Below are 57,671 nucleotides of genomic sequence, written 5' to 3' on the forward strand. Positions count from 1 at the left end.
GAGGTGGCGATCAATGGCGGCCGGCCGCCGGTGTCGCCGCTGGACAATGAGGTGATGGTGGCGCTCGGCCGACGCCGTGCCGGCCGCCTGCTCGACGGCCGCGAGCACACCGCCCTGCCGGCCGCCCTCAGCCCAAGCCGGAGGGCGGCGGCATGATCCAGATGGTCGATCACGAGTGCCCGATCTGCGGTCGGACGATCCGCGGCTCGGGTTTCTTCCGGCACGTAACAGGCTGCGCCGGCGTGGGGCAGATGGACATGCGCACAGTTTGGGAAGAGCCCGCCTATCGCGGGCACCTGGTGCAGCGGTGGCGCGCCACGCCGATGGGAGCGGCTGTCCACCTCACAGCACTCAAGCCGCGCGTCGCCAACTGGCGAACCGTCACGATCAAGAGGGCGGCGGAATGATCGACACATGGCGCCGCCCTACCCGCTGGGGCAATCCCTACGTCAGCCGGACGGACGCCGACCGTGTCCATGCGGTCGCTTGGTATGCCGCGCACATCGCCCCCCATCTGCCGGTGCATGAGTTGCGGGGTCGCGATTTGGCCTGCTGGTGCCCGCTCGACCAGCCCTGCCACGCCGACGTGCTGCTGGCGCTGGCCAATGGCTCAACCAATTGACGAGGGGAGAACATGACAGCGTCCAAACTCCCGCCTGAACGGCTGCCGGGCTGGCCCGCACTGATGGACGAACAACTCGCTGCGGCCTTTGTGAGCCTGTCGCCCGGTCAATTGCGCGCCGGTGTGCAGCGTGGAGAATTCCCCAAACCCCTGCGGATCGGACGCCGCGTGCTCTACCACCGTGACGCGATGAGCCGCGCCATCAATGCGCGGGCCGGCATCCAAGACCACCATGCAGAAATCGAAGAAACCGGATGGGAATTGTAGACCTGAAGTACCTGGAATGTGTGCGCACTCGGAAGCGGCTCGCCGACGGCACGTATCGCTATTACGAGCACTGGTATTTTCGCCGTAACGGTCGACGTCACAAGCTACCGCCGCCCAACACGCCCGGATTCCATGAGCGCTATCAGAGCCTGCTGCGAGACACGGTCTGTGAAGGCCCCCTGCCAGGCACGGTCGCCGCGGTCGTTGCCGAGTACCGGGCAAGCCCGGAATTGGCGAAGGCGGCGCCGTCGACACGCGCGAACAGAGATCGATATCTGGATTTGCTCGCCCATGATTATGGGCGTCAATCGATGGTTCGCCTCGACACACCGACCGTCTACAAGCTGCGCGACCGGTACGCCAAGACACCCGGCAAAGCCGATAACCTCGTGGCGACGCTATCGGCTCTATGCGGGTTCGCAATCAAGCGCGGGGTCATGAGGCGCAATCCGTGCCAGGGCGTTGAGCGACTTGCCGACGGCGAATACGAGCCCTGGCCCGCACCAGTAATGGAACGGGCCCTGGCCGACGCCGGACCGATGCTGCGCCTGGCGATCCAGAGCCATTTCTATACCGGCCAGCGGATCGGCGATGTGGTTCGCCTCCGCCGTCCAGCGCCACACGACCACACCGTCCAACTGGTGCAACAAAAGACCGGCAAGCACCTGATCATTCCGCTGCACCGCGACTTTCGCGCTGCCATCGACCGGGTGCCGCCGGCGCCGAGCGGGTCGCCAGCGGCCGGACTGCTCTTGTACAACCGAGCCAACAAGCCGTTTACCAAGGACGCGCTACGCGATCGATTGCGCACGCTAATGAATCGTCTCGACACCGACTACAAGTTTCACGGGCTGCGCAAGAACGCCGTGATCGCCCTTTTGCAAGCAAGTTGCAGCGTCGCCGAAACCGCATCGATCACGGGCCAGACCTACGAGCTGGTGGAGTACTATGCCAAGCGCATCGATCAGTTGCGCATGGCCACATCGGCGATCAGCAAATGGGAAAGGGCGGACGGTCACGATACGGACTAGATCGTCCAAGAGTGACGCGAACAGGATGGGAACGGTGACAAACCAATTGCCAAACCGCCCAAGGCAACCCATTCTTGCCCATTGCTTTTTCGCAGTTTTCTGGGAAGTGGTGACCCCTACGGGACTCGAACCCGTGTTTCCGCCGTGAAAGGGCGGCGTCCTAGACCGCTAGACGAAGGGGCCAACCGACCGAGGCGGCAGCGTGTGCCGCGTCGTGTGGGCGCTTGCTATCCAATCGACGCCAATGCGTCAAGGCATCAATCGACACAAGCGATGAAGTTTTTTCGCTGCGCCCAGAAAACCGCCAAAAACCAAGCAACACACACAGGATAGAAGCGAGACCGCCCGGCCACAAAAGGCACTAAAACAGCGGCGACACACCCCACAACCGCCACCAACAACAACGCGCGCGCCACGGCCCAAGCGCCATCCCTCGGCGAGCGCCCCGCCGGGCAATCAGTCGGCCGGGGCGGCGTCGTCCAGGTGCAATTCGGCCTTGGGCTCGGCGCCCCAATCGTCGCGCTTGAGCCGGCCGGCGAGGTGAAACGCCCGGCCCTTGCCGGCCAGCAGTTCAGCCCCCCACGGCGTCTCGGCAGACCGGAACGCCATTGCCTTGAGCCGGCCGCCCGCCGGCCCGGTGACGATCAGCCGCACATGGTCGCGCCCGACCACATCGGCCTTGACCACCCGCGCCGGCGTGACCGCGAACCGCGGCCCGGGATTGCCCATGCCGAACGGCGCCAGCCGCTCCACCGCCGCCACCAATTCAGGCCCCGCGCCGTCGACGCTGAGCACACCGTCGAGGGTTAGCGCGGCGTCGGCGCGCGCCGCCGCCACCGGACCTGCCAGGCGCGCGTCGAGGAACGCCCGCAACTCGTCGAGCCGGTCGAGCGCCACGGTCATGCCGGCGGCCATGGCGTGGCCGCCGCCCTTGCGCGCCAGCCCCTCGGCGACCGCGTCGATGACCACAGCGCCCAGATCGACGCCGGGGATCGAGCGCGCCGAGCCCACCGCCTCGCGGCCGTCGTCGCTGTGGGCGAGGACCACCGCCGGGCGGTCGAAGCGCTCCTTCAGCCGGCCGGCAACGATGCCGACCACGCCCGGGTGCCAGCCGGCGCCGTCGACCACCAGCACCGGCCGGTCGCCGGCCATCTCGGCGCGCGCCGCCGCCTCGTCGAGCACCGCGGCCTCGATCTGCTGGCGTTCCTTGTTGAGCCGGTCGAGGGTCGCGGCAATAGCCGCCGCCTCGGCCTCGTCCTCGGTGGTCAGCAGCCGCGCGCCGAGGCCCGCATCGCCGATGCGCCCGCCGGCATTGATGCGCGGCCCCAACAAAAAGCCCAGATGATAGGCGTCGGGCGCGCTGTCGACGCCGGCCTGGTCGGCGAGCGCCCGCAGCCCGGGCCGGGCCCGTTTGGCCATCACGCGCAGCCCCTGGGCCACCAGCGCCCGGTTGGGGCCGACCAGCGGCACCAGATCGCACACCGTGCCAAGCGCCACCAGATCGAGCAGCCCCAGAAGGTCCGGCCCGCCACGGGCCGGCAGGGTGCCCGCCTGGCGCAGTTGCCGGTCGAGCGCTGCGACCACCAGGAAAGCGACCCCCACCGCCGCGAGCCCGGTGCCCGCGCCGGACTCGTCCAAGCGGTTGGGATTGACCAGCGCCACCGCCGGCGGCAGCCGCGCCGGCGCCTTGTGATGGTCGATCACCAGCACGTCGAGCCCGGCGTCGCGCGCCGCGGTCAGCGGCGCCTCGGCCGCCGTGCCGCAGTCGAGACACACGACGAGATCGGCGCCGTCGCCGGCGAAGCCGCGCATGGCGTCGACCGACGGTCCGTAGCCCTCGGTCAGCCGGTCGGGGATGTGGATGCGCGGGCTCAGCCCGAGTGCGCTCAGATAGCGGTGCATGAGCGCCGCCGAGGTGGCGCCGTCCACGTCATAATCGCCGAACAGCACCACCCGCTGGCGCCGGGCGACCGCATGGGCCAGGCGCGCCACCGCCGCGTCCATGTCGCGAAACCCCAAGGGGCTGGGCAGCGCCGCCTTCAGGCGCGGGTCGAGAAACGCGTCGGCGGTGTCGAGGGTGACGCCGCGACTGGCCAGCAAGCGCCCGGCAATGTCGGGCAGCCCGAACGCTTGGGCCAACGCCTCGGCCTCGCGCGCGACCACCGGCACCAGCCGCCACGCGCGGCCCTTCAGCGACCGCGCGACGCCCAATAGCGGCGCGTCGACGGCCCCGCCGGCGGACGAGCCGAGCGGACCGGACGGACCGGGCGCTTGCGGGTCAGGCTGCGACGCCACCGCGATAATCCGTGGTGATCCAGCGTACCGTGCCGTGGTGGGCGCGCATGACCAGCGACTGGGTGCGCGCCGCCGTGCCGCGCAGACGCACGCCGCGCAGCAGCGAGCCGTCGGTGACCCCGGTGGCGGCGAACACCACGTCGCCGGCGGCCAGGTCGGTCAGCTCGTACTTGCGGTCCAGATCCTCGATCCCCCAGCGGTGTGCGCGCTGGCGTTCGTCATTGTTGCGGAAGTGCAGCCGGCCCTGGAAGAAGCCGCCGGTGCAGCGCAGGGCGGCAGCGGCCAGCACGCCCTCGGGCGCACCTCCAAGGCCCATATACATGTCGATATCGGTATCGGGGTCGGTGGTGGCGATGACGCCGGCCACGTCGCCGTCGGTGATCAGATGGACGCGGGCACCGACCCGGCGCAGATCCTTGATAATGTCGGCGTGGCGCGGCCGGTCGAGCACGCACACGCCCACCTGGCCGGGTTCGACGCCCTTGGCCTTGGCCAGCGCCAGCACATTGTCGCCCGGCTCGCGGTCCAGGTCGACGATGCCGGCGGGATACTGACCGCCGACCGCGATCTTGTTCATGTAGACGTCGGGGGCGTTGAGCAGATTGCCGCGCTTGGCCGCCGCCAGCACCGCCAGCGCGTTGGGGCCGGCCTTGGCGGTCAGCGTGGTGCCTTCGAGCGGGTCGAGCGCGATGTCGATCTCAGGCCCGCCACGGCCCACTTCCTCGCCGATATAGAGCATCGGCGCCTCGTCGCGCTCGCCCTCGCCGATCACCACCCGGCCCGACAGGTCGAGGCTGTTGAGCTGATCGCGCATGGCTTCCACGGCGGCGGCGTCGGCCGCCTTCTCGTCGCCGCGTCCGATCAAGTGCGCCGCCGCCACCGCGGCCCTTTCGGTCACCCGGACCAATTCCAACACAATGCGACGGTCCAGCGGCTGCTCGGACGACATGGCCTTTCCCCTGTGACTAAGCGTGGTCAACGAACTGGGCGTGGTGAACGGACGGGCTGCGCGCGGCGATGTGAACACTTCGCCCTTGCGCGGGACTAACCCAGCGCGTCAAAAGAAACCAGGGCAAAAACACTGCCGTTGGGGAGAAGCCGATGAGTCAGGACGACCGCCGCACGACAGACGGCCCGGCCTCGGATCACGCCGCCGATCCTACCGCCGAACACGCCTGGGACGAAAACTGGGATGAGTTCCAGGCGCTGTCGGAAAACATGATGCGCGTCGCCGCCAAATCGCAACAACTGGTCAACGCCTTCGTCATGCGTCAACAGCAAGGCGGCGGCGCGCAGCCGACCGTCGACCCGTACAATATCGGCGGCGCATTCCTCGACCTGACCGCGCGGATGATGGCCAACCCCGCCGTGCTGGTCGAAAACCAGATGCAGCTTTGGCAGGACTATATGCGCCTGTTGCAGACCAGCGCGCTGCGCTTCCTGGGCGAAGACGCCGAACCGGTGATCTCCCCGGAACGCGGCGACCGGCGGTTCCGATCCGACGCCTGGACCGAGAACCAGCTGTTCGACTTCATCAAGCAGTCCTATCTGCTGGCCGCGCGCTGCATCCAGAAAAGCGTCGCCGAGGTGGACGGCCTCGACCGCGAGGACCGGCGCAAGGTGGATTTCTACACCAAGCAGTTCGTCGAGGCCCTGTCGCCGTCCAACTTCCTGCTCACCAACCCCGACGTGCTGCACACCACGCTGTCGGAGAAGGGCGAGAACCTGGTTCGCGGGCTCGAACACATGCTGGCCGACCTGGAACGCGGCGGCGGCGAGCTCAACATCCAGATGACCGATGCCGACGCCTTCGAAGTCGGCCGCAACATCGCGGTCAGCCCGGGCAAGGTGGTCTATGAGAACGCGTTCTTCCAACTGATCCAGTACGCGCCGAGCACCGAGCAGGTACACGACCGCCCGTTGCTGATCTTCCCGCCCTGGATCAACAAGTTCTACATCCTGGATCTGACCGAGAAGAAGAGCTTCGTGCGCTGGGCGGTGGCCCAGGGCCACACCGTGTTCATGGTGTCGTGGGTCAACCCCGACGGCAGCTTCGCCGACACCACCATGGCCGACTATATGCGCCACGGCCATTTGGAGGCGCTGCGCGTGGTCGAGGCGATCACCGGCGTGCGCGGCATCAATGTGATCGGCTATTGCGTCGCCGGCACCTTGCTATCGGCGGCCCTCGCCTATCTCGACGCCAAGGGCGAGGCCGACCGGGTCAACAGCGCCACGTTCCTGACCACCCAGGTGGATTTCGCCGATGCCGGCGACCTGTCGGTGTTCGTCGACGAGGAACAGTTGGAGATCCTGCAGGAAAAGATGGAAGCCAAGGGCTATCTGGACAGCAAGGCCATGGCGACCACCTTCAACATGCTGCGCTCAAGCGACCTGATCTGGTCGTTCGTGGTCAACAACTACATGCTGGGCAAGGAGCCGTTCCCGTTCGACCTGCTGTACTGGAACAGCGACTCGACCAATCTGCCCAAAGCCATGCACCTGTTCTATCTGGACAAGATGTATCAGAAGAACCTGCTGGCCGAACCCGGCGGCATCACCCTCGACGGCGTCGCCATCGACCTGCGCACCGTCAAGACGCCGGCTTATGTGCAGGCCGGCAAGGAAGACCATATTTCGCCGGCCAACTCGGTCTACAAGATCACCCAGCTCTTTTCCGGCCCGGTGCGCTTCATGCTGGCGGGCTCCGGCCACATCGCCGGGGTGGTCAATCCGCCCGAGGCGAACAAGTATCAGTATTGGACCAACACCCGCAAACCGCCCCAAACCCTGGATAAATGGTTCGAGAAGGCGGAGGAGCACCCGGGCTCCTGGTGGCCCGACTGGCAGCACTGGATCGCCCGCAAGGCCGGGCCCAAGGTGCCTGCGCGCACGCCGGGCGACCATCCCGACTTCCCGGCCATCGAGGACGCGCCCGGTCGCTACGTCAAGGTCAAGGGCGACGGCTGAGGCACGCGCCCCGGCGGGTCCGAGTCGTCGCCCGCGAACACCGTCCGAGGACCAGCCGCCGACGCCGCAACCGACACGACCCGCTCGCCAAGGCGGCGCTGAGCGGTCAGCGCGTGGGCGCCGGGCGGGCGGCGCCACCTGGGCGTTCAATGCCCGCTCTCCCATGGCACACGACGTTTGAAATTTGAAGCGACGCAAAAGATATTTATCAATCCACATGAAAAAATCGTCATCCATGGCCGATTTTTACAATACGGCAGGGCCCGCTCACGCCATCATCGGTGGCGAGACGGTTGGTAAGGGTGCCGCGTGGGGGGATTGGACGGCTTCGGCCGGATACGCGGCACGCTCTGCATCACCGCCTCGACGCCGGAGTATCACCGTCCGGTGATACCGTCCTTTGGGCGCTGTCTTGAGGGGGCTCGTCCCAAAGGTTTCTTTCCCGACACCACTTGGGGTGAACAGTGCACGCTGTTCACCCCTTTTTTATCACTTGATTGAGGCGCAGCACCGCGGCATTCACAGTTTGAAAAAACTGGTGTCGGACACAGATCAAGATCATGAGAATGCTTCGCGCCCAGCCGGGCGCCGCGCTGCAACCATACATTGACAACGTTTTCCACCTGTTCATCGCCGAGACCGGCACGACGGTCTTGACCGACCGTATCCTGCCGCAGATCCCCACCATCTATGTCTTTCTGGACGGTCGCGGGGGCCTGACGGCGGATGCCGGACGCTGGTTCGGCCCAACCCAGGCGGTGCTGGCCGGGCCGCTGACCCGACCGGTGGAAATCGTGCTGGAACCGCCGGTCGCCGTCGCCGGCTTCGGCCTGCGCCCGTCGGGCTGGGACGCGCTGGTGGCCTGCCCGGTGGCCCAGATGGTCGACCGCATCGCCGACCATGGCCAGGTGGCCGCCGAGGATTTGAGCCACCTACCGGCCCGACTGGCCGGCCTGGCGGCATCGGACGCGCTGGCGCTTCTCGACCGTCACCTGACCGAGCGCATCCGGGCCAACGGCACGCCGCCCGACCATCGCGCCGTCGAGATCCGGGAACTGGTCGACCAGGGCCATGTGACCAGCACCAAGGCGTTGAGCGAGCGGCTCGGCCTGAGCGCCCGCCAGACCAGCCGCTACACCAAGGACAGGTTCGGGATCGAGCCCAAACTGATGATGCGCATCGCGCGCTTTCAACGCGTGGTCGCCCGCATCATGGCCGAGAACGGCAGCGCGGGCGCACCCGGTGACTGGCTTTACGCCGAATACACCGACCACGCTCACTTCACGCGCGATTTCAAGCACTTCGCCGGCACGACCCCGGCCCGCTACTTCGCCGAGCCACACCCTCTCTGGCACAGCGTCTGGGCCAGCAAGGCCGACCTGTTCAGCGACCAGGAGGCATACGCCGAGTGAAGAAGTCGAGCGCGTCGCGCCACAGATGGGCGCGGGTGTCGGTGCCGCGAATGCCGTGGCGCTTGCCCGGATAGCCCATCAGATCGAAGCGCACCCGCCGGTCCTGCAACGCCGAGATCAACTTGACGCTGTGGTCGAAGAACACATTGTCGTCGGCCATGCCGTGGACCAGCATCAAGCGGTCGTCGCGGAACCCGTCCAGATACCGGAACACGTTCGACGGGGCATAGCCGTCATGGTCCTGGGGCAGGCCCAGGAAGCGCTCGGTGTAATGGGTGTCGTAGAGCGTCCAGTCGGTCACCGGCGCCACCGACAGCCCGGCGGCGAAGCGCTCGGGCGCCTGGGCCAGCAGCATCAGCGTCATGTAACCGCCATAGGACCAGCCCCAGACGCCGACGCGCTCGGGGTCGGCGATGCCGGCGTCGATCAGATGGTCGAGCCCGGCCAACTGGTCCGCCACCTCGGCACGGCCCATCTGGCGATAGATCGCGCCCTCGAACGCCTGGCCGCGATTGGCCGAGCCGCGATTGTCGAGCGCCATCACCGCATAGCCCTGGCGCGCCAGGATCTGGTTGAAGTCGAGCGACCAGCTTTTCGACACCCGCTGCACCCCCGGCCCGCCATAGACCGCGATCACCGTGGGATAGCGCCGCCCGGCTTTATAGTCGGCGGGCAGGCGCAGGCTGTAGTGCAAGGCGGTGCCATCCTCGGCCTCGATGGTGCCGAAACGCACCGGCGCATGGGTCTCAAGATAGGGCGCATAGGGATGATCCGCGCCGAGCCGGTTCTCAGACAGATAGGCCACCCGCTCGCCCTCGGCGGTCAGCAGCGCCACCCGCGGCGGCGTGTCGGGGGCCGAATAGCGGTCGACCACGAAACGCCCGTCGGGCGACACGCTGGCGCTGTGCCAGCCCGCCGGCCGGGTCACCCGCTCCATGTCCTCGGGCGCAGGGTCGAGCGGCACCCGATAGAAATGGCGCTCGACCGGCGTGTCGGCATTGGCGGTGAAATAGACCCAGCCGCCGGCCTCGTCGACGCTGGGGCTCGACAGCACCGCCCAGGCGCCACGGGTCAGCCGCGCCATGGTCGCGCTTTCCACGTCGACCCGGTACAGCTGGGGATAGCCCGAGCGCTCCGAGGTCCACAAGAACGCCCGGCCGTCGTCCACGAACACCGGATTGTGGTGGATATTGACCCAGGTGTCGGCGGTTTCGGTCAACAATGTCTCGACCGCGCCGGTGTCGACCGCCACCGACAGCAGGTCGAGCCGCTTCTGGTCGCGGCTTTGGCGCTGCACGGTCACCCGCGCGCTGTCGGGCATCCAGGCGACGCGCGCGATATAGCTCGACGAATCGGCGCCAACGCCCAGCGCCCGGTCGCCGCCACCATCGGGGGCGACCACCCGCAACGCGACCAGCGCATTGTCGGTGCCGGCGAAGGGATAGCGCTGCGCCACCGTGGTCACGCCGCCATCGGCCGCCACCTCGTACCGCGCCACTTCCGCCACCGGCGAGCGGTCGACCCGGGCATAGACGATGCGGCTGTCGTCGGGCGCCCACCAATAGCCGGTGGTACGCTTCATCTCCTCCTGGGCCACGAACTCGGCGCGCGCATTGATGATCGCGCCGTCGCTATCCTCGGGCACCCGGGTCACCCGGGTCTCGGCGCCGCTGTCCAGGTCGATCACATAAAGGTCGGCGTCGCGCACGAACGACACATAGCGCCCCTGGGGCGAGAATTTGGCGTCGGTCTCGGTGGCCCCGGTCTCGGTCAGGCGGCGCACCGTGCCGCCGGGCCCATCGCCGCCGGCCGCCTCGGGCGTCAGCAGATAGAGATCGCCGCCCAAGGGGAACAGCAGGCTCTGCCCGTCGGGCGACCATTGATAGGCGACGATGCCCGAGCCGGTGATGCGCTGGCGCTCGCGCCGCGCCTTCTCCACCTCGCTCAACGCTTCCGCCTCGCCGCCGAGCAGCGCCTGGGCGTCGGCGAGCTTGGCGGCCCGGCCGGTCTCCAGGTCATGGGCCCACAGATCGCGCACGGTGGCGTCGTCGTCGCGGCCCTTGAGATAGGTGACCAGCCGCCCGTCGGGCGAGAACCGCACCGAGGAGATGGTGGCGCCGCTGAGGCTCGGGCTCGCCACCAACCGGTCTATGGTCAGCCGGCCGGCCTCGGCCTGCGCGTCGCCGGCTTCGGCAGCGCTCGCCCCCGCCGGCGCCTCGGCCAGCGCCGGCAAGGCCACCGTGGCCGCCACCAACGCGGCCGCCCAGCGCCGTCCCAACCGTCGTCCCGCCTGACGCCCGTCCGTTGACCAGTCCTGACTCATGGTGCCTCCTTGCTACGCGCCGGCGCGTCGGCCGGCCAGATCCTCGAGTCATCGGTAGCCGCAGCCCCGATAGACGGGCGAAAGGCAAGCATGGTCCGGGCGATAGCGCAAGGCTCTTGCCTCGCCCCCCAGCCTTGGGTTTAGGCTAAGCGCGACGCTGTCAGACAGGGCTTTGCCGCATGACCCGCAAGCATGGCGACGACGGGCCACCGGGCCAGGAACCGGGTGCCTTGACCGGCACGGCCGATGGGCGTGCGGGCGCCGGTGTGCCGGCCGAAACGCCGATCCGCCGCGCCGGGTCGTCCGCAAGCGTGCCGCTATCGCCGTCGCAGCGGGCGTGTTTGGCCCGTGCCATTGAGGGGCTGCCGCGTCGGGCGCGGGCGGCGTTTCTGCTGCATCGCTTCGATGGCTTGAGCTATGGCGAGGTCGCCCGCCGCCTCAACACCTCCCCCGCCAAGGTGGAACGCGACGTGGCCCGCGGTCTGGACGCCTGTCGTCGGGCGCTGACCCCGCTGCCGCCGGCGCCGCGCTCGACCATGCCCCGTTCAGCGATGGGGGTTTGAGCGATGCCGGGCTGCGCCATGCCGAAATCCGCCATGCCAACGCCGCCCGGTCGGCCGACACCCCTGAACAGGGACACCGCGCTGCGCCAAGCCGCCGGGTGGTTGGCCCGTCTGCGCGCCGACGACGCGGGCGAGCGCGACCGCGAGGCGTGGCGCCGCTGGCGTGACGACAATCTCATGCACCGCCGCGCCTTCGAGGACGTGACCCGGGTCTGGGCCGCGCTCGACGGCCTGGGCGACGACACCCCCGCCCTGCCCAGCGCCCCCGACCGCAGCCTGCCGGTGACGGTGGCCACCGCCTGCGCGACCGTGGCTTTGGCCGCGTTGATTATTATCCGAATTCTGTAACACTGCCGGTCGTCGGGCAGCGGAGAGGCCAGCGCGCCGTCCTCGCCCGGCGCGCCGGGCTTGTGCCGTTTGCGAGAGCTTCCCCCGATGACCGACCATCCGCCCGACCAGCCCCCCGCGTCCCGACCAGCGGCCAGCGACGCCACCGCCATGGCCGGCATCGAGCCGCGCGTCGAACCGGCCACGCTGACCAGCGCCGACGGCCTGACGCTGTTCTATCGCGACTATGCGCCGGGGCCCGAGGCGGCGCCGGGCGCGCGGCCGCTGCTGTGCCTGCACGGGCTGACCCGCAACAGCGCCGACTTCGCCGACTTCGCCGCCCATATGGCGGCCAGCCGCCGGGTGGTCGCCGCCGACATACGCGGGCGCGGCAGGTCGGACTGGGCCGCCGACCCCGACAGCTACGCCCTGCCCACCTATGTGGCCGACGTGACCGCGCTGATGACCCATGCCCGGCTCGACCGCGCGGTGGTGGTCGGCACCTCCATGGGCGGGCTGATCGCCATGGGGCTGGCGGCCACGGTGCCGGCGCGCCTGGCCGGCGTGGTCTTGAACGATATCGGCGCCGAGATCGGCGTCGCCGGGCTCAACCGCATCGCCGGCTATGTGGGCAAGGACACGGCATTCCCCTCCTGGGACGCCGCGACTGCGGCGGTGCGCGCGCTCAACGCGCCGTTCTTCGCCGACTTCAGCGATACCCAATGGGCCACCTGGACCCGCCGGCTGTGCCGCGAACGGGCCGACGGCACGGTGGCCTTCGACTATGACCCGGCGATCGCCCGGTCGCTCGGCGGCGCGGCGACCGTGCCCGCCGACCTGTGGGGCGCCTTCGACGCCCTTCTGCCGCTTCCCACCCTGGCCGTGCGCGGGGCGATGTCGGACATCCTGACCGACCAAACGCTCGCCGCCATGGTGACCCGCAAACCCGACCTGGAAACGGTCGTGGTCGAGAACCGCGGACACACCCCGACCTTGACGGAGCCCGCGGTTCTGTCTTCCCTGCATCGCTTTTTGAAAGGATTGGACACATGACAGCCGATGCCCCACCGTCCGCCGCCCTGAAGCCGGCCCCGGCCGCCGCCGGGGGGCAAGCGGTGATTACCATCGACGACGTGCGCCAGGCCGCCGAGACGATCCGCGGCGCCGTCATCGAAACGCCGGCCGCCGCCTCGGCCACCCTGTCGGCGATCCTGGGCATCGACATCGCGCTCAAGTTCGAGATTTTCCAGTTCACCGGCGCGTTCAAGGAACGCGGCGCGCTGAACCGCCTGCTCGCCTTGACCGAGGCCGAACGCGCCGCCGGGGTGATCGCCATGAGTGCCGGCAACCACGCCCAGGGCGTCGCCTATCACGCCCGGCGCCTGGGCATCCCGGCAACCATCGTCATGCCGCGCGGCACGCCGTTCACCAAGATCCGCGGCACCGAGGATCTGGGCGCCAATGTGGTGGTCGAGGGTGCCAGCCTGGTCGAAGCGGCGGCGGCGGCCGAACGCCTGCGCGCCGCCGGCGGGCTGACCTTCATCCACCCCTATGACGACCCGCTGGTGATCGCGGGCCAGGGCACGGTGGCGCTGGAGTTCCTCGCCCAGGTGCCCGACCTGGACCGGCTGGTGGTGCCGATCGGCGGCGGCGGCTTGATCGCCGGCATGGCGGTGGCCGCCAAGACGATCAAGCCCGAGATCGAGATCGTCGGCGTCCAGACCGAAGCCTATCCGTCCATGCGCGAGGTGCTGGCGGGCCGCGATTTCACGCCGCTGCGCCACACCATCGCCGAGGGCATCGCGGTCAAGACGCCGGGCACGCTGACCCGCCAGATCGTCGCCGACCTGGTCGACGACATCGTGCTGGTCGACGAGGCGCATCTGGAGACCGCGATCAACAATCTGATCGAGATCGAGAAGGTGGTGGTGGAGGGCGCCGGGGCCGCCGGGCTCGCCGCCCTGCTCCAGCACCCCGAGCGGTTCCGCGACGGCAAGAAGGCCGGCCTGGTGCTGTGCGGCGGCAATATCGACAGCCGCGCGCTGGTCGCCTGCGTGTCGCGCCAGTTGGAGCGCGACGGCCGCTTGTCGCGGCTGCGGGTGATCGCCCTCGACCAGCCGGGCAGCCTGGCCGAGACCAGCCGCATCGTCGCCGAGGCCGGCGCCAATGTGCTTGAAGTGTTCCACCGGCGCCAGTTCGCCACCGTGCCGGTCAAGTATATCGAGTTCGACGTGGTGGTGGAGACCAAGGACCGCCAGCACACGGCGCGCCTGATCGACGACCTGGAACGCCAGGGCATCGAGGTGGAGAACATCACCTATCTGGAACGCCCGCCGCGCGCCTGACCGGTGCTAAATCCCGCCCGCCGGCCCACGCCCGGGCCGGCGGCTGCCCAAGCCCCGGGCTGGCGCCCCCGCGCCGCCCCGTCACACCGGTTTGCGACGCGACGCGCCCGATCATTGCAGGCACCACCGAGGCCCGCATGTCACCACCCCGGTCATTGCGAGCGCCTGCGCGACGCAATCCAGGGCCGTCTGCCCGTTATACCGCCACATCTGGGTGCGGAGAACCGCCGGTAGCGTCCGCAACCGACGGCTGGGTGGCATCGCGTAAGCGCTCGCCATGGCGGCGAGGCCTTGGGCTGCGCGCGCGACGTGGGACCGGTCCGGCGCGGCGGTCGCCCGGCGCCTAGAAGGCGCCGTGGCAGTGCTTGTATTTCTTGCCCGAGCCGCACGGACAGGGCTGGTTGCGCGACACCCGGCCCCAGGTATTGGGGTCGCGCGGGTCGATCTCGGCCGAGGCCGAGCGGGTCGCGCGCGGCTGGGCGGCGACGGCCGCACCTGCCGCCGCCACGCCCGCCGGGTCGAGCGACGCGCCCGACGGCACGCCGGCACCGGCAAGCGCCGGTTCGGGCGTCTCGTGGCGCGCCTGCATCTCCTTCGGCGCTTCGGGCGGGCGCAATTCCTCGGGCAGGTCGGGCGTCGCCGGCTCCATGTTGATCTGCAGGCTGGCAAGCAGGCGCGTGATCGTCTCGCGCACATGGGCCAACATGCCCTCGAACATGGTGAAGGCGTCGGTCTTGTACTCGTTGAGCGGGTCGCGCTGGGCATAGGCGCGCAGGTTCACCGTCTGGCGCAGATGGTCCAGATTCTGCAAGTGGTCCTTCCACTCGTCGTCGATCACCTGCAACAGCAGCGACTTCTCGACCCGGCGCCACAGTTCGGGGCTGTGGTTGGCGGCGCGCTCGGCCATCAACCGGTCGGTGGCGTCGCGCAGGCGCTCGTGGATCTCGGTCTCGTCGATGCCGTCCTTTTCGGCCAGCGCGGCGACGTCGAAGTCGCGCCCGAACACGCGGATCAGGTCGGCCGACAGCGCGTCAAGGTCCCATTGTTCGGGGAACGACTTGGCCGGCACATGCTTGGCCACCAGGGTGTCGAGCGCTTCGTGGCGCATGTCGCGGATCACGTCGGACACGTCGTCGGCGTCCATGATCTCCAGGCGCTGCTCGAACACCACCTTGCGCTGGTCGTTCATCACGTCGTCGAACTTGAGGACGTATTTGCGCGCCTCGAAGTTGCGCGCCTCGACCTTCTGCTGCGCTTTCTCGATCGCCCGGTTGAGCCACGGGTGAACGATCGCCTCATCCTCTTGGATGCCCAGCTTGACCAGCATGGAATCCATGCGTTCGGGCCCGAAGATCCGCATCATATCGTCTTGCAGCGACAGGTAGAACTTGGTCCGACCGGGATCGCCCTGACGCCCGGCCCGGCCGCGCAACTGATTGTCGATGCGGCGCGATTCGTGGCGCTCGGTGCCGATGATGTAGAGACCGCCGGCGTCCTTCACCTGGTCCTTTTCGGCCTCGGTCTCGGCGCGCACCTTGTCGGCGAGCTTGGCATAGGCGGCGCTTGCCGGGTCCATGTCGCCGGCCTCGTCGGCCAGGCGCATGTCGGGGTTGCCGCCCAGCTGGATGTCGGTGCCGCGCCCGGCCATGTTGGTGGCGATGGTCACGCCGCCCAAGCGCCCGGCCTGGGCGATGATCGCCGCTTCCTGTTCGTGATAGCGCGCGTTGAGCACCTGGTGCGGGATCGGCTCGACCTTTTTCTTGGGCTTGGCCGCGTCGTCGTCGCCCTTCTTGGCCTTCTTGCCCTTGGCCTCGGCGGCTTCGCGTTCGTCCTCGCGCGCCGCCAGGTCGGCCAGGAACTTGCGGTCCTTGAGCAGCTTCGACAGATGCTCCGACTTCTCGATCGACACCGTGCCCACCAGCACCGGCTGGCCGCGCTCGCGACAGTCGAGAATGTCCTTGATGATCGCGCGGTATTTTTCCTCGGCGGTGCGGTAGAATTCGTCGTGTTCGTCGACCCGCTCGATGGGCTTGTTGGTCGGGATCTCGACCACGTCGAGGCCATAGATATCGGCGAACTCGCCGGCCTCGGTGGACGCCGTGCCGGTCATGCCGGCGAGCTTGGGATACATGCGGAAATAGTTCTGGAAGGTGATCGAGGCGAGCGTCTGGTTCTCCGGCTGGATCGCCACGCCCTCCTTGGCCTCGACCGCCTGGTGCAGCCCGCCCGACCAGCGCCGGCCCTCCATCATGCGGCCGGTGAACTCGTCGATGATCACCACCTTGCCGGCCTTGACGATATAATCGGTGTCGCGCACGAACATCTTCTGGGCGCGCAGGGCCTGGTCCACATGGTGCACCAGCGACGTGTTCTCATAATCGTAGAGATTATCGGACTCGAGCAATCCCTCCTCGGCCAGGATCTGTTCGATCCGCTCGGTGCCCTGCTCGGTCAACTGGATGGTCTTGTTCTTCTCGTCGACCTCGTAATCGTCGTCCTCCAGGCGGCGGACCAGGCGGTCGACCTTGAGATAGAGGTCCGACTTGTCCTCGGTGGGGCCGGAGATGATCAGCGGCGTGCGCGCCTCGTCGATCAGGATCGAGTCGACCTCGTCGACGATGGCGAAATTGAACGGCCGTTGGACCATCTGTTCGCGCGCGAACTTCATATTGTCGCGCAGATAGTCGAAGCCGAATTCGTTGTTGGTGCCGTAGGTGACGTCGGCGGCATAGGCCTTCTGGCGCTCGGTATCGTCGAGGCCGTTGACGATCACGCCCACATCGAGCCCGAGCGCCCGGTAGATCGGCCCCATCCACTCGGCGTCGCGACGGGCCAGATAGTCGTTGACCGTGACGATGTGCACGCCCGCGCCCGACAGCGCGTTGAGATAGACCGCCAGCGTCGCCACCAGGGTCTTGCCCTCACCGGTCTTCATCTCGGCGATCGAGCCCTCGTGGAGCACCATGCCGCCGATCAACTGGACATCGAAGTGGCGCAGCCCGAGGGTCCGGCGCGCGGCCTCGCGCACCGTGGCGAAGGCTTCGGGCAGCAGCGCGTCGAGGGTCTCGCCCTCGGCGAGCCGGGCCTTGAACTTGTCGGTCTGAGCCCTCAAATCGGCGTCTGAGAGACCCGACAGAGCGTCTTCGAGTTCGTTGATCCGGGCGACCGTCTTGTCGAACCGCTTGATCACCCGCTCGTTGCGGGTTCCGAATACTTTCCGCGCGAGCGCGCCAAAGGCCGACATGACTACTCCTTGCGATGGTCCGAGGCGACGTGAGCCCGAAACGGCCCGTATCGGCGCGCCGGGCAACCATCCCCCACAAGCCGGGGCAGCGTGGGTCGGTGCGCGACGGAGACGGGCCGGGGAATGCTAGTCACATAAGAGGGGGCCGGGCTCAAGTCAACCGAACGCCAAGGCTCGCGGGATGGCTCGCGCCAAGCGGCGGCAGAAGGTTGCAGCTTGAACCATTGCGCCGGCGCGCGGCCGATGATACATCGCCGGCACGCGATGCGAGGGGGTACTCAGACCGGCGCAGGTGCCGGCGCCGCCGACCGCGATACAAAGCCCGGTGTTTGGCACCGATGCCAGGCAGGGGTGATGCGGCGTGGCCAGCGGTCATTCGAGAGGTGGAGAGAGCGCAGTGGATTCGTTCGAGTGGAACAAGATTTTCGCCGCCCTGTTGGTCGCCGTTCTGGCCAGTCAGCTCATCGGTTGGTTTTCCGATGCCCTCTATCATAACGAGCCGCCCGAAAAGCCCGCCTACGCCATCAATGTGCCCGGCGAAGAGGACGACGCCGCGACCGACCAGCAGGCCGAACCCGCCGAGCCCCAGGTGGCGACCATCGCGGTGCGCCTGCAAGATGCCTCGGCCGACAAGGGCGCGCGCGCGTTCCGCCGCTGTCAGGCGTGCCACAAGATCGGCGACGGCAGTCAACACGGCGTTGGCCCCGACCTCTACAATGTGGTCGGCAGCGATATCGCCGGTAAGGACGGCTACAACTATTCGACCGCGGTCGCCGGGCTCGAAGGCCAGTGGACCTACGCCAATCTCGACCGCTGGCTGACCGACCCCCAAGCCATGGGGTCGGGCTCCAAGATGGTCATGAAGGTGGGCGATCCGGACGACCGCGCCGACCTGATCGCCTATCTGCGCGCCAATACCGATAATCCGCCGGCCTTGCCCGACGCCGCCGCCGGCAGCGAGACCGGCGACAGTGAGACCGCCAACACCGACGCCGCCGCCGACAGCCCCCCCGACGAGGGCTGACGCCAGCGCGTCGCCGGCACGACAGCCTCCAAGGAGCCCAAAGGCAGCCCCCGATCGCCCGGGGGCTGCTTCTTTGCCGGTCGGCGCGGCACCCACCTCTGCGCCGCCCAGGGCCGCCCTGGGCCGCCCTGGCAAGCGTCCGCGGCTCCCCTTCCCTGGCCCATGTCACTGCTACCGCCCCGACCCCTTTAGATCGGGCTAAGCCTTTTGGGGCCTTTTCGGAACTGCTCGAAACTGTATCATGGCCGCCGACGGGACCCTCCCCATCCATTCGGAGCCGACAGAATGAAAACACCCATGCGACTTGCCGTGCTCGGCGCGGCCGTCCTGGCACTCGCCGCGTGCGAGCCGCAGCCGGACAAACCCGCCGCCGATCAGGCCGCCCCTGACACCATGGCGGACGCCGCCGCGCCGGCGGGCGATGTTGATATTCCCACCGGCCGCCTGGGCGACGCCGTGGTGCCGTCGCACTACCGGCTCGACCTGACCATCGTGCCGAGCGAACCCGGGTTTTCGGGCCAGGTGGCCATCGACGTGACGTTCAACGAGGCGCGCGAGCGGATCTATCTGCACGGCCGCGACCTGGACGTGACCGAGATCTATCTGACCGAGGCCGACGGCGACCGCGTCGACGCGCGCTATACCCAGGTGGACGAAACCGGTGTCGCCGCCGTCGACCTGGCCGAGACCGTCGAGCCCGGCGAGGCCACCCTGCACGTCACCTACACCGCACCGTTCAACCAGTCGCTCGAAGGGCTCTACCATGTGGCCGAGGGCGGCGAGGACTATGCGATCACCCAGTTCGAGGCGACCTCGGCGCGGCTCGCCTTCCCCGGCTTCGACGAGCCGGCGTTCAAGCAGCCGTTCGACATCAGCGTCACCGCCAAGGCCGACCACGCGGTGATCACCACCACGCCCGAGGTGAGCGCCGAGCCGCTCGACGGCGGCCTGGTCAAGCGCACCTTCGCCACCACCGAGCCCCTGCCCACCTATCTGCTGGCGTTCGCCGTCGGCCCGTGGGACGTGGTCGAATGGCAGCCGTTGCCGACCACCGAGATCCGCGACCGCACCGTGCCGCTGCGCGGCGTCGCCGCCAAGGGCAAAGGCGAACAGCTCACCTATGCGCTCGACAACACCGCCGGCATCGTCGAGGCGCTGGAGGACTATTTCGGCCGCCCCTACCCATACAAGAAGCTCGACATCATCGCCGTGCCCGACTTCGCCGCCGGGGCGATGGAGAATGTGGGCGCGATCACCTATCGCGAACAGTTGCTGCTGCTCGGCGACGGCACCAATGTGTCGACCCAACGCAAGCAATCCTATGCCCGCGTCCACGCCCACGAACTGGCCCACCAGTGGTTCGGCAATCTGGTCACCCCGGTGTGGTGGGACGACATCTGGCTGAACGAGGCGTTCGCCACCTGGATGGGCAACAAGGCGGTGCACGCCTGGGCGCCCGACCAGGGCTATGGCAACATCACCCTGCGCGGCATGCTGCGGGTGATGAACGTGGACTCGCTGCAAAGCGCGCGCCAGATCCGCAACCCCATCGACAGCAACCACGACATCGCCTCGGCTTTCGACGGCATCACCTATTCCAAGGGCGGCGGCGTGCTGGAGATGTTCGAAAGCTTCCTCGGCGAAGCGGCGTTCCGCGACGGCGTGCGCCTGCACATGGAGCGCTTCGCCCATGACGTGGCCGACGTGAACGACTTCATGGCCAGCCTGGCCGAAGGCGCCGATCGCCCGGACGTGGTCGAAGCGTTCGAAAGCTTCCTCTACCAGAAGGGCGTGCCCCTGGTCAGCGCCTCGGCCACCTGCACCGACGGCTCGGCCACCGTGTCGTTGAGCCAGCGGCGCTATCTGCCGGTGGGCTCGGATGCCGAGACCGACCAGCAATGGCAGATCCCGGTGTGCGTCGCCTATGGCGGCGACGGCGAGCGCGGCAAGGCCTGCGCGCTGTTCGACGCCGAACAAGCCAGCCCGATCACCATCGACGGCCAATGCCCGGCGTGGATCATGCCCAACGCCAATGGCTCGGGCTATTATCGCTGGACCCTCGACGACGCCGGCTGGAGCGCGCTGATCGATCATTTCGACGCGCTGAACACCCGCGAGCGCCTGTCGCTCGGCGACAGCCTGGCCGCCGCCTTCAACGCCGACGCAGTGTCGGTGGCGACGCTGGTGGACGCCGCGCGCATCCAGGCCAAGGCCCAGGCGCGCGAGGTGGTCATGAGCCCGGTCGGCGACCTGGCCAGCCTGCACGCCATGGTCGACGACGACGCCACCGAAGAGGCCATCGAGGCGCTGGTGCGCGAGCTTTACGCGCCCAAGCTCGACGAGATCGGGCTGAGCCCCTCGGAGTCCGAAGGCGTCGAGGTCAGCCTGATGCGCGCGCCGCTGGTCTCGACCCTGGCCCGGCTCGGCCAGCACGAAGACCTGCGCGACACGCTGGTCGAGATGGCCGTAGCCTATGTGGGCGACGAGGACGAGGCGCTCGACCCGACCGCCATCGACCCGAGCCTGATCGGCGTGGCGCTGGCGGTGGCGATCGACGAGGGCGACGACGCCTTCGCCGAGACGCTCAAGGCCAAGGCGCTGGCCTCGCGCGATGCCAGCTTCCGCCAGCGCGCCCTGGTCGCCCTGGCGCAAAGCGAGGACGACGACATGGCCGAAGCGATGCGCACATTGGCGCTGACCGACGCGGTGCGCGACAATGAGGCGACGGCGATCCTGTTCACCCTCATGGGCGTCGACGAGCACACCGACGACATGTGGGATTGGATCCGCGAACCGGCCAATTTCGACGGCGTGCTGGCGCGCATCCCGACCTGGAACAAGGGCGACATCGCCCGGGTCGGCAGCATGTTCTGCAGCGCCGACAAGGCCGACGAGGTGAAAGCCTACTTCGAGGGTCGCATCGAGACGCTGGAAGGCGGCCCGCGGGCCCTGGCCCAGACGCTCGAAGGCATCGAGCTGTGCGCCGCGGCCAAGGCGGCCAAGGCCGACGAGGTGAAAGCCTACTTCGAGGGCGACTAAGCCCACCCCGCCGCCGGCCCACACCGGGCCGGCGGTTGCCCTTAGGGGCGGACGATGCCGCTCAGCGGCTCGGCGTGGTCGCGGGCGAGCCAGGCGATCACATCGTCGAGCGGGTCGACGGTCACCGCCATATGGGTGGCGTTGGCGTGCAACAGCCGGCCCGGCGCCACCAGAATACCCACATGACCGGGGAAGAACGCCACGTCGCCGCGCGCTGCGGACGCCGGCGCCACGGCGCGGCCGGTGCGGCTGAGCGCCTGCCATTGCAGGTCGCTGTCGCGCGGCAAGGCCCGCCCGCAGGCGTCGAAGGCGATCTGGATCAGCGCCGAACAGTCAAGCCCCTCGGCCGACCCGCCGCCCCACAGATAAGGCGCGCCCAGAAACCGCTCAGCCACCGCAGCCGGCGCGTCGGCCAGCGCCTCCACCGGCGCCACATGCGGCGCCGGCACGTAATCGCCGTCGGCCAGGGCCAAGAACCCCGGCGGATGGTCGCCCGGCCGCGCGCACAGCCGGGCGCCGAAATAGACGCGGATGCGCGGCGGGTGCTTGATGTCGGGCCGGGGGTAGAGATGGCCCTGGCGAGCGGTGAACCGGTGGGTCGGGCGCTGCGGTCCGGGCTCCAGCGCCGCCGCCGGGATATAGCCCACATAGCCGTCGGCCGCCGCCTGGGCCCAGGCGAAGCCCTCCCCCTCGTCGAACACGGTGACCGCAGCGCCATAGAGCAGCTCGGTCATCAACCCGGCGTCCACATGGGGGGCGGAGCGCACCGGCGCGCGACCCCAGACCACGCGGTGCGGCACACCGTCGACGAAGCGCTCGGCGTCGACCCGGCCGCGCAGGCTGATCGCCGCCAGGTCGGGCCGCGCCGGGGTCAGGCGCGGGTCGAATTCGTTTGCAGTCATGGGATTTTATCCGAAGTCGGCGAGGCCCGCGTCGGCGCCGTCGTCGAGGCGCAGGCGCGAGCGGGTGATCAGGTCTTCGAATTCGCTCAGGAACACCGCGCCCTTGACCGTGCGCTGGACCAGCACGTTGCGCCGGTCGGCCGGGTCGCGGCGGCGCTTGAGCAGCCCGCGCCGGCCGAGCGTGTCGAGCGCGCGGGTCACCACCGGCTTGGCAACGCCCAATTCGGCGGCGAGTCCGCGCACCGTGTGCGGCGGGTCGTCCAGATAGACGGTGAGCAGAATGGTCATCTGCCGGGTCGACAGGTCGGGGCCGCTGCCCTTGACGCTGGCGAGCAAGGCGCCGCGCCACAGGTGCAGAAGCTGTCGCGTCTCGTCGCCCCGTGCTGATCCCGACACGGTCATCCCCTCGCTCGCGGTCCCAAAAGTCGCAGACCTAGAGCCTAGGAAGGCGCCCGTTAAGGCCGGCTTAATGGCGCCGGCCGGCGGGTCACGACGCCGGGAAGCGGTCGGCCAGATAGCGGAACACGGTGCGCAACGCCATCGCCTCGCCGCCCTGGGGCCGGCCGGCGCGGTTGCGCTGGTTGTAAGCATAGACATCGAAATGCGCCCATTGCGGCAGGTCGGCGGCGAAGCGTTGCAGGAACAAGGCGGCGGTGATCGCCCCGGCCATGCCGGTCTCGGCAGCGTTGACCATGTCGGCGATCGGCGACTTCAGGTCTTCTTCGTAAGGCGCATAGAGCGGCAGACGCCACACCGGGTCGCCCTCGGCCGCCGCCGCCTGGGCAAGCGCCATGGAGAGCCCGTGGTCGGCCGTGAACAAGGCCGGCACGTCGGCGCCGAGCGCCACCCGCGCCGCCCCAGTCAGGGTCGCGAAGTCGAGCACCAGGTCGGGCGTGTCTTCAGCGGCATAGGTGAGCGCGTCGGCGAGCACCAAGCGGCCCTCGGCATCGGTATTGGTGATCTCGACGCTGTGGCCGGCCCGGCTCGACAACACGTCGCCGGGGCGAAAGGCGTTGCCCGAGACGGCATTTTCCACCGCCGGGATCAGCACCCGCAGGCGCACGTCGAGCCCCGCGGTCATGATCCAGTGGGCCAGCCCGAGCGCGTGCGCCGCGCCGCCCATGTCCTTTTTCATCAGCCGCATGGCGTTCGACGGCTTGAGGTCGAGGCCGCCGCTGTCGAAACACACGCCCTTGCCCACCAGGGTCAGCTTTGGCGCGTCGGCGCGGCCCCAGCGCAGATCGATCAGGATCGGCGGCGTGGCACTCGCCCGGCCCACGGCGTGGATCAGCGGAAAGCCCTCGTCGAGCAGATGGTCGCCCTCGATGCAGCGGAACGAGGCCTGGTGGCGCTGGGCCAGAATGCCCGCCTCATCGGCCAGTTGGCGCGGCCCCATATGCTCGGTCGGCGTGTTGACTAGGTCGCGGACCATGAACAGCCCTTCAAGCGCCGCCACCGCGTCGGCGAGCGCCAGCCCCTCGGGCAGCACCAGCCGGCGCGGCTCGACCGGCTCGGCGGCCTTGCGATAGCGCTCGAACCGGTACTGAGCCAGCCCCCAGCCCAGGGCGGCGTGGCGCGCGGCGTCGCCCGACAGGCTGGCGTCGATGCGGTAGACGCCCGCCGGCACCGCCTCGGCGAGCGCCGCATAGGCCCAGATGTCGGCCATTTCGGCGCCGTCCTCGCCCAGCCCCAGGGCGACCGCCTCAAGCCCGCCCTTGGCCGACGGCAGCGTCACCACGCTGCCCTTGGCGGCCTTGAAGTCCTGCATCTCGGCCCAGCGCCGCTGCGGCGCGTCGAGCCCCTTGCGCCACGCCTCGACGCCCGCCGCCGCCACCGGACGAACCGGGGTCGCCCCCTTGGCCTCGGCGGCGTCGGGCGCGACGAACAGGGTTTCGGGCTTGGGCGTCATGGGCAGCGAGCCTTCGAACATGGGGCGGAGCCTTTCGGGGAGAAACGGAAAAAACCAAGGCAGCGGCGCCGGCACGAGGCCGGCACCGCCGCGCTCAGGCGAGACCTTGGGTGATCAGTCGGCTCAAGCGGCGCGAGAAGGCGGCCGGGTCGTCCGGCGTCTCGCCTTCAAGCACCCGCGCCTGGTCGAACAGCAGCCAGGCGGCGTCTTCCAGGATCGGGGCGTCGCCCTTGCCCGCCGCCTCGGCCATGGCGCGGACCATGGCGTGGCCGGGGTTGATCTCCAACACCTTGGGCATGGCCTGGGCCATCTGCTGGTGCGCCTTGAGCATCCGTTCGAGGTGCAGGTCCATGCCGGCATCGTCGGCGACCAGGCAGGCCGGCGTCTCGGTCAGCCGGTCGGAACGGCGCACGTCGGTGACCGTATCGCCAAGCGCTGCCTTGAGCCGCGCGATCAGCGCGTCGAGCTTGTCGTCGGCCACCGGCTCGGCGTCGTCGCCGGCCGGCGCATCGCCCAGGTCCTTGAGGTCGGAGCCGCCGCGGGTGATCGACTTGAACGGCTTGCCCTCGAAATCGGTCGCCACCTGGAGCCAGAAGTCGTCCACCGGGTCGGACAGCAGCAGCACTTCCACGTCGCGGGCCTTGAAGCCTTCAAGCTGCGGCTGGCGCGCCACCGCCGCCTCGTCCTCGCCGGTGACATAGTAGATGGCGCTCTGCTTGTCCTTCATGGCGGCCACATAGTCGGCCAGCGACACCCAGCCGTCGCGCTTGGTGGTGCGGAAGCGCGCCAGCTTGAGCAACTGCTCGCGCCGGTCGGCGTCTTCGTAGAGCCCTTCCTTGAGCACCGGGCCGAACTGTTCCCAGATCTTGGCGAAGGTCTCGGGCTGCTTGTCGGCCAGGCGTTCGAGCTCGGTCAGCGCCTTGTTGGTGATCGCCTTGCGCATGCGCCGGACCACCGGGTTGTTCTGCAACATCTCGCGGCTGATGTTGAGCGGCAGGTCCTCCGAGTCGATCACGCCGCGCAGGAAGCGCAGCCAGCCGGGCAGCAACTCGGCGGTGTCGTCGGTGATATAGACCCGGCGCACATAGAGCTTGACGCGCGGCTTGCGGGCCGGGTCAAACAGGTCCATCGGGCGCATGGACGGCACGAACAGGAGCACCGTGTACTCGATCATGCCCTCCGCCTTGTAGTGGATCGTCCAGGCGGGCTCGTCGAAGCCGCCGCCCACATGGCGGTAGAATTCGGTGTATTCCTCGTCCGCGATGTCGCCCTTGGGCCGGGTCCACAGCGCCGTGCCCTGGCTGACCGAGGCGGCGTCTTCCGCGCCCGCCTCGCGGATCGTCACCGGCACCGGGATATGGCCCGAATAGGTGCGCACGATGTCGTCGAGCTTGGTGGTGTCCAGAAACTCGCGCGCGTCGTCCTTCAGGTGCAGGATCACGTCGGTGCCGCGCCCGGCGCGCTCGGCGTTGCGGATCGCATAGTCGCCATGGCCGTCGGACTCCCACTCCTGTGCGGCCTGCTCGCCGGCGCGGCGCGAGATCACCCGCACCCGGTCGGCGACCATGAAGCTGGCATAGAAGCCGACGCCGAACTGGCCGATCAGCGACACGTCCTTGGCGGCGTCGCCGGTCAGTTGCTTGGCGAACGCCTCGGTGCCCGACTTGGCGATGGTGCCCAGATGCTCGCGCATCTCGGTGCGGTTCATGCCGATGCCATTGTCGCTGACCCGGATGGTGGCGGCGTCCTTGTCCACCTCGACGGTGATCGCGAAATCGGGGTCGTCGCGCGTCAGGTCGGGCTGTGTGAGCGCCTCGTAGCGCAGCTTGTCGCAGGCGTCGGCGGCGTTGGAGATCAGTTCGCGCAGAAACACTTCGCGCTCGGAATAGACCGAGTCGACCATCAACCGCAGCAGCTTGGCCACTTCGGCCTCGAAGCCGCGGCGTTCCTCGCCGCTCTGGTCTGAGGATTGGGTCTGACTGTCGCTCATCCGTCGGTGTCCTCCGGTCATCGGGTCTGGGGGGCGGTCATCGCCTGCGGGGCGCGCAACGCCGCGCCGCCGGTCGGGAATGGAAACGATCGCCGGCCGGACGCGACCCCGCCGCGCCCGGCCGGCCGCTGGATCAGGGCCGGGGCTCGCCCGCGTCGGGCTGGGCCGCATCGTCGGCGCCCTTGTCCGGGTCGGCGCTCTTGTCCGGGTCGGTACCAGTGTCGGCGTCGATCAGGTCATCGCGGCGCGGCGTCAGGTCGTCGCCCTTGTAGGCCGGCAGGGCATATATCCACCCCGACCAGCGCGCGTTCAAGGTCTGGGCTTCCTGCTCGATCTCGGCACGCCGGGCCTCGGCGCCCCCGTCCGCCTCCGCCGCGATCCGCGCGCCGTCCACCGAGGCGTCGAGCGCAACCCACGCAGCGTCGTCGCGCGGCCAGACCCGGGCGGTGACCACCAGGCCGTCCTTGGCGGTCAGGGTGACCACCACCGGCTCGCCCTCGATCCTCTTGTCCTTGGCCGGCGCCACGTCCTTGAGGTTGATGAAGGTGAGCGCGGTGACCGCCGCACCGGCCTTGCCGCCCGGCGCCACCGTCTCGCCCTCGGCGAGATCGGCGGGCACGAAGTCGCCGGTCTCGGCGTCGCGGACGATGCGCACGGCCTCGCCGTCGGGATGCGCGACCGAGAGTTCGGCGACCCGGGCCCGGTTCATGTCGAACACGTCCTTGTCGAGCCAGTCGATGGGGTCGGGGGACAGGCGCGGCAGGTTGGACACCGTCCAACTGGCCGCTTCCTCGGGCCGGCGCACGAAGGTCTCGCTGTCGCGGTCGACGCTGCCGGTCTCGCGCTGGCCCACATAGAGCACGGCGAGCGGCTGGCCCTGGGCGTCGAGCAGGCGCAACAGCTTGGCATTCTCCTCGCCCAGGCCCACCTTGGGCAACAGGTCGGGGTCGGCGGTCTTTTCCTGCAACCGCTCGGCGGCCACGATGCCGCGCAGCAGGTCGACCACCTGGTCGCGGCGGGCGGGATACCAGCGCCGTTCGCCCACCTGCCAGACGCCGTCGCGCTTGACCATCGAGACGCTATTGTCCGGCCCGGTGACGGTGATGCGACCGACCTGGTCGATCTTCTGGTCGAGCACCGGGAACAGCGCCCGGCTCGACGGCGGCGGCGCCGGGCGCTCACCGAACAGCACCCAGATCGCCCACAGCACCGCCAACAGGGTGACGAAGCCCAGAACCGTCGTCTCTTTCTGGCTCATGGTCATGGCCTTGCTCCTCGCTTACGCCGCCAGACTACCAAAACGCCGACGCCCAGTACGATGAGCATCGGCACGGCGGCAATGTTGAGGAACGCCAGCAGGTTGCCCAGCCGCTCGATATCGCTGCGCAGGTTGCGCTCCACGTCGCGCAATTCCTGGCGCACGGCGAGGCGCTCCTGGCGGAACCGCTCGATGGCCGCTTCCTGCTCGGGCGACAGCAAAAGCTGGTCGTCCGGCGTCTGGCCCTGCAATTCCGCCAGCCGGCGCTCGGTCTCTTCCAGGCGCGCCTGCAGGCGTTGCTCCTGCTCAAGATAGCGCGCTTCGGCATCGCGGCGCATCTCTTCAACGACCGCGAACGGCCGCTGCGAAACGCCGCGCCCGCGCAGGCTCATCAGCGCCTTGGAACCCGACAGGTTCTCCAGCGCATTGATGACGAAGGTGCCGTTGTCGGCGATCGGCTGGGCGACCCGCTGGCCGAAGATATTCTGCACCCGGACCCAGAAGCGGTCGTCCATCAGGTCGGCGTCGGCGACGACGATGATGTTGATGTCGCCCTGGGTGCGGTGGGCGGCCTGTATCTCGGTCGCCGGGACGCTCTCGGCCCCGGCGTCGGGGCTGGCGGCATCGTCCGACGCCGCCCCACCCGCATCGCCCTCGGCGGGCTCCGCCCTCTCGTCGCTCTCCTCGGCGGCGTCGCCCTCGTCGGCCGGGTCCGGTTCGGGCGCCACGGGGCCGTCGGCGAACGCGGTCCGGGCCGGGCCCGAGACGCGCGCGGCCAGCGTATAGACCCGGTCGTCGGGGTCGAGCGCGCGCATCAGCGCGTCGGCGTCGGGCTGGGCCAGGTTGGCGGGGATGTCCATCAAGGCCGACGCCCGGCTTGACTGCACCAGCGGCCGGAACGCGGTGGTCGCGCCGTCGATCGGGCTCAATGCGCCGGCGGTGGCGAAGTTGAGCGCGTTGACCGGGCCGGTGACCGGGTCGCGCGGGTCGATGCTGTCGTCGGTCACCGCCAGCCACAGCACATAGTCCTTGGTCTGGCGGAATCCGCCGCCGCCGAAATCGACGCGCTGGGAATAGGCCAGATCGCCGACCAGCTTGTCCTCGGTCATCTCGACGCCCCAGGCGGCGAGCAGGTCGGGCAGGCCCGAACTGTCGGGCATGTCGCCGCCCATGCCGGCCATGGGACCGCCGGCGGCCAGGCTGGCTTCCGATTGCGGGTCGAGGAACAAGGCCGCGTGGCCGCCGCCAAGCACATATTGGTCGATCAGATAGCGCTGCCGGTCGCTCAGTGCCGGCGGGTGGGCGAGCATGAGCACGTCGGTGTCGGCGGGCAAGGCGTCGAAGCCGGGGTCGAGCACGGTGACGTCGAACAGCTCCACCAGCTGCTCATAGACGATCTGCGGCGGCGTGCCCCCGCCGCCCATCAGCGGATTGCCCGGCGCGCCTTCGAGCGGCAGGGTGGTCAGGATGGCGAGCTTGGGCAGCGCCTTGGCGTCGAGCGTGTAGATCAGCTTGGTCAGGTCGTATTCAAGGAACTGCTCGCGATCCGGCGACAGGAACTCGATCACCTCTTCCTGGTCGGTGCTGTCCTCGGCGACCAGCCCCAGATAGAGCGGTGCGCCGTCGCCGAGCCCGCCGATCGGCCGGATGCCGGCCGCCGCCGCCTCGTCCTCGGCCTGGGTGAACGGGCGCGGGTCGACCACCTTGAGGTCGATCTTCGACCCGGCGAGGGCGCGATACTCGCGCAACAGATCCTCGACCCGCCGGCCATAGGCGAACAGGCGCGGATTGTTGGCCGCCGCGCGCTCGGAGAAATAGAAGGTGATCGACACCCGTTCGTTGAGCCCTTCGAGCACCTCCTCGGTGCCCTCGGACAGGGTGAACAGCCCTTCCTGGGTCATGTCGAGCCGCGCCGACGAGAACAACCGGTCGGCCACGATGTTGATCGACACGAACAGCAAAAAGGCCAGGACGCCGGCGACGGCGCCCGAGCGGAGCCAGTTGGTGCGCATCAGCCCGCCTCCCGCGCGTTATCCAGAAACAACCGGTTCAAGAACAACCAGAAACCGATCAGGGTGGCGAAATAGATCACGTCGCGCAGGTCGAGCACGCCGCGCGAGATGTCGTTGAACCGGGTCAGGAAGCTGAACTTGGCCACTTCCTTGCCGACGGCGTCGGGGAAGAACGCCTGGACGATCTCCAGCCCCGACACGGTGAACAGGAAACACACGGTCACCGACAGCACGAACGCCACCACCTGGTTCTTGGTGGTCGCCGAGACCGCCGCGCCAATGCCCAGATAGGCGCCGGCCATCAGCAAGGCGCCCAGATAGCCCGAGACGATGGCGCCATTGTCGGGGCTGCCCAGGAAATTGACCGTGATCACCAGCGGGAAGGTCAGGCCCAGGGCCACGGCGGTGAACGCCCAGGCGGCGAGGAACTTGCCGACCACGGCGCCCGAAATGCCGATGGGCAGGGTCATCAACAGTTCAAGCGTGCCCGACTTGCGCTCCTCGGCCCACAGCCGCATGGCCACCGCCGGGATCAGAAACAGATAGAGCCAGGGCAGATAGGCGAAGAACGGCAGCAGGTCGGCCTGGCCGCGCTCGTAAAAGCCGCCGACGAAAAAGGTGAACACCCCGCTCAACACCAGGAAGATGACGATGAACACATAGGCGAGCGGGGTCGCGAAATAGGCCCGGAACTCGCGCTTGAAGATACTCAGCCAGCCGGTCATGCGCGCACCTCTTGGCCTTGATTGCTGTCCTGATGGTCGGTCTCGCGGCTGGTCAGCGCGCGGAACACCTCGTCGAGCCGCCCGGCGTCGAGCTCCAACTCGTCGGCGGGCCAGCCGGCGCCGTCGATCACCCCGGTGACCCGGTTGATGAGCGCGATGCGGTCGTCGCCGGTGAGCGTGAAGCGCACCCGGCCGTCCGGCGTCGGGTGCCGGTCCATGGCGCTGACCTCGTCAAGGTCCTCGAACTGCTCGACCGCGTCTTCGACCGCGTCGGCGGGCAGGATCACCCGCAAGGTGCCGGCGCCCTCGGCACGGCCGCGAAACTCGGCCGGCGTGCCGTCGAAGACGATGCGGCCGCGGTCGATCAGCACCACGCGGGTGCACACCGCCTCCACCTCTTCAAGGATGTGGGTCGAGACGATGATCGCCTTGTCCTTACGCATGCCGTCGATCAGGTTGCGCACATCGTGCTTTTGATTGGGGTCGAGGCCGTCGGTGGGCTCGTCGAGGATCAGCACATCGGGGTCGTGCAGGATCGCCTGCGCGAGCCCGACCCGGCGGCGAAAGCCCTTGGACAGCGTCTCGATGGTCTGGTCGATCACCCGGTCGAGCGACAGGGCGTGCACCGCCCGGGCCACCGCGGCGTCGCGCGCCGCCCCGGTCAACCCCCGGGTTTCGGCGGCGAAGGTCAGAAACCCGCGCGGTGTCATATCCCCATAGGCCGGCGCGCCCTCGGGCAGATAGCCGATCTGTCGCTTGGCCCGTTCGGGATCGTCGGCCACCGACACGCCGCCCACATACGCCTCGCCCTCGCTGGGGTCGAGAAAACCGGTGAGCATCTTCATGGTGGTGGTCTTGCCGGCCCCGTTGGGACCGAGGAAGCCGAGCACTTCGCCGGCCTCCACCTTCAGGGAAATATGGTCGACCGCGGTGATCGGCCCGAAGCGTTTCACCAGCGATCGCGCCTCCAGGCGTGGAGCCATGTGCAGCCTGCCTCTCTTTCGCCGATGCCCATCCGACGATGGGCCCAAAAGATGATGGAACGACGGCACGGGCGGCGTCCGTGCCGCACAGCGCACCGTCATAGGCGCTGCGCGGCACGCGTTCAAGCCCGAAGCCAAGCCGCGCGGCACAAGGGTTTCGCGCCCTGCCCCGCCCCGTCGGCGGCCTTAGACGGCGCGCCTGGCGCCGCCGATCAGATCGTCGAACAAGGCAAACATGCGCGCGCGCCAGTCGCACAACACCGCGTCGCCGGCCAGCGGGTCGAAGGGCGAGACCAGATGCGCCCAGGCGAACGGCCCGGCGAGCAGATAGTCGCCATGGGCGGGCTCGTCGCCGCACACAAACGGCTGGTCCTTGAGCGTCGCGGCCAAGGGGGCGAGCCGGGCCTGCAGCGCGTCGCGCGCCGCCGCCCGGTCTTCGGCCGCCTGTTCGAGCGTCCGGCCCAAGGCGGCCTCGCGGCTGTTGCGGAAGTACGCGGCGTCGGCGTCGTCGAGCGCGGCGGCCACGTCGACCGCGATCATCGGGAACAGCCCGCGCACCACCACCCTGTCGGCGAAGCGGGCGACGAAGCGCGCCATGCCCCGCCCCGGCGCGCCGCCGAACAGCGACGGCCGGTCGGGATAGGTGTCTTCCAGATACTGCGCGATCGCCCAACTGTCGCCGACCCAGGCGTCGCCGTCATGGAGCACCGGCACGGTGCGCGACCCCGACGGGGCATAGGCGTCCTTGTCGCGAAACCTGGTCGGCACGGCCTCATAGGCGAGCCCCTTGTGGGCGAGCGCCAGCCGCACCCGCCAGACGAACGGCGAAAAACACACCGCCCGGTCGGCCCCGCATAATTCGTAAAGCTTCATGGCTCGGCTCCCCTGCCCTGGCCTATCTTGGCCTGCCCTGTCGATCGGCGCCCAGCAAGCCCGAGCGCGCGCGCCAACGCAAGCGCCGACGCAAGCGCCGACGCCGCCAGCGGGCGGCCCCTGAGAGTGCCGCGCCGCCTGGCGCCGGGCAAAAAAAAGCCCGGTTGACCCCGACGTCGCCAAAAGGGGGGAAACGCGACGCCGTCAGGTCACCGGGCCAGGAGCCAACGGTTTGACGGTGCGGGCCGAGTGCGGCGCGGGCACGGTCGAATTGTGGCGATTCCATGGCGCCCGGCGGTGCCGCCACCAGCCAAGCCCCGCGCGGGGCTTGGCACGGCCCGGGCCGGGCGGCTACACCCGGAACACGCATGCTTGCCAATGAGGAGCCCCGCCCATGACCAGACCCGCGTCGTCTGCCCTGCGCCCCCGCCGTTCGGTGCTTTACATGCCGGCATCCAAGGAGCGCGCGCTGGAAAAGGCCAAAACGCTGGACGTCGACGCGATCATCCTGGACCTGGAAGACGCCGTCGCCCCGGCCGCCAAGGAAGCGGCCCGTGCCCAAGCCGCCGGTGCAGTGCGCGACGGCGGCTATGGCGGGCGCGAATTGGTGATCCGCATCAATGGGCTCGACACGCCCTGGGGCGCCGACGACCTGACCGCCGCGGCCGAGGCACGCCCGCACGCCATCCTGGTGCCCAAGGTCTCCGACGCCGCCATGCTGGAAGACGTGGCCGGACGGCTCTACACCCTCGACCCGGCGCAGGAGGTGGCGCTGTGGGCGATGATGGAGACGCCGCGCGGCATCCTCAACGCCGCCGCCATCGCCGATGCCACGCCCCGGCTGACCGCGCTGGTCATGGGCACCAACGACCTGGCCAAGGAACTGCACAGCCGCGCCATGCCCGACCGCCAGGCCATGCTGACCAGCCTGGAGATGGTGGTGCTGGCGGCCCGCGCCGCCGGGCTCGCCGCCATCGACGGGGTATTCGGCGACCTCAACGACGACGACGGGCTGGCGCGCGAATGCGCCCAGGGCGTCGGCCTCGGCTTCGACGGCAAGACGCTCATCCACCCCAAACAGCTGGCCGCCGCCAACACCGCCTTCGCGCCCGCTGCCGACGACATCGCCGACGCCCGCCGGATCATCGAGGGCTGGGAGCGCGAGGACGGCGACGCCAAGGGCGTGGTCACCGTCGACGGCCGGATGATCGAGGCGCTGCACGTGGACCAGGCCCGGCGCCTGGTGGCACTCAAAGACGCCATCGACGCGCGGGGCTGAAACCCGGCCTGTGCGCCGGGCCGCGCGCCATCGGCCCAAAGCCCCCTGGGCATTGAGTCGCCGGGGCGGTGCGCCCGGACCGACCCGCAGGCTCGGGTCGCGCACGCCGTGCTCTCACTCGGCCGTCATGGCGGGCAATGTGACGCCATGATGGCCGAGGGACGGGCGCGCAAGACCCGGTCGTCCACCGGCCCGATCCGGTTGCTTTTCGACCCTCGCGGGTATCGAGGCGGCGAATTGCTTGCCCTTCGCGCGCGCCGGCGTTAAGGGTGCTCGACGCTCGCGGACGTGCCTGGGCAAGGGCTTGCGACCATCTGTCGGAGCCTCTGCCCCTCGCAGAGGCCCTATGCCATGCCTAGGTTAGAGCACGTTCGCCGACGGTTCGTGCAGGAAACCGGAGAGGTCCATGGCCCAACATCCCCGACCCCTTTCCCCCCATATCGGCATTTGGCGCTGGCGCTTGCACATGGCGCTGTCGATCCAGCACCGCTTGGCCGGCCTGGCCAGCGTGGCGGCGGCGCTGCTGCTGGTCTGGTGGTTGACCGCCCTGGCCAGCGGCCCCGACTATCACGCCTATTTCCTCAAGCTCATCGGCGGCGCGGTCGGCCACATCGTCCTGTTTCTGCTGACGCTCGCGCTGATGCTGCACCTGGGCTCGGGCATCAAGCACCTGGTCATGGACACCGGCGCGGGGCTGGAGCCCGACAAAAACCGACAATTGGGCAGCAGCCTGGCGATCCTGGCGGTGGTGTTGACGCTGGCGATCTGGATCGGCGCCCGTCTCGTCTTGCAGGGGAATTGACATGACCATCGAACGCACCGCGCTGGCCCGGGCGCGCGGCCTGGGCTCGGCCAAGTCGGGCACCGGACACTGGTGGCGCCAGCGGGTGACCGCGGTGATCAACCTGGTGTTGGTCGGCTGGTTGATCGTGTCGCTGGTGGCCATGGCCGGCAGCAGCTACGACGCGCTGGTCGCCTGGATGCGCAACCCGGTGGTCGCCGCCCTGCTGATCCTGTGCGTCATGAATGTGTTTTACCATGTCCGCCTGGGCCTGCAGGTGGTGGTGGAAGATTATGTCCACCGCGAATGGCTCAAGGTCGCGCTGGTGATCCTGATGACCCTGGTCTGTGCCGGCCTGGGATTGCTCGGCGTCGTTTCCGTTCTTCAGATTGCTTTGGGTGCTTAACAGATGAGCCAAGCCTATCCGATTACCGACCATGTCTACGACGCCGTCGTAGTGGGCGCCGGCGGCGCCGGGCTGCGTGCCACCATGGGGCTGGCCGAACGCGGCCTGCGCACCGCCTGCATCACCAAGGTGTTTCCGACCCGCTCGCACACCGTGGCGGCGCAAGGCGGCATCGCCGCCGCGCTCGGCAATATGGGCCGCGACACCTGGCAATGGCACGCCTATGACACGGTCAAGGGCTCGGACTGGCTCGGCGACCAGGACGCCATCGAATATCTGTGCAAGAACGCCCCGCAGGCGGTCTACGAGCTCGAACATTATGGCGTGCCGTTCTCGCGCACCGAGGAAGGCAAGATCTATCAGCGCGCCTTCGGCGGCATGACCACCGAGTTCGGCGAAGGCCCGTCGGCGCAGCGCACCTGCGCCGCCGCCGACCGCACCGGCCACGCCATGCTGCACGCGCTCTATCAACAGTCGCTCAAGCACAAGACCGAGTTCTTTATCGAATATTTCGCGCTCGACCTGATCATGGAAGACGGTGTCTGTCGCGGGGTCGTGGCGCTCAACCTGGAGGACGGCACCCTGCACCGCTTCCAGTCCGAGGCCGTGGTGCTGGCCACCGGCGGCTATGGCCGGGCGTATTTCTCGGCCACCTCGGCGCACACCTGCACCGGCGACGGCGGCGGCATGGTGGCCCGCGCCGGCCTGCCCTTGCAGGACATGGAGTTCGTGCAGTTCCACCCCACCGGCATCTACGGCGCCGGCGTGCTGATCACCGAGGGCGCGCGCGGCGAAGGCGGCATCCTGCGCAACGCCGAGGGCGAACGGTTCATGGAACGCTACGCGCCGTCGGCCAAGGATCTGGCCAGCCGCGACGTGGTCTCGCGCTCGATGGCGTCCGAAATCCGCGACGGCCGCGGCGTCGGCCGCGAAGGCGACCATATCCACCTGTACCTCAACCATATCGACGCCGACGTGCTGGCCGAACGCCTGCCCGGCATCTCCGAGGCGGCCAAGGTGTTCGCCGGCGTCGACGTGACCAAGGACCCGATCCCGGTCATCCCCACCGTGCACTACAATATGGGCGGTATCCCGTGTAACTATCACGGCGAGGTGGTGACCAAGCAGGGCGACGACGCCGACACGGTGGTCGAAGGGCTCTATGCGGTCGGCGAGGCGGCTTGCGTGTCGGTACACGGCGCCAACCGGCTGGGCTCCAACTCGTTGATCGACCTGGTGGTGTTCGGCCGCGCCACCGCCGACCGGGTAGCCGAGAAGGTGCAGCCCGGCGACGGGCTCAAGGCGCGGACGCTCAAACCCAAATCGGGCGACGAGGCGCTTGCCCGGCTCGACCGGTTCCGCCACGCCGACGGCGGCTCGCCGACGGCGCAAATCCGCGGCAAGATGCAGAAGACCATGCAGTCCAACTGCGGCGTATTCCGCACCACCGAGATCCTGGACGAAGGCAAGACGCTGATCGACAATGTCTACCAGCAGATGGCCGACATCAAGGTGACCGACCGGTCGCTGGTCTGGAACTCGGACCTGATCGAGACGCTGGAGCTCGACAACATGATCGCGCAAGCGGTGGTGACCATGCATTCGGCGGCCAACCGCAAGGAAAGCCGCGGCGCGCACATGCATGAAGACCATCCCGAGCGCGACGACGAGACCTGGATGAAGCACACGCTCGGCTGGGTCCGCGACGGTAAGGTCGAGTTGGACTATCGCCCGGTGCACACCTACACCCTGACCGACGAATTCCCGTACATCGAGCCCAAGGCGCGGGTGTACTGAGCGCATGACGGCCCGCCGGACCTGCCGCCGGCGCGCCACCCGATTTCAAGGACCGGGGCAGTCGCTGCCACTGCTGCCCCCGGCCGTATCGAGGGGACCCTGACCCATGGCCGAATTCACCCTGCCCAAAGGCTCGCGCGTCAAAAAGGGGCGCACCTTCCCCGCGCCTGAAGGCGCCACCAACACCAAGCGGTTCCACATCTATCGCTGGGACCCCGACGTCGGCGGCAATCCGCGCATGGACACCTACACGGTGGACCTGGACGAGTGCGGCCCGATGGTCCTGGACGCGGTGATCAAGATCAAGAACGAGATCGACCCGACGCTGACCTTCCGCCGGTCGTGCCGCGAAGGCGTGTGCGGGTCGTGCGCCATGAACATCAACGGCACCAACTCGCTCGCCTGCACCACGCCCATCGAGGACTTCAAGGGCGACGTGATGGTCAATCCGCTGCCCCACCAGCATGTGGTCAAGGACCTGGTGCCCGACCTCAGCACCTTCTATGCCCAGTACAATCTGATCCAGCCATGGATTCAGACCGACACGCCGGCGCCGACCCAGGAGCGCCTGCAATCGCGCGAAGACCGCGCCAAGCTCGACGGGCTTTACGAGTGCATCTTGTGCGCCTGCTGCTCCACCTCGTGTCCGAGCTATTGGTGGAACGGCGACAAGTATCTGGGCCCGGCGGCGCTGTTGCAGGCCTATCGCTGGCTGGTGGACAGCCGCGACGAAGCCACCGGCGAACGGCTCGACATGCTCGAAGATCCGTTCCGGCTTTACCGCTGCCACACGATCATGAACTGCGCCAATGTCTGCCCCAAGGGGCTGAACCCGGCCAAGGCGATCGCCGAAATCAAGAAGATGATGCTCGAACGCCAGTTCTGAGCCACCGCCCGCGCCCAACCCGACGGCCGGACCGCGTACGCCCGCGGCCGGCCGTTCGTTTAGCTGAGGTCGCGCACGAACGCGTCGACCGCGGTGCGCAGATCCTCGGCCAACCGGCCCAGACTGTCGGCGGCATTGGCACATTCGGTGCTGGCGCCAAGCGCGGTGTTGGCACCGGCGCGCATCGCCTCCATACGATCGGTCAGTTGCTGCGTGTTGGACTGGGTTTCGGTCATGGTCCGGGCGATCTCCTGGGTCGAAGCGTCCTGTTCGCTGGTTGCCCCGGTGATCGCCTGCGCCTCGCTGTCGATATCGGCGATCGTCCCGTGCATCGACCCGATGGCGGTCACCGCCTCGCCCGTCGCCGCCCGCATCGCTGCCACCTGGGCACGGATTTCCTCGGTCGCCCGGGCGGTCTGACCGGCCAGAGCCTTGACCTCGCCGGCGACCACGGCGAAGCCCTTGCCGGCCTCCCCCGCCCGGGCCGCCTCGATGGTGGCATTGAGCGCCAGCAGGTTGGTCTGTTCGGCCACGTCCTGGATCAGGCCGACCACCTCGGTGATGCGCTCGCCCGCTTCACTCAGCCGGGTCATGCCGCTATTGGTGCGCTCGCCTTGCGCGACAGCGTCGGCGGCCGACTGGCTCGCCTTGTCGGTGCGCTCGGAAATCTCGCGGGTCGACGCCGCCAATTCCTCCACCGCCGCTGACACCGTACTGACCGCTTCGGAAGTCTGACGCCCCAGGGTGGCCGTGGTTTCGGCCGCCTCGGCATTGTCCTGGACATAGCTTTGCAAGGTGGCGACCTCGCCGGCCATGCCGCTGCTGGCCTCGACCACCCGTTCGACGATGGTGCGAACCCGGCTTTCGAACGCCGTCACCAAGCGCTGCAATTCGGCCTCGCGATCGCGGCGGGCCTGCTCGGCCTGATCGGCCTCGCGCGCCTGCTGCTCGGCCTCGCGGGCGCGCTGTTCCTGCAACCGCTCCGCCTCGGCCGCGCGCATCCGCTCCTCAGACAGGCGGTTTTCGCGCTCCACGCGCCGGGCCTCGATGGCGCTGTCCTTGAACAAGGCCGCAGCGCGCGCCATAGCTCCCAGATCGTCGCGTCGGTCGGTATCGGGCACCGGGGTGTCGAGCGCGCCCTCGCTCAACCGGGTCATCGCCCGGCTCAGCGCCAGCACCCGCCCCTGCACGGCGCGCGACAGCCAGACCAGACATCCGCCGGCGATCGCCGCCACCAGCCCGACCCAGGCGAAGATCCGCCGCAGCGCCGCCGCAGTCTGGGCATCCAGGTCGTCGATGTAAAATCCGGTGCCGACCACCCAGTCCCAGTCCGCTACCCGCACCACATGGGACAGTTTGGGCAGCGGTTCGGTCTCGCCCGGACGTGGGAAATGATATTGCACGAATCCCCGCCCATCGCGCCGCGCCACATCCACAAACGCCAGGAAGATTCGCTTGCCCAAGGCGTCCTCAAACGTCGATTGATCGGTCTGGTTGATCGCGTCGCTGGGGTGGTACACGATGAAAGCATCCAGATCGTTGATCCAGAAATAATTACTGCCCTCGTAATTGAGCGCGGCCACCGCCGTGATCGCTTGACGCTGTGCTTCCGAGCGGCTCAAGGCGCCCGCGCGTTCAAGCGACCGATAACGGTCGATTGTCGACACCGCAACGTCGGTCAGGGCTTGAAGTCGGGCTTGACGATCGCCCAACATATCGTCGCGCAGCGGTAAGACGGCGAGCAGAGCCACCGCCACCAGCGACACGAGCGACACAACCGTAAGCAGTGTCAGTGCACCACGGATCGAAGGTCGACGCATGGACAGGAAACTCCAGGGCAGCGCAAGAACTGACTATCGAAATCTTGTCACGCCCTGGACATACGCCCCCCCCGGTTAAGAGGACTTTAAAACGCCCGGCGCCGGTGGCCGTGCGCGCCCGTTCGGCGCGCTGGCGGGCGTCGAAATCCCTGGCCCCAAGCCCTGTCGCGTCCCATATATTCGCCCATTGACCAGCCGTTCGACGACGAAGGAGTTCACCTTGTACAGTGCGACCGCGCCGCGTGCCTCGGCGCCCGAAGACCCCGGCCCATTGGCGGCCTATCGAGCCTTGGTGGCAGCCGGCGACCTGCACCCGGACCCGGCCCAGGAGCAGGTGGCCCGGCGGCTCGAACGGCTGTATCGCGCGATCGACAGCTACCCCGCGCCGCGGCGCCGGACCCTCGACCAGAAGATCTGGCGGCGGCTGACCTTTCTGGCACGCAAGACCTCGGCGCCGCGGGGTCTTTATCTGTGGGGCGGCGTCGGGCGCGGCAAGTCGATGCTGATGGACCTGATGTTCGAGACCGCGCCGACGCCGCACAAGCGCCGGGTGCACTTTCACGAATTCATGGCCGAGGTGCACGACCGCATGACCCGGTGGCGCCGCCTGTCGCCCAAGGAGCGCGCGCAACTGGCCGGCACCACCGAGGACGATCCGATCCCGCCGGTCGCCCACCAGATCGCCCAGGATCTGTGCCTTTTGTGCTTCGACGAGATGCAGGTCAACGACGTGGCCGACGCCATGATCCTGGGCCGGCTGTTCGAAGAGTTGCTCGACCGCGGCGTGGTCATGGTCATCACCTCCAACCGGCCGCCCGACGACCTTTATCAGGACGGTCTCAACCGGCAATTGTTCCTGCCGGCCATCGACCTGTTGAATGAGCGGTTGGATGTGGAGACGCTGAACGGTCCCACCGACTATCGGCTCAATCGCCTGAGCGGCCTGAACACCTATCTCCATCCACTCACCGACGCCAATACCGACACCATGCGCCATGCCTTTTTCCGCATGACCGACCGGTCGATCGACGACGCCGACCAGGTGCCGACCGAGACCTTGACGGTGCAGGGCCGCGAGGTGTTCGTGCCCAAGTCGGCGCGCGGGGTGGCGGTGTTCAGCTTCAAGCGCCTGTGCGCCAACCCGCTCGGCGCGGCCGACTATCTGGCCATCGCGCGCCGCTTTCACACCGTTTTCATCGTCGGCATCCCCATTATGGGCCCCGAAAAACGCAATGAGGCCAAGCGCTTCGTTACCCTGATCGACGCGCTTTACGACCAGGGCGTCAAGCTGTTCGCGCTCGCCGAAGCACCGCCTCAGGATCTCTACCCCCAGGGCGACGGCACGTTCGAGTTCGAGCGCACCGTGTCGCGGCTCATGGCCATGCAATCGCAGGCATATCTGCGCTGCGGTCACGGCGGCGTCGACCCCGACGACTGACCGCTACGGGTCGGCCCCGACCCGTGCATCGACCGCCGCGCCGCCCCGCACGGCGCGGCGGTCGCCTGCGACTTTTATCGAATAACCGGCATGTTCACCGCCCCTTGTCCACCTAAACGAAACGCGGTACGATAGCCCGCAATTTGGTCTCAGTCTTTCTCTATCCTCCCCCGGCTTCGCAAAGGAGCATCCCCCCATGGCCCGATCCAAGATCGCCCTCATCGGCGCAGGCAATATCGGCGGCACGCTCGCCCATTATGCCGCGCTCAAAGACCTCGGCGAGGTCGTGTTGTTCGACATCAAGGCAGGCGTGCCGGAGGGCAAGGCGCTGGATCTGGCCCAGGTGGGGCCGGTGGACGGCTTCAACGGCAAGGTCACCGGCACCACGGATTATCAGGACATTGCCGGCGCCGACGTGGTCATCGTCACCGCCGGGGTGCCGCGCAAGCCGGGCATGAGCCGCGACGACCTGGTCGACACCAATCTCAAGGTCATGCGCGCGGTCGGCGACGGCATCAAGACCCACGCCCCCGACGCGTTCGTGATCTGCATCACCAACCCGCTTGACGTGATGGTGTGGGCGCTGCAAAAGATGTCCGGCCTGCCCACCAACAAGGTCTGCGGCATGGCCGGCGTGCTCGACAGCGCGCGCTTCCGCACCTTCCTGGCCGACGAATTCGGCGTCAGCCGCGAGGACGTGTCGGCGTTCGTGCTCGGCGGCCATGGCGACACCATGGTGCCGCTGGTGCGCTATTCCACCGTCGCCGGCATCCCGATCCCCGACCTGATCAAGATGGGCTGGACCACCCAGGAGCGCATCGACGCGCTCGTCGAGCGCACCCGCTTCGGCGGCGGCGAGATCGTCAAGCAACTGGGCACCTCGGCCTTCTATGCCCCGGCGGCGAGCGCCATCCAGATGGCCGAAGCCTATCTCAAGGACGAAAAGCGCGTGCTGCCCTGCGCCGCCTATCTGACCGGCCAGTACGGCGTCGACAATTACTATGTGGGCGTGCCGGCGGTGATCGGCGCCGACGGCATCGAACGCGTGGTCGAGGTGTCGTTCGAAAAGGCCGAACAGGACATGTTCAACCACTCGGTCGAGGCGGTGAAGGAACTGACCGCCGCGGCCATCAAGATCGACCCGAGCCTGGGCTGACGCCCGCCGCTGAACCAGACCGAGGATCATCGCGATGAACATTCACGAGTATCAGGCCAAGGCGCTGCTGAAGGAGTACGGCGCGCCCGTGCTCGGCGGCGGCGTCGCCTACACGCCGAGCGAAGCCGTCGAACGCGCCAAGGCCCTGGGCGGCCCGGTGTGGGTGGTCAAGGCGCAAATCCACGCCGGCGGCCGCGGCAAGGCCGGCGGCGTCAAGGTGGTCAAGTCGCTTGAAGAGGTGGAGGCGGTGGCCAAGGAGTTGCTTGGCAAAACCCTGGTCACCCACCAGACCGGCCCCGAGGGCAAGGAAGTGCGCCGGCTGTTCGTCGAGGACGGCTGCCGGATCGCCAATGAGCTCTATCTGTCGATGCTGATCGACCGCGCCACCGGCCAGGTGGCGATCGTGGCGTCGAGCGAGGGCGGCATGGACATCGAGGACGTGGCCGCCGCCACCCCCGAGAAGATCATGACCGTGCAGATCGACCCGGTGACCGGGCTGCAACCGTTCCATGCGCGCAAGGTGGCGTTCGGGCTCGGCCTGACCGGCAAGGCCGCCAAGGCGTGCATCAAGGTGGTGCAGTCGCTCTATGCCGCGTTCATCGCCAAGGACGCCGCGCTGGTGGAGATCAACCCGCTGGTGGTCACCGAGGACGACGATGTGGTGGTCCTGGACGCCAAGATGAGCTTCGACGGCAATGCGCTGTTCCGCCACGAGAAGGTGCGCGAGTTGCGCGACGAGTCGGAGGAGGACCCGGCCGAGGTGCGGGCCAGCCAGCACGAGCTGAACTATATCCGCCTCGACGGCAATATCGGCTGCATGGTCAACGGCGCCGGGCTGGCCATGGCGACCATGGACATCATCAAGCTGCAAGGCGGCGCGCCGGCCAACTTCCTCGACGTCGGCGGCGGGGCGACCAAGGAACGGGTCACCGAAGCGTTCAAGATCATCCTGTCGGACGAAAATGTCGAAGGTATTCTCGTTAACATTTTCGGCGGCATTATGCGCTGTGACGTGATCGCCGACGGGGTGATCGCGGCGGCACGCGAGGTGCAGCTCGCCGTGCCCCTGGTGGTGCGCCTGGAAGGGACCAATGTGGAAATCGGCAAGCAAAAGCTGGCCGAAAGCGGCCTCGCCATCGAGCCGGCCGACGATCTGAACGATGCCGCCGCCAAGGTGGTCAAAGCGGTGCGGGAGTCTTAAGCCATGGCCATCCTCGTCGACAAAGACACCAAGGTGATCTGTCAGGGCTTCACCGGCGCCCAGGGCACCTTCCATTCCGAACAGGCGATCGCCTACGGCACCCAGATGGTCGGCGGCGTCACGCCCGGCAAGGGCGGCACCAAGCACCTGGACCTGCCGGTGTTCAACACCGTCGCCGACGCCCGCGACGCCACCGGGGCCAATGCCAGCGTGATCTATGTGCCGCCGGCGTTCGCCGCCGACGCGATCCTGGAAGCCATCGACGCCGGCATCGAGTTGATCGTCACCATCACCGAGGGCATCCCGGTGCTCGACATGGTGACCGTCAAGCGCGCGCTCAAAGGCAGCAATTCGCGCCTGATCGGCCCCAACTGCCCCGGCGTCATCACCCCCGACGCCTGCAAGATCGGCATCCAGCCCGGCCATATCCACAAAAAGGGCAAGGTGGGGATTGTTTCCCGCTCGGGCACGCTCACCTATGAAGCGGTCGCACAGACCACGGCGGCCGGGCTTGGCCAGTCCACCTGCGTGGGCATCGGCGGCGACCCGGTCAATGGCACCAGCTTCATCGACGTGCTGTCCCTGTTCCTGGACGACGACGAGACGGAGGCGATCATCATGATCGGCGAGATCGGCGGCTCGGCCGAAGAAGAGGCCGCCGCCTTCCTGGCCCAGCACCCGGTCAAGAAACCGACCGTCGGCTTCATCGCCGGGCGCACCGCGCCGCCGGGGCGGACCATGGGCCATGCCGGTGCGATCGTCTCGGGCGGCAAGGGCGGCGCCGAAGACAAGCTGGCGGCCATGCGCAAGGCCGGCATCACCGTGGCGGACAGCCCGGCGTCGCTGGGCACCACGCTACTCGACACCATGAGACATTAGAGGCGGTAAACGGGGACGCGCGGCCCCGCCCCCGAACGGGGTCGCCCGCGTCCGAGAAAGGCACCATGGCACTGGATCACGATCCACAGGAGGCCCTCGAAGGAGTATCCTCCACCTTCGTCGAAAACCTGTATCAACGGTATGGCGACGACCCCGACGCCGTCGGCGAGGATTGGAGGGCTGTGTTCTCCCACCTCGAAGACGGCGCCGCCCGGGCGGCGGCCCAGGGGCCCAGTTGGGCCCGGCACGACGACTGGCCGCCCAGCCCCGACGACGACTGGACCGCCGGGCTCGACCCGACCCGGATGACACCCGAGCCCAAGCCCCGGGCGACCGAGACCCCGGCCAAGGCAGCGGCCGCCGCCGCCGGCCCATCGCCCGCCGAAGTGCGCGCCGCGACGCTCGATTCGATCCGGGCGCTGATGATGATCCGTGTCTATCGGGTGCGCGGTCACCTGATCGCCGACCTCGACCCGCTGCGGCTCGAAGAGCCCCTGCACAACCCCGAGCTCGACCCCGAGAGCTACGGTTTCGGCCCCCAGGACCGCAACCGGCCGATCTTCATCGACAATGTGCTCGGGCTTGAAACCGCGACCATGGACGAGATCGTGGCGATCCTGCGCCGCACCTACTGCGCGTCGGTGGGCGTCGAGTTCATGCACATCAACGAGCCCGAGGAAAAGGCCTGGATTCAGCAGAAGATCGAGGGCCGCGAGAAAGAGATCCAGTTCACCGTCGAGGGCAAGCGCGCGATCCTGAAAAAGCTGATCGAGGCCGCCCATTTCGAGACCTTCCTGGCGAAGAAATACATCGGCACCAAGCGCTTCGGCCTCGACGGCGCGGAAGCGATCATCCCGGCGCTCGAAGGCATCATCAAGACCGGCGGCCAGCACGGGCTGAAGGAGATCGTCCTCGGCATGCCGCACCGCGGCCGGCTCAACGTGCTCGCCAATGTGATGCTCAAGCCGTTCCAGCAGATCTTCCACGAGTTCCAGGGCGGTACCCACCACCCCGAGGACGTGGAGGGCTCGGGCGACGTGAAGTACCATCTGGGCACCTCGGCGGACCGCGAGTTCGACGGCAATGTGGTGCACATGTCGCTGACCGCCAACCCCTCGCACCTGGAAGCGGTCGACCCGGTGGTGCTGGGCAAGGCGCGCGCCAAGCTCACCCAGCGCGGCGACCACAGCCAGGAGCAGGTGTTGTCGCTGCTGCTGCACGGCGACGCCGCCTTCTCGGGCCAGGGCCTGGTGGCCGAGTGTTTCTCGTTCTCGGGCCTGCGCGGCTACCGCACCGGCGGCACCGTGCACTTCGTGGTCAACAACCAGATCGGCTTCACCACCAGCCCGATCTACGCGCGCTCGTCGCCCTACCCGTCCGACATGGCCAAGATCGTCCAGGCGCCGATCTTCCACGTCAATGGCGACGACCCCGAAGCGGTGGTCTATGCCACCAAGCTGGCCACCGAGTTCCGCCAGAAGTTCAAGCGCGACGTGGTGGTGGACATGTTCTGCTACCGCCGCTTCGGCCATAACGAGGCCGACGAGCCGAGCTTCACCCAGCCCTTGATGTATGCGGCGATCCGCAACCACCCGCACGTGATCGACATCTACGCCAAGCGGCTGGTCGACGAGGGCGTGGTGACCCGGGACGAGGTCGACGGCTGGGTGCGCGACTTCACCAACCTGCTGGAAGACGCCTTCGACGCGTCCAAGGACTTCCGCCCCAACCGCGCCGACTGGCTGGAAGGCCGCTGGCGGGGGCTGAAGCGCCCGCGCCTGGAGGAACGCCCGGCAGCCCGGCGCGCCGAAACCGGCGTCGACGCCGACACCCTGCGCCGGATCGGCGACACGATCACCACGCTGCCCGAGACCTTCCACCCCCATAAGACGCTCAAGCGCATCCTCGGCGCCAAGGAGAAGATGTTCCACAGCGGCACCGGCTTCGACTGGGCGACCGCCGAGGCGCTGGCGTTCGGCAGCCTGCTCGACGAGGGCTATTGGGTGCGCCTGTCGGGCCAGGATTCCGGCCGCGGCACCTTCTCGCAGCGCCACGCGGTCTATGTGGACCAGAAGACCGAGGCCCGGCACATCCCGCTGCGCCACGTCAACAAGAAGGCCCATTTCGAGGTCCTGGACAGCCCGCTCAGCGAGTTCGGCGTGATGGGCTTCGAGTACGGCTTTTCGCTCGCCGAGCCCAATGCGCTGGTGCTGTGGGAGGCCCAGTTCGGCGACTTCGCCAACGGCGCGCAGGTGATCATCGACCAATTCATCTCGTCGGCCGAGGTCAAGTGGCTGCGCATGTCGGGGATCGTGCTGCTGTTGCCCCACGGCTATGAAGGCCAGGGCCCCGAGCACAGTTCGGCGCGGCTGGAGCGCTTCCTGCAACTGTGCGCGGAAGACAATATGCAGGTCGCCAACTGCACCACGCCGGCGAACTATTTCCACATCCTGCGCCGGCAACTGCACCGCGACTTCCGCAAGCCGCTCGTGCTGATGACGCCCAAGTCGCTGTTGCGCCACAAGAAATGCGTGTCGAGCCTGGCCGAGATGGGGCCCGGCACGCAGTTCCACCGGGTGCTCTACGACGACGCCGACATGCAGCGCCATTCGACGCTCAAGCTGACCCAAGACGACCGCATGCGCCGGCTCGTGCTGTGCAGCGGCAAGGTCTATTTCGACCTGCTGGAAAAGCGCGACGAGGCCGACCTGACGGATGTCTATCTGGCCCGGGTGGAGCAACTCTACCCCTACCCCCACGAGGCGGTGCTGGAACTGCTGGAGCGGTTCGCCAATCTGGACAGCGTCGTCTGGTGCCAGGAGGAGCCCCAGAACATGGGCGCCTGGCGCTTCATCGAACCGTTGCTGGAAGAGACCATGACCCAGGCCGGCAGCAAGGCCGGGCGGCCGCGCTATGCCGGACGCAACGCCGCCGCCGCGACCGCCACGGGTCTGGCCTCCACCCACAAGCGCCAGCAGGACGAGCTGGTCGCGCAAGCACTCGATCTGACAAGGAGTTAATCGTCCATGGCTGAGGAAATCCGCGTGCCGGAACTGGGTGAGTCGGTCACCGAAGCGACCGTCGGCACCTGGCACAAACAAGTGGGCGACCCGGTCGAGGCCGACGAAGTGGTCGCCGAACTCGAAACCGACAAGGTGGCCATGGAAGTGACCGCGCCGGTGGCTGGGACGATCAGCGAACTGGTCGCCGCCGAAGGTGACACGGTGGAAGTGGGCGCGCTGATCGCCCGGGTCGAGGCCGGCGACGGCAAGGCCGCCCAAGGCCAGGCGCAGACCAAGGCGCCAAGCCCGGCGCCCGCCGCCAAGGGCGATGGCCAAGGCGAGGATCAGGGCGAGGGTCAGGACGACCAAAAGCCCGGCGCCTCGAACGGCGGCGGCCGCGAGGTCGAGGTCACGATCCCGGAAATGGGCGAGTCGGTGACCGAGGGCGAATTGGGTTCGTGGCTCAAACAGGAAGGCGACCGGGTCGAGGCCGACGAGGCGATCGCCGAGGTGGAAACCGACAAGGCCGCCGCCGAGATCCCGTCGCCGGTGGCCGGCATCGTGGTCAGCCACCTGGTCGCCCAAGGCGCCAGCGTGGCGGTCGGCAGCGCCATCGCCGTGGTCCGCGAAGGCGCCACGGCCCAGCCCGCCACGACCCAGCCCGCCCCTGCCCCGGCGCCGAAAGCCGCCGCCAGCCAGGCCGCGACGCCAACGCCGAGCGACAAGCCGGCCGGTGCGGCGCGGTCGGCCAGCCGGGCGCCCAGTAGCCGCGGCCCAGCCCCAGACCAACACCCGGACCAACCCATGGCGCCGGCGGTGCGCCGGCTGGTCGACGAGTACAACCTCGACCCGGCGTCGATCGCCGGCACCGGCAAGGACGGGCGCTTGACCAAGGGCGACGTGCTGACCGCGCTCGACCAGGGCACGGCGCGCAAGAAGGGCGCGGCCAAGGCGCCGGCGCCTGCCCCGGCGGCGGCCGCCGCCGGCCCGGCGCGGCCGGAAGAGCGCGTGCCGATGACCCGGCTGCGCAAGCGCATCGCCGAACGGCTGAAGGACGCGCAGAACACCGCCGCCATGCTGACCACGTACAACGACGTGGACATGACCGAGGTGAACAAGGCGCGCAAAGGCTATCGCGAGCTGTTCGAGAAGAAGCACGGCGTGCGGCTCGGCTTCATGTCGTTCTTCGTCAAGGCGTGCTGCCTGGCGCTGCGCGAGGTGCCGGCGGTCAATGCGCGCATCGACGGCGACGAGATCGTCTATCATAACTATGCCGACATCGGCGTCGCCGTCTCGGCCCCGCAAGGGCTGATCGTGCCGATCCTGCGCAACGCGGAATCGCTGTCCTTCGCCGACACCGAAAAGACCATCGGCGATTTCGGCCGGCGGGCGCGCGACGGCAAGATCGGCGTCGCCGAAATGCGCGGCGGCACCTTCACCATCTCCAATGGCGGTGTGTTCGGCTCGTTGATGTCGTCGCCGATCATCAACCCGCCGCAATCGGCGATCCTCGGCATGCACCGGATCGAGGAACGCCCGGTGGTCCGTCAGGGCCAGATCGTCGTGCGACCGATGATGTATCTTGCCCTCAGCTACGACCACCGCTTGATCGACGGGCGCGAAGCGGTCACCTTCCTGGTCCGCGTCAAGGACGCGATCGAGGACCCGAGCCGCCTGCTGCTCGACCTCTGATCGGCGCCCGGTGCTGCTGGTCCCCTGCCCTTTCCTGGCGCCTGTGCCAGGCGGGGGCGGCGGCCGGCACTGGCGCGTGCGGGACGGTATCCGCGGGCGACGGCACCGAGACCCCGGCAATCCGAACGAACACAACACGAAGGACACACCCCATGGCGGACAACTATGATGTGGTGGTGATCGGCGGCGGCCCGGGCGGCTATGTGGCCGCGATCCGGGCCGCGCAATTGGGCCTTAAGACCGCCTGCGTGGAAATGCGCGGCGCGCTCGGCGGCACCTGCCTCAATGTGGGCTGCATCCCGTCGAAGGCGCTGCTGCACGCCTCGCACCTCTATCACGAGGCCAAGTCGGGCCAGCTGAGCGACTGGGGGCTGGCCTTCAAGGGGCTCGACCTGGACCTGGACGCCATGATGGCGACCAAGGACAAGTCGGTGAAGGAACTGACCGACGGCGTCGCCTTCCTGCTGAAGAAGAACAAGGTCGAGTGGATCAAGGGCCGGGCCAGTTTTCAGGACAAGAAGACCCTGAGCGTGGCGCTGAGCGACGGCGGCAGCCGCACCATCGGCTTCAAGAACGCGGTCATCGCCACCGGCTCGCGGGTGACGCCCTTGAAGGGCGTCGAGCCCGACGGCGAGCGGGTGATCACCTCCACCGAAGCGCTGAGCCTGACCAAGGTGCCCAAGCATCTGCTGGTGATCGGCGGCGGCTATATCGGTCTGGAGATGGGCTCGGTGTGGCGCCGGCTGGGTGCTGAGGTGACGGTGGTCGAGTATGCCGACCGCATCCTGCCGCATATGGACCAGGACCTGGCGAAAAACTTCACCCGGCTGTTGAAGAAGCAGGGCTTCACGCTCAAGACCAAGACCAAGGTCACCGGCGTCGAGGTCCAGAAGACCCAGGCCAAGGTGACCGTCGAGCCCGCCAAGGGCGGCACGGCCGAAGAGATCAAGGCCGACCTGGTGCTGCTGTCCATCGGCCGGGTGCCGAACACCGAGGGCCTGGCGCTCGACAAGGCCGGGCTCGCCACCGACGAGCGCGGCCGGGTGCCGATCGACCGCGACTTTGCCACCAAGGTGCCGGGCATCTGGGCGATCGGCGACGTGGTCGAAGGCCCGATGCTGGCCCACAAGGCCGAAGACGAGGGCATGGCGGTGGCCGAGACCATCGCCGGGCTGACCGGTCAGGTGAACCACGACCTGATCCCGTCGGTGGTCTACACCCACCCCGAAATGGCCAGCGTCGGCAAGACCGAGGAGCAGTTGAAGGCCGCCGGGGTCGACTATCGCGTCGGCAAGTTCCCGTTCCAGGCCAACAGCCGCGCCAAGGCCAACCGCGACACCGACGGCTTCGTCAAGATCCTGGCCGACAAGGCGACCGACCGGGTGCTCGGCGTCCACATCATGGGCTCGGAGGCCGGCACGATGATCGCCGAAGCCACCATGGCGATGGAATTCGGCGCCTCGGCCGAGGACATCGCGCTGACCTGCCACGCCCACCCGACCCATTCCGAAGCGGTCAAGGAAGCGGCCCTGGCGGTTCACGACCGGCCGATCCATATTTGACCGATCCGTCCCTGTGTCCGGTTCAACAGAGGAAGCCATGAGCGCCATGACCCTCGACGCCCCCGAAACCGTTGTCGTCACCGACCGTCGCATCGCCTGCGACGGCGGCCCCAACCCGGCTCTCGGCCACCCGCGGGTGTTCTTCACCATCCCCGACGAGGGCTTCATCGACTGCAATTATTGCGACCGCCGGTTCGTGCTCAAGGGCGGCCCGGCCGACACGCCCGAGGCCGCCCAGGGTGGCCGCGAAACCGGCAATACCGCCTGACCCCGCCCGCACGCCCATGACGCTCAATCTGGCTTATCTGGCGTGCCGGGAAACCCTGCCCGGCTCGCCCCACCGACGCGCCGACGCGTTCGAGCACGACCAGACCGTGGCTTGCCTCGACGCCGCGCTGCAGGCACAGGGCGGACGGCTTTCGGTTCACGCCTGGGACGACCCGGACGTGGACTGGGGCGCCTATGACGCCGCCCTGATCGGCACCACCTGGGATTATCAGGACCGCCCGCAGGCGTTCCTGCGCACCCTGGAGCGGATCGCGGGGCGAACCCGGCTGGCCAACCCGCCCGAGCTGGTGGCCTGGAACCTGACCAAGACCTATCTGCGCGACCTGGAAGCGCGCGGCGCGCCGGTGATCGAGACCCTGTGGCTCGACCGGCCCGATCCAGCCAGTTGGGCCGCCACCCTGGCCCGGGCCTTCGACCGGCTGGGCTGCGACGATCTGGTGGTCAAGCGCCAGACCGGCGCCAACGCGGTCGGGCAAAGCCGCCACCGGCGCGGTAGAGCGCCCGACGGGCCGGCGCCCGACGGGCCGGTGATGATCCAGCCCTATCTGGCCACGGTGGCGAGCGAGGGCGAAATCAGCTTCGTGTTCGTCGCCGGCGCGCTGAGCCACGCGCTGGTCAAGCGCCCGGCACAAGGCGACTATCGCGTGCAGTCGTCCTATGGCGGGCGCGAAGAGACGCTCAGCCCCGAGCCCGCCGACCGCGCCGCTGCCGCCGGCGTGCTGGCGCTGCTCGACCAGACGCCGCTTTATGCGCGCGTCGACATGGTGCGCGACCGCCAAGGCGGCCTGCGGCTGATGGAGTTGGAGTTGATCGAACCCTTCCTCTACCCGCTTCAGGGGCCCGACTTGGGGGCGCGCCTGGTCGCCGCCCTCGACCGCCTGCCGGCGGTCGCCTGAGACCCGTCAACGACGGGCGCCAACCGACTGGCGCGGCCCCGGAGGCCGCGCTACAAGAGCGGCCATGACACAGACAGCGCGCAACCATCTCTACCTGGTCGATGGGTCCAGCTACATCTTCCGGGCCTATCACAAGCTGCCGCCCATGACCCGGGCGGACGGCACCCCTGTGAACGCCGTCTACGGCTTCACCACCATGCTGATGAAGCTGGTCCAGGACCTCAATGACGGCGTCGCGCCGACCCACCTGGCGGTGATCTTCGACGCCGCCAAGCACAGCTTCCGCAACGACCTCTACGACCAGTACAAGGCAAACCGGCCCGAACCGCCCGAGGATCTGGTGCCGCAATTCCCGCTGATCCGCGAGGCGGTGCGCGCCATGTCGCTGCCGTGCATCGAGTTGCAGGGCTGGGAAGCCGACGACATCATCGCCACCTATACCACCCAGGCGCGCGGCCTGGGCTTCGACGTGACCATCGTCAGTTCCGACAAGGACCTGATGCAGTTGGTCGACGACCATGTGCAGTTGTTCGACACCATGAAGAATGTCCGCATGGGCGCCGACGCGGTGCAGGACAAATTCGGCGTCGGACCCGACAAGGTGGTCGACGTGCAGGCCCTGGCCGGCGACAGCGTGGACAATGTGCCGGGCGTGCCGGGCATCGGGGTCAAGACGGCGGCGCAATTGATCCACGACCATGGCGACCTGGAAACCCTGCTCGCCAATGCCGAGGGCATCAAGCAGAAGAAGCGGCGCGAAAACCTGATCGCGTTCGCCGACCAGGCGCGGCTGTCGAAGAAGCTGGTGCAACTGGCCTGCGACGTGCCGCTCGACGACGCGCTCGACGCCCTGGCGGTGCACGCACCCGACCCGCACAAGCTGCTGGCGTTCGTCGACGCCAACCAGTTCAAGTCGCTGCGCGCCAAGGTGATCGCCGCCGGCGGCCTGGACGACGCCGATGACGCCGGCGCCCAGACGGGCGACGCGGCGGAATACACCGACCAGACCGACTATGAGTGCGTCACCGACATGGCCGCGCTCGACCGCTGGATCGCCGAGGCGCGCGAGGCCGGCACGGTGGCGGTGGACACCGAGACCACCGGGCTGAACGCCATGACCGCGCGGCTGGTGGGCGTGTCCTTGTCGGTGGTCGCCGGGCGCGCCTGCTATATCCCGCTGGCCCACCGGGCGAGCGAGGGGCTGGCGCTCGACGGCGACGGCCCGGCCCAGATCGACAAGGCCAGCGCGCTGGCCGCGCTCAAGCCGCTGCTTGAAGACCCGGCGGTGCTCAAGGTCGGGCAGAACATCAAGTACGACCTGCAAATCCTCGCCCATGAGGGCATCGCCGTCAGCCCCTTCGACGACACCATGCTGGAGAGCTATGTGCTCGACTGCGGGCGCCACGGCCACGGCATGGACGAACTGGCCAAGCTGCACCTCAGCGTCACGCCGACGCCCTACAAGGCGGTGGCGGGCATCGGCAAGAAGCAGGTGACCTTCGACCTGGTGCCGCTCGACAAGGCGACCCACTATGCCGCCGAAGACGCCGACATCACCGGCCGCCTGCACCGATTGTTGAAGCCGCAACTGCCCAAGGCGGGGCTGCTGACCGTCTACGAGACGTTGGAGCGCGGCATGCCGGCGGTGCTGCAGCGCATGGAACGCCACGGCATCAAGGTGGACCGCCAGGCGCTCAGCCGCCTGTCAGGCGACTTCGCCCAGCGCATGGGCGCGCTCGAAGCCGAAATCCACGAACTGGCCGGCGAAACCTTCAACATCGCGAGCCCGAAGCAACTGGGCGCGATCCTGTTCGACAAGATGGGCCTGCAAGGCGGCAAGAAGGGCAAGACCGGCGCCTATTCCACCTCGGCCGACGTGCTGGAGAAACTGGCCGCCGAGGGCCACGACCTGCCCGCCCGGGTGCTCGACTGGCGCCAGCTCTCGAAGCTCAAATCCACCTACACCGACGCGCTGCAGGACGACATCCACCCCGAAACCGGGCGCGTGCACACCAGCTTCTCGCTCGCCGGCACCACCACCGGCCGGCTGGCATCCACCGACCCCAATCTGCAAAACATCCCCGTGCGCACCGAGGAAGGCCGCGAGATCCGCAAGGCGTTCGTGGCCGAGCCCGGCCACCGGCTGGTCGCCGCCGACTATTCGCAGATCGAGTTGCGGGTCTTGGCCCACATGGCCGGCGTCGACGCGCTGGTCGAAGCGTTTCGCGACGGCCAGGACATCCACGCGATCACCGCCTCGCAGGTGTTCGACGTGCCGGTGGACGGCATGGACCCGATGGTCCGGCGCCAGGCCAAGGCGATCAATTTCGGCATCATCTACGGCATTTCGGGCTTCGGGCTCGCCAACCAACTGGGCATCCCACGCGCCGACGCGCAGCGCTATATCGACGCCTATTTCGAGCGTTTCCCCCAGATCCAGGACTATATGGAACGCACCAAGGCCCAGGCGCGCGAGCAGGGCTATGTGGAGACCCTGTTCGGCCGGCGCACCCACACCCCGGCGATCAAGTCGAAGAACTGGCAGGAGCGCAGCTTCGCCGAGCGCGCGGCGATCAACGCGCCGATCCAGGGCACGGCGGCCGACATCATCCGCCGCGCCATGCTGCGCATGGAGGCGGCGCTGAGCGACGCCGGGCTCGACGACGTGAAGATGCTGCTGCAGGTGCACGACGAACTGATCTTCGAGATCGCCGAAGACCGCGTCGACCGGGCCATCCCGGTGATCCGCGAGACCATGGAGACGGCGTGCGCGCCGGTGCTGGACCTGGCGGTGCCGCTGGTCGTCGACTGCGGCAGCGGGCAAAGCTGGTACGAGGCCCATTGAGCCTCTCCGCCTCGCCCCGGCGACGCCCGCATAAGCCCGGTCAGGGCCAGGGCGTGCCGTCGCGATGGCGGAAGAAGGCGATGCCGAGCAGCAGGGAGACCTCGGCCGCGTCGCGGTGCTGGGTCAGCGGCAGCATCAGCCGGTCGTAATGCACCGGCGCAGGCACCGGGCGCCAGGTCATCACGTCTTCGCGATAGACCGGTCGGCCGGTGCCCTTCACCCGATCGATATCGCGACGCAAGGGGTTGGCCTGGCTACGGTCCGGCAACAGATCCGATAACCGCATCCCGGTAATCTCGCGGCCGTATAACTGACGGTAATGATCCCCCGCAAACCGCAGATAGACGTCCCCGTCGCCCTCGATCTGAGCTAGATAAAGAGACGGCGAAAACCGGAAGAACTGAAGCGGGTCCAACTCTTTACGGGACGGCACGCCGCCGGTTTCCTGACAGCGACAAAACCAGCGATTGGCCGCATCGTGAAACGCATCGGGGCACCGGTCGGGCAAATCCGTCGGCCGGTTCAAATCAAGGCAAAAAGGTTGACGGAACCCCTCATCCATCATCGAAACACTCACTCACAAAGGCTTCAAGGTCCCCCGGCGATCACGCGCGGAGTCTGGAAATGGCATCGATTGCAAAACACTTAAACCCTCCCCCCGATCTTTTTTATCGATAAATCCAGTCTTATTCGATCAGAACAATCTGGGCGGGTTCTTGACCGGGTCAGGCCGAGCTTCTAGCGTCGGCCTTTCTGGTCACCGAGGGAGGCGCCGCGTGTTTCGTCAGGGCCTGATCGTTCTGTGTCTTGGCCTGGCGCTGGCCGCCTTGGGCGCCGAGGCGACCGCAAGGCTGAGCCAGCACGGACCGGTCACGGTATGGCAGGCGCTCTACCGGCTCGATCCGACCGGACTGACCGCCGCAAGCGACCATGCCATCACCGGCATCCCGGGGGTCTGGTCCGGCGCACTCCGGCCGCTCTTGTCGCTACCGCTTTGGGCGGTGTTCCTGATCGCCGCCGGCTTCGCTTGGCTGTTGCCTCGGCCACGCCGACGCAAGATCTTCAAGCCCTAAGCGCCGGCCGGGTGCGCGGTCTTCCCCCCCATCACCGGCCCCCGATAGCCGGATAGCGTCCCAAAGGCCACCCGGTCCACCGCGCGCCCTCCGCGGGTCGGCGGTCCGCGCCCTCGCATGGTCGGCGGACGGGCGCGCGGACGGCGCTGGTTTCTGCTGGCGGCCGCGCGCCTCTGGGCCAAGCGTCGGAGCGGACGACGGGGCGACGGTCACTCCGTCGCCCCGCCCGGTTTCTAGGCCTGCCGGCTGCACCGCGATCGATCGCGCCACGATCAGCCGCGGTCGGCGCGGACGGTTTCCAAGAACCGTGCCACCTCGCCGCGGAGGTCGTCGGACAGGCGCGACATATCCTTTGCCGAGGTCAGCACCTGGGTCGCCGCCGCCCCGGTTTGATTGGCACTCTCGCTGACCGCGCCGATGTTCTTGGTGATGTCCTGCGACCCCTTGGCCACCTCGGACACGTTGCGCGAGATTTCCTGAGTCGAACTGTCCTGTTCCTCGACGGCGGACGCGATGGACACGGCGGTGCTGTCGATATCCTGGATGATGCTCTGGATCGACTCGATGGCCGAAACGGCCTTGTTTGTGGCGTCCTGCATGGTCGAGATCTGCTCGGCAATCTCCTGGGTCGCCTTGCCGGTCTGATTGGCCAGCGACTTGACCTCGCTGGCCACCACCGCGAAGCCCTTGCCGGCCTCGCCGGCGCGCGCTGCCTCAATGGTGGCGTTGAGCGCCAACAGGTTGGTCTGTTCGGCGATGTCGTTGATCAGACTGACCACCTCGCCGATCCGGTTGGCGTTTTCGGCCAAGCGACGCACATCCTCACTGGCCTTGTCGGACCGGGCGACGGCATCCTTGGCGGCGGTGCTCGACTGGTTGGTCTGCGACGTCACCTCGCGCACCGACGCCGACAGTTCTTCCGCGGCGCTGGCGACCATTTGCATATTGGCCGCCGCCTGCTCGGCCGCCGAGGCGACCAGCGACGACCGTTCCGACGTGTCCTCGACCGCGTGGGTCATGTTCTGCGCCGCGCTCTCCATTTCCTGGGCCCCGTCGCGGACCTTGTCGACCACGCCCAGCACCGACGCCTCGAACTGGTCGGCCAGTTCGACCATCGCTCGCTGGCGCTCTTCCTGAACATGCCGCTCCTTGTCGGCCTCCTCGCGCCGGCGTCGCTCTTCGGCCTCGCGTTCGGCCTGCTCGGCGGCCTCTTGCTCGCGGCGGCGTTCGGCCTCAATGCGTTCCTGCTCCTCGCGCAGCCGCTCCTTGTCCAAGGCATTGTCCTTGAACACCTGCACGGTGCGCGCCATGGCACCGATTTCGTCGGCCCGGTGGGTACCTGGAACCTCAACCGAGAGATTGCCGTCGGCGAGCTCGCGCATATTGCCCTGCAACCCGGACAAGGGCCGGATCACCCGGTTGGTGACCACCAGATAGGCCAGCACACAGACCACGACGATGATCACCAGCAGCACCAGTTGCGAGGTCAGCGCGGCCCGGCCGGCCCGCTGCTTTTCCTCGGCCATCGCCTCCGTACGGTTTCCCGCACGGGTGAACAGCGTCTCGATGGGTGCCGTGGCCGCCACCGCGGCGTCGACGAACGGGCCCACCGACATGGAATACCGGCCCTCACCGGCGCGCATGTCGACGGACTCGGCCGCCGCCACGTCGAGCACGTCCCAACGGAAATTCTCGAAGAATTGGGTCTGCACCTGGTCGATCTGGCGTTGCAGGTCGATGTCGATCAGCGGGCTGTCGATCAGCCGCTTGACCTCGTCCCAGGCACCGGCAACCCGGCCGGCATAAAGCGAGTTCATCACTTCGGCCTGGAGCGACAGGGGCCGGCCGGCGGCGATCGCCTCACCGACGCTGGCCCACTCGCGCGCCGCATACTCACGCATCACCCACAACTGGAACAGCAGATTGGGATAGGCGAACTGGTCGCGATCGTCGCCGATCAAGCCGAAAACCGCCTGGGTCCGCAGATGCACGGTGGCGTCGATCAACGCCTCGACCGGCGGCTGGATGCGCGGCTTGTCCTCGGCCGCCACCGCAAACCCGCTTTCCAGATCGAAGCCGCCCTCGCCGCCGCTGTCGCCGCCGCCATCCAACTCGGCGTCGATGTCGGTGCGAACGCTGCGCACCTCGCGCAGACCGGCGTCAAACGCCGACCGGGCTTCGGCCTTGCCCGGAAACGCCGGCAAGTCGGCGACGCCCTGCCCCACCGTCGCGGCAAGCCGGTCCACCTCGGCGCGCGCCGCGGTCAACCGACCGGCCAGGGCGTTGTCGTCGTCGGCCAGGGCGATCATGGCGAAACCGCGTTCCTTGGACACGGCTTCCAGAAACGCGAAGATGGACGAGTCCACACGGCTCAGCCGCTCGTTCAATGCCGCGGTGCGGGCCCGGCCATTGGCCTCAAGGGCATCCATGACAGCGCCGGCAATGGCGATAAGTGCCAGGACGGCAATAATCCCCACGAGCGAGTTACGCACTGAAAAAAGGCCCGCCCACCGTCCGGGCGCGTCGGCCTGACCGGTCGTCGCCATACACCATTCT

General features: G+C 68.3%; 44 protein-coding genes and 1 tRNA gene. 28 read left to right on the top strand and 17 right to left on the bottom strand.

The annotated features are described in order from the left end of the window. Window positions 1-152 precede the first annotated feature (152 nt). Genes EV659_RS09670 through EV659_RS09685 form a run of 4 tightly spaced genes read left to right on the top strand, consistent with a single transcriptional unit; the run spans window position 153 to window position 1,920 of the window. On the top strand, window positions 153-407 hold the full coding sequence (locus EV659_RS09670) for a hypothetical protein (RefSeq protein WP_132708683.1): 255 nt from the start codon (window positions 153-155) through the stop codon (window positions 405-407). Further along, entirely contained in the window at window positions 404-622 is a 219-nt protein-coding gene (locus EV659_RS09675; protein WP_132708684.1) for a DUF4326 domain-containing protein, read from the top strand. The genes EV659_RS09670 and EV659_RS09675 overlap by 4 nt, the downstream gene beginning before the upstream one ends. A gap of 12 nt (window positions 623-634) precedes the next feature. Continuing rightward, window positions 635-889, top strand: a complete 255-nt coding sequence (locus EV659_RS09680; RefSeq protein WP_132708685.1) for a helix-turn-helix transcriptional regulator — start codon at window positions 635-637, stop codon at window positions 887-889. After that, the gene (locus EV659_RS09685; protein WP_132708686.1) at window positions 877-1,920 is read left to right on the top strand and encodes a site-specific integrase; all 1,044 of its coding nucleotides are present in this window, start codon (window positions 877-879) and stop codon (window positions 1,918-1,920) included. The genes EV659_RS09680 and EV659_RS09685 overlap by 13 nt, the downstream gene beginning before the upstream one ends. Before the next feature lie 107 nt (window positions 1,921-2,027). Here EV659_RS09685 and EV659_RS09690 read toward each other — a convergent pair. The 3 genes from EV659_RS09690 to glpX all read right to left on the bottom strand — a co-directional run bounded on the left by EV659_RS09690 (window position 2,028) and on the right by glpX (window position 5,164). Beyond that, window positions 2,028-2,103 (bottom strand) — tRNA-Glu (locus EV659_RS09690). Between the two features lie 273 nt (window positions 2,104-2,376). Then, window positions 2,377-4,215, bottom strand: coding sequence for a single-stranded-DNA-specific exonuclease RecJ (recJ, locus tag EV659_RS09695; protein WP_132708687.1), 1,839 nt, complete (start codon window positions 4,213-4,215; stop codon window positions 2,377-2,379). Further along, window positions 4,199-5,164 carry a class II fructose-bisphosphatase gene (glpX, locus tag EV659_RS09700; protein WP_132708688.1) on the bottom strand — a complete coding sequence of 322 codons (966 nt, stop codon included), beginning with the start codon at window positions 5,162-5,164 and terminating at the stop codon, window positions 4,199-4,201. The genes recJ and glpX overlap by 17 nt, the downstream gene beginning before the upstream one ends. 152 nt (window positions 5,165-5,316) lie before the next feature. Here glpX and phaC point away from each other — a divergent pair, with 152 nt between their 5' ends. Both phaC and EV659_RS09710 read left to right on the top strand, forming a co-directional pair. Beyond that, on the top strand, window positions 5,317-7,185 hold the full coding sequence (gene phaC, locus EV659_RS09705) for a class I poly(R)-hydroxyalkanoic acid synthase (protein ID WP_200287568.1): 1,869 nt from the start codon (window positions 5,317-5,319) through the stop codon (window positions 7,183-7,185). Window positions 7,186-7,745: 560 nt separating this feature from the next. Beyond that, window positions 7,746-8,597 (top strand): helix-turn-helix domain-containing protein, encoded by an 852-nt coding sequence (locus tag EV659_RS09710; RefSeq protein WP_132708689.1) that lies wholly within the window; start codon window positions 7,746-7,748, stop codon window positions 8,595-8,597. Here the strand turns inward: EV659_RS09710 and EV659_RS09715 are convergent. Beyond that, on the bottom strand, window positions 8,569-10,920 hold the full coding sequence (locus tag EV659_RS09715; RefSeq protein WP_132708690.1) for a S9 family peptidase: 2,352 nt from the start codon (window positions 10,918-10,920) through the stop codon (window positions 8,569-8,571). The genes EV659_RS09710 and EV659_RS09715 overlap by 29 nt on opposite strands. A gap of 179 nt (window positions 10,921-11,099) precedes the next feature. Here EV659_RS09715 and EV659_RS09720 point away from each other — a divergent pair, with 179 nt between their 5' ends. The 4 genes from EV659_RS09720 to EV659_RS09735 all read left to right on the top strand — a co-directional run bounded on the left by EV659_RS09720 (window position 11,100) and on the right by EV659_RS09735 (window position 14,155). Continuing rightward, window positions 11,100-11,483 (top strand): RNA polymerase sigma factor, encoded by a 384-nt coding sequence (locus tag EV659_RS09720; RefSeq protein ID WP_132708691.1) that lies wholly within the window; start codon window positions 11,100-11,102, stop codon window positions 11,481-11,483. Between the two features lie 33 nt (window positions 11,484-11,516). Beyond that, window positions 11,517-11,831, top strand: a complete 315-nt coding sequence (locus tag EV659_RS09725; RefSeq protein ID WP_165878823.1) for a FecR/PupR family sigma factor regulator — start codon at window positions 11,517-11,519, stop codon at window positions 11,829-11,831. Between the two features lie 87 nt (window positions 11,832-11,918). Next, window positions 11,919-12,863 (top strand): alpha/beta fold hydrolase, encoded by a 945-nt coding sequence (locus EV659_RS09730; RefSeq protein WP_200287570.1) that lies wholly within the window; start codon window positions 11,919-11,921, stop codon window positions 12,861-12,863. Continuing rightward, window positions 12,860-14,155 (top strand): threonine ammonia-lyase, encoded by a 1,296-nt coding sequence (locus tag EV659_RS09735; protein ID WP_132708693.1) that lies wholly within the window; start codon window positions 12,860-12,862, stop codon window positions 14,153-14,155. The genes EV659_RS09730 and EV659_RS09735 overlap by 4 nt, the downstream gene beginning before the upstream one ends. A gap of 343 nt (window positions 14,156-14,498) precedes the next feature. Here the strand turns inward: EV659_RS09735 and secA are convergent, their stop codons facing one another. Continuing rightward, on the bottom strand, window positions 14,499-17,399 hold the full coding sequence (gene secA / locus EV659_RS15050; RefSeq protein ID WP_132708694.1) for a preprotein translocase subunit SecA: 2,901 nt from the start codon (window positions 17,397-17,399) through the stop codon (window positions 14,499-14,501). Window positions 17,400-17,796: 397 nt separating this feature from the next. Here secA and EV659_RS09745 point away from each other — a divergent pair, with 397 nt between their 5' ends. Both EV659_RS09745 and EV659_RS09750 read left to right on the top strand, forming a co-directional pair. After that, on the top strand, window positions 17,797-18,423 hold the full coding sequence (locus tag EV659_RS09745; protein WP_165878824.1) for a c-type cytochrome: 627 nt from the start codon (window positions 17,797-17,799) through the stop codon (window positions 18,421-18,423). A 297-nt stretch (window positions 18,424-18,720) separates the two neighbouring features. Continuing rightward, on the top strand, window positions 18,721-21,462 hold the full coding sequence (locus EV659_RS09750) for a M1 family metallopeptidase (protein ID WP_165878825.1): 2,742 nt from the start codon (window positions 18,721-18,723) through the stop codon (window positions 21,460-21,462). A 41-nt stretch (window positions 21,463-21,503) separates the two neighbouring features. Here EV659_RS09750 and EV659_RS09755 read toward each other — a convergent pair whose 3' ends face one another. The 9 genes from EV659_RS09755 to EV659_RS09795 form a co-directional block, all read right to left on the bottom strand. Continuing rightward, complete coding sequence (locus tag EV659_RS09755; protein ID WP_132708697.1) at window positions 21,504-22,364, bottom strand: C40 family peptidase; 861 nt, start codon at window positions 22,362-22,364, stop codon at window positions 21,504-21,506. Between the two features lie 6 nt (window positions 22,365-22,370). Continuing rightward, window positions 22,371-22,760: a MarR family winged helix-turn-helix transcriptional regulator gene (locus EV659_RS09760; RefSeq protein WP_200287572.1), complete on the bottom strand. Its 390-nt coding sequence runs from the start codon at window positions 22,758-22,760 to the stop codon at window positions 22,371-22,373. 91 nt (window positions 22,761-22,851) lie between these two features. Beyond that, window positions 22,852-24,294: a leucyl aminopeptidase family protein gene (locus EV659_RS09765; RefSeq protein WP_207894076.1), complete on the bottom strand. Its 1,443-nt coding sequence runs from the start codon at window positions 24,292-24,294 to the stop codon at window positions 22,852-22,854. Window positions 24,295-24,367: 73 nt separating this feature from the next. After that, entirely contained in the window at window positions 24,368-26,263 is a 1,896-nt protein-coding gene (gene htpG / locus EV659_RS09770; RefSeq protein WP_132708699.1) for a molecular chaperone HtpG, read from the bottom strand. 133 nt (window positions 26,264-26,396) lie between these two features. Beyond that, window positions 26,397-27,527, bottom strand: coding sequence for a DUF4340 domain-containing protein (locus EV659_RS09775; RefSeq protein WP_132708700.1), 1,131 nt, complete (start codon window positions 27,525-27,527; stop codon window positions 26,397-26,399). Further along, window positions 27,524-29,533, bottom strand: a complete 2,010-nt coding sequence (locus EV659_RS09780) for a Gldg family protein (RefSeq protein ID WP_132708701.1) — start codon at window positions 29,531-29,533, stop codon at window positions 27,524-27,526. Before EV659_RS09780 ends, EV659_RS09775 begins: the two co-directional genes overlap by 4 nt. Further along, the gene (locus tag EV659_RS09785; RefSeq protein ID WP_132708702.1) at window positions 29,533-30,258 is read right to left on the bottom strand and encodes an ABC transporter permease subunit; all 726 of its coding nucleotides are present in this window, start codon (window positions 30,256-30,258) and stop codon (window positions 29,533-29,535) included. Before EV659_RS09785 ends, EV659_RS09780 begins: the two co-directional genes overlap by 1 nt. Beyond that, window positions 30,255-31,241 (bottom strand): ABC transporter ATP-binding protein, encoded by a 987-nt coding sequence (locus EV659_RS09790; protein WP_132708703.1) that lies wholly within the window; start codon window positions 31,239-31,241, stop codon window positions 30,255-30,257. The genes EV659_RS09785 and EV659_RS09790 overlap by 4 nt, the downstream gene beginning before the upstream one ends. Window positions 31,242-31,427: 186 nt before the next feature. Then, a complete protein-coding gene (locus EV659_RS09795) occupies window positions 31,428-32,114 on the bottom strand; it encodes a glutathione S-transferase family protein (RefSeq protein ID WP_132708704.1) in 687 nt (228 codons plus the stop codon). Between the two features lie 394 nt (window positions 32,115-32,508). Here EV659_RS09795 and EV659_RS09800 point away from each other — a divergent pair, with 394 nt between their 5' ends. The 5 genes from EV659_RS09800 (at window position 32,509) to EV659_RS09820 (ending at window position 37,263) form a co-directional block, all read left to right on the top strand. Continuing rightward, window positions 32,509-33,393, top strand: a complete 885-nt coding sequence (locus EV659_RS09800) for an HpcH/HpaI aldolase/citrate lyase family protein (protein WP_132708705.1) — start codon at window positions 32,509-32,511, stop codon at window positions 33,391-33,393. Window positions 33,394-33,799: 406 nt separating this feature from the next. Continuing rightward, complete coding sequence (sdhC, locus tag EV659_RS09805) at window positions 33,800-34,195, top strand: succinate dehydrogenase, cytochrome b556 subunit (RefSeq protein ID WP_132708706.1); 396 nt, start codon at window positions 33,800-33,802, stop codon at window positions 34,193-34,195. A 1-nt stretch (window position 34,196) separates the two neighbouring features. Next, complete coding sequence (gene sdhD, locus EV659_RS09810) at window positions 34,197-34,580, top strand: succinate dehydrogenase, hydrophobic membrane anchor protein (protein WP_132708707.1); 384 nt, start codon at window positions 34,197-34,199, stop codon at window positions 34,578-34,580. 3 nt (window positions 34,581-34,583) lie between these two features. Further along, entirely contained in the window at window positions 34,584-36,377 is a 1,794-nt protein-coding gene (sdhA, locus tag EV659_RS09815; protein WP_132708708.1) for a succinate dehydrogenase flavoprotein subunit, read from the top strand. 106 nt (window positions 36,378-36,483) lie between these two features. Continuing rightward, the gene (locus tag EV659_RS09820) at window positions 36,484-37,263 is read left to right on the top strand and encodes a succinate dehydrogenase iron-sulfur subunit (RefSeq protein WP_132708709.1); all 780 of its coding nucleotides are present in this window, start codon (window positions 36,484-36,486) and stop codon (window positions 37,261-37,263) included. 59 nt (window positions 37,264-37,322) lie between these two features. Here EV659_RS09820 and EV659_RS09825 read toward each other — a convergent pair whose 3' ends face one another. Then, the gene (locus EV659_RS09825; protein ID WP_132708710.1) at window positions 37,323-39,083 is read right to left on the bottom strand and encodes a methyl-accepting chemotaxis protein; all 1,761 of its coding nucleotides are present in this window, start codon (window positions 39,081-39,083) and stop codon (window positions 37,323-37,325) included. A 220-nt stretch (window positions 39,084-39,303) separates the two neighbouring features. Between EV659_RS09825 and zapE the strand changes: the two genes are divergently transcribed. From zapE to polA, 10 genes are all read left to right on the top strand, one after another. Then, a complete protein-coding gene (zapE, locus tag EV659_RS09830; protein WP_200287576.1) occupies window positions 39,304-40,521 on the top strand; it encodes a cell division protein ZapE in 1,218 nt (405 codons plus the stop codon). A 196-nt stretch (window positions 40,522-40,717) separates the two neighbouring features. Then, window positions 40,718-41,677 (top strand): malate dehydrogenase, encoded by a 960-nt coding sequence (gene mdh, locus EV659_RS09835; protein ID WP_132708711.1) that lies wholly within the window; start codon window positions 40,718-40,720, stop codon window positions 41,675-41,677. 34 nt (window positions 41,678-41,711) lie between these two features. Continuing rightward, window positions 41,712-42,878 carry an ADP-forming succinate--CoA ligase subunit beta gene (gene sucC / locus EV659_RS09840; protein WP_132708712.1) on the top strand — a complete coding sequence of 389 codons (1,167 nt, stop codon included), beginning with the start codon at window positions 41,712-41,714 and terminating at the stop codon, window positions 42,876-42,878. Between the two features lie 3 nt (window positions 42,879-42,881). Further along, on the top strand, window positions 42,882-43,757 hold the full coding sequence (sucD, locus tag EV659_RS09845; protein WP_132708713.1) for a succinate--CoA ligase subunit alpha: 876 nt from the start codon (window positions 42,882-42,884) through the stop codon (window positions 43,755-43,757). 65 nt (window positions 43,758-43,822) lie between these two features. Further along, window positions 43,823-46,777 carry a 2-oxoglutarate dehydrogenase E1 component gene (locus tag EV659_RS09850; RefSeq protein ID WP_132708714.1) on the top strand — a complete coding sequence of 985 codons (2,955 nt, stop codon included), beginning with the start codon at window positions 43,823-43,825 and terminating at the stop codon, window positions 46,775-46,777. A 6-nt stretch (window positions 46,778-46,783) separates the two neighbouring features. Then, window positions 46,784-48,451, top strand: a complete 1,668-nt coding sequence (gene odhB / locus EV659_RS09855) for a 2-oxoglutarate dehydrogenase complex dihydrolipoyllysine-residue succinyltransferase (RefSeq protein WP_132708715.1) — start codon at window positions 46,784-46,786, stop codon at window positions 48,449-48,451. 152 nt (window positions 48,452-48,603) lie between these two features. Beyond that, window positions 48,604-50,013: a dihydrolipoyl dehydrogenase gene (lpdA, locus tag EV659_RS09860; RefSeq protein WP_132708716.1), complete on the top strand. Its 1,410-nt coding sequence runs from the start codon at window positions 48,604-48,606 to the stop codon at window positions 50,011-50,013. Between the two features lie 46 nt (window positions 50,014-50,059). Then, the gene (locus tag EV659_RS09865) at window positions 50,060-50,281 is read left to right on the top strand and encodes a zinc-finger domain-containing protein (protein WP_132708831.1); all 222 of its coding nucleotides are present in this window, start codon (window positions 50,060-50,062) and stop codon (window positions 50,279-50,281) included. A 16-nt stretch (window positions 50,282-50,297) separates the two neighbouring features. Further along, window positions 50,298-51,197 (top strand): ATP-grasp domain-containing protein, encoded by a 900-nt coding sequence (locus EV659_RS09870; protein WP_132708717.1) that lies wholly within the window; start codon window positions 50,298-50,300, stop codon window positions 51,195-51,197. Window positions 51,198-51,261: 64 nt separating this feature from the next. Beyond that, complete coding sequence (gene polA, locus EV659_RS09875; protein ID WP_132708718.1) at window positions 51,262-54,042, top strand: DNA polymerase I; 2,781 nt, start codon at window positions 51,262-51,264, stop codon at window positions 54,040-54,042. 40 nt (window positions 54,043-54,082) lie between these two features. On the opposite strand, the gene EV659_RS09880 is transcribed toward polA, so the two are convergent. After that, window positions 54,083-54,475: a PAS domain-containing protein gene (locus EV659_RS09880; RefSeq protein ID WP_165878826.1), complete on the bottom strand. Its 393-nt coding sequence runs from the start codon at window positions 54,473-54,475 to the stop codon at window positions 54,083-54,085. A 343-nt stretch (window positions 54,476-54,818) separates the two neighbouring features. On the opposite strand from EV659_RS09880, the gene EV659_RS09885 reads away from it, so the two are divergent. Beyond that, window positions 54,819-55,115 carry a hypothetical protein gene (locus EV659_RS09885; protein ID WP_132708720.1) on the top strand — a complete coding sequence of 99 codons (297 nt, stop codon included), beginning with the start codon at window positions 54,819-54,821 and terminating at the stop codon, window positions 55,113-55,115. A gap of 272 nt (window positions 55,116-55,387) precedes the next feature. Here the strand turns inward: EV659_RS09885 and EV659_RS09890 are convergent, their stop codons facing one another. After that, window positions 55,388-57,544 (bottom strand): methyl-accepting chemotaxis protein, encoded by a 2,157-nt coding sequence (locus EV659_RS09890; protein WP_165878827.1) that lies wholly within the window; start codon window positions 57,542-57,544, stop codon window positions 55,388-55,390. Between the last annotated feature and the right edge of the window lie 127 nt (window positions 57,545-57,671).

It is taken from the genome of Rhodothalassium salexigens DSM 2132 (assembly GCF_004341375.1).
In the GTDB taxonomy this organism is placed as follows: Bacteria; Pseudomonadota; Alphaproteobacteria; order Sphingomonadales; family Rhodothalassiaceae; genus Rhodothalassium; species Rhodothalassium salexigens.

Bases quoted from the DNA above. Each gene is read 5' to 3' on its own strand.
- EV659_RS09670 (WP_132708683.1), top strand. From the start codon at position 153: ATGATCCAGATGGTCGATCACGAGTGCCCGATCTGCGGTCGGACGATC.
- EV659_RS09675 (WP_132708684.1), top strand. From the start codon at position 404: ATGATCGACACATGGCGCCGCCCTACCCGCTGGGGCAATCCCTACGTC.
- EV659_RS09680 (WP_132708685.1), top strand. From the start codon at position 635: ATGACAGCGTCCAAACTCCCGCCTGAACGGCTGCCGGGCTGGCCCGCA.
- EV659_RS09685 (WP_132708686.1), top strand. From the start codon at position 877: ATGGGAATTGTAGACCTGAAGTACCTGGAATGTGTGCGCACTCGGAAG.
- glpX (WP_132708688.1), bottom strand. From the start codon at position 5,164: ATGTCGTCCGAGCAGCCGCTGGACCGTCGCATTGTGTTGGAATTGGTC.
- phaC (WP_200287568.1), top strand. From the start codon at position 5,317: ATGAGTCAGGACGACCGCCGCACGACAGACGGCCCGGCCTCGGATCAC.
- EV659_RS09710 (WP_132708689.1), top strand. From the start codon at position 7,746: ATGAGAATGCTTCGCGCCCAGCCGGGCGCCGCGCTGCAACCATACATT.
- EV659_RS09715 (WP_132708690.1), bottom strand. From the start codon at position 10,920: ATGAGTCAGGACTGGTCAACGGACGGGCGTCAGGCGGGACGACGGTTG.
- EV659_RS09720 (WP_132708691.1), top strand. From the start codon at position 11,100: ATGACCCGCAAGCATGGCGACGACGGGCCACCGGGCCAGGAACCGGGT.
- EV659_RS09725 (WP_165878823.1), top strand. From the start codon at position 11,517: ATGCCAACGCCGCCCGGTCGGCCGACACCCCTGAACAGGGACACCGCG.
- EV659_RS09730 (WP_200287570.1), top strand. From the start codon at position 11,919: ATGACCGACCATCCGCCCGACCAGCCCCCCGCGTCCCGACCAGCGGCC.
- EV659_RS09735 (WP_132708693.1), top strand. From the start codon at position 12,860: ATGACAGCCGATGCCCCACCGTCCGCCGCCCTGAAGCCGGCCCCGGCC.
- secA (WP_132708694.1), bottom strand. From the start codon at position 17,399: ATGTCGGCCTTTGGCGCGCTCGCGCGGAAAGTATTCGGAACCCGCAAC.
- EV659_RS09750 (WP_165878825.1), top strand. From the start codon at position 18,721: ATGCGACTTGCCGTGCTCGGCGCGGCCGTCCTGGCACTCGCCGCGTGC.
- EV659_RS09755 (WP_132708697.1), bottom strand. From the start codon at position 22,364: ATGACTGCAAACGAATTCGACCCGCGCCTGACCCCGGCGCGGCCCGAC.
- EV659_RS09765 (WP_207894076.1), bottom strand. From the start codon at position 24,294: ATGTTCGAAGGCTCGCTGCCCATGACGCCCAAGCCCGAAACCCTGTTC.
- htpG (WP_132708699.1), bottom strand. From the start codon at position 26,263: ATGAGCGACAGTCAGACCCAATCCTCAGACCAGAGCGGCGAGGAACGC.
- EV659_RS09775 (WP_132708700.1), bottom strand. From the start codon at position 27,527: ATGACCATGAGCCAGAAAGAGACGACGGTTCTGGGCTTCGTCACCCTG.
- EV659_RS09780 (WP_132708701.1), bottom strand. From the start codon at position 29,533: ATGCGCACCAACTGGCTCCGCTCGGGCGCCGTCGCCGGCGTCCTGGCC.
- EV659_RS09785 (WP_132708702.1), bottom strand. From the start codon at position 30,258: ATGACCGGCTGGCTGAGTATCTTCAAGCGCGAGTTCCGGGCCTATTTC.
- EV659_RS09790 (WP_132708703.1), bottom strand. From the start codon at position 31,241: ATGGCTCCACGCCTGGAGGCGCGATCGCTGGTGAAACGCTTCGGGCCG.
- EV659_RS09795 (WP_132708704.1), bottom strand. From the start codon at position 32,114: ATGAAGCTTTACGAATTATGCGGGGCCGACCGGGCGGTGTGTTTTTCG.
- EV659_RS09800 (WP_132708705.1), top strand. From the start codon at position 32,509: ATGACCAGACCCGCGTCGTCTGCCCTGCGCCCCCGCCGTTCGGTGCTT.
- sdhC (WP_132708706.1), top strand. From the start codon at position 33,800: ATGGCCCAACATCCCCGACCCCTTTCCCCCCATATCGGCATTTGGCGC.
- sdhD (WP_132708707.1), top strand. From the start codon at position 34,197: ATGACCATCGAACGCACCGCGCTGGCCCGGGCGCGCGGCCTGGGCTCG.
- sdhA (WP_132708708.1), top strand. From the start codon at position 34,584: ATGAGCCAAGCCTATCCGATTACCGACCATGTCTACGACGCCGTCGTA.
- EV659_RS09820 (WP_132708709.1), top strand. From the start codon at position 36,484: ATGGCCGAATTCACCCTGCCCAAAGGCTCGCGCGTCAAAAAGGGGCGC.
- EV659_RS09825 (WP_132708710.1), bottom strand. From the start codon at position 39,083: ATGCGTCGACCTTCGATCCGTGGTGCACTGACACTGCTTACGGTTGTG.
- mdh (WP_132708711.1), top strand. From the start codon at position 40,718: ATGGCCCGATCCAAGATCGCCCTCATCGGCGCAGGCAATATCGGCGGC.
- sucC (WP_132708712.1), top strand. From the start codon at position 41,712: ATGAACATTCACGAGTATCAGGCCAAGGCGCTGCTGAAGGAGTACGGC.
- sucD (WP_132708713.1), top strand. From the start codon at position 42,882: ATGGCCATCCTCGTCGACAAAGACACCAAGGTGATCTGTCAGGGCTTC.
- EV659_RS09850 (WP_132708714.1), top strand. From the start codon at position 43,823: ATGGCACTGGATCACGATCCACAGGAGGCCCTCGAAGGAGTATCCTCC.
- odhB (WP_132708715.1), top strand. From the start codon at position 46,784: ATGGCTGAGGAAATCCGCGTGCCGGAACTGGGTGAGTCGGTCACCGAA.
- lpdA (WP_132708716.1), top strand. From the start codon at position 48,604: ATGGCGGACAACTATGATGTGGTGGTGATCGGCGGCGGCCCGGGCGGC.
- EV659_RS09865 (WP_132708831.1), top strand. From the start codon at position 50,060: ATGACCCTCGACGCCCCCGAAACCGTTGTCGTCACCGACCGTCGCATC.
- EV659_RS09870 (WP_132708717.1), top strand. From the start codon at position 50,298: ATGACGCTCAATCTGGCTTATCTGGCGTGCCGGGAAACCCTGCCCGGC.
- polA (WP_132708718.1), top strand. From the start codon at position 51,262: ATGACACAGACAGCGCGCAACCATCTCTACCTGGTCGATGGGTCCAGC.
- EV659_RS09890 (WP_165878827.1), bottom strand. From the start codon at position 57,544: ATGGATGCCCTTGAGGCCAATGGCCGGGCCCGCACCGCGGCATTGAAC.